This is a genomic window from Actinacidiphila acidipaludis, assembly GCF_019890725.1.
In the GTDB taxonomy this organism is placed as follows: Bacteria; Actinomycetota; Actinomycetes; order Streptomycetales; family Streptomycetaceae; genus Actinacidiphila; species Actinacidiphila acidipaludis.
In genome coordinates, this window is record NZ_JAINZZ010000050.1 from 1 (window position 1) to 57197 (window position 57197).

The following is a 57197-nucleotide window of genomic DNA, read 5'->3' on the forward strand; positions in this document are numbered from 1 at the left end:
CAGGCCGGAGGTCGGGGGACCCCGCGCCCCTGAGGGGGCGCACCTCGGCGACGAGCCGAACCCTGAGGGGCGCGAGGTCCCCCAGGCTTCGCCGGGGGGGGGGGCGCCCAGCGCGGACAGCCACCGCCGGCATGTGGGCGGCGACGCACGAGGGGCAGCCCGGAGGCCGTACGGCGCACCCGGGGGCCGAAATCAGGCACACCCGGCGGGAGCCGCCACGCGGAGGTGGGCCCCGAGAGGGGTCAGAAGAGGCGGAGCTTGTCGTCCTCGATGCCGCGCAGCGCGTCGTAGTCCAGCGTGACGCAGTCGATGCCGCGGTCCGTCGCGAGCACCCGCGCCTGCGGCTTGATCTCCTGCGCGGCGAACACGCCCTTCACCGGGGTGAGATGCGGGTCGCGGTTGAGGAGTTCGAGGTACCGGGTGAGCTGCTCCACCCCGTCGATCTCACCGCGCCGCTTGATCTCGATCGCCACCGTCGTCCCGGACGCGTCCCTGCACAGGATGTCGACCGGCCCGATGGCCGTCGGGTACTCACGCCGGATGAGGGTCCAGCCCTCGCCCAGCACCTCCATGCGGTCGGCCAGCAGCTCCTGGAGGTGCGCCTCGACGCCGTCCTTGATGAGCCCCGGGTCGACGCCCAGCTCGTGGGTGGAGTCGTGCAGTATCTCCTCGATGGAGATGATCAGCTGCTCGCCCGCCTTGTTGGTGACCGTCCAGATGCCGTCCTCGGCCTCCTTGAGCGAGCACGGCGGCGACATCCAGTTGAGCGGCTTGTACGCGCGGTCGTCCGCGTGGACGGAGAGGCTGCCGTCCGCCTTGATCAGCAGCAGCCGGGTGGCCGAGGGCAGATGGGCGGAGAGCCGGCCCGCGTAGTCGACGGAGCAGCGGGCGATCACGAGACGCATGGTGCGCAACGCTAGCAGGAACCGGCCTCCTCGCCGGACGTCGGGGCCCAATGCCGTCAAGTCCGGCCAACTCCGCCCGGGACAGGAAAATTGGCTGGTTGTGGGCGTCGCCGCCTGGTGCGGCCGCGCGCGGGACGCCTACGGTTGAAGCCCGGATCCGGCGTGCGTCCCCATGGCCGCCTCCTCCGGGGTCATCCGTCGGTTCGACCCCGTCGCGCTCCGGGGTCACGAGAGGAGTACCCATGTCGCTCGACGTCTCACCGGCCCTTCTCGAGCAGGCCGAGCGAGGCGAGGTCGACGAGCAGGAATTCGTCGACTGCGTCCGGACGTCCCTCCCGTACGCCTGGGAGATGATCAGCTCGCTGGTGGCGCAACTCAAGGTTGACGGGGGGGAATTCGCCGACAACCAGGTTCCGCCGCCGAGCGAGAAGGAGCGCGGGCAGCTGCTCCGCGCACTCGCGAGCGACGCGATACGAGGTGCCCTGCAGCGGCACTTCGGGGTGCGGCTCGCCTTCCAGAACTGCCACCGTGTGGCGGTCTTCCCGCTGGACCCGGCAGTCGACGCCACCTACGGCCGCTTCACGTCCATCCGCTCCCAGCTCCTCAACCAGTCCCCTGAACTCCGGGACTGCTGAGCCGACTTGGGGCGACTGACGCCCCGGGCCTCCCGGCGTACTCCCGTGACGGACCGCGACACCCGCGCATTCAGGCCAGTTCCGGGAGTACGTCACCCCCCAGTCGGGCGACGTTCGCCACCGTGGCGTCCAGGTCGCCCGAGCCCTCGGCGAGCAGCGCGAAGCGGGTGATGCCGGTGGCCTCCGCCGTCGCCGCGAGCCGGTCGGCGCACAGCCGCGGGGGCCCCACCGGGTGGAGCGCGCAAAGCAGTTCGGTGTAGGCCCGCGGGTCGCGCATCGCCCGCGGGTTGCCGTCGTGGGTGCGGTGCGCGGCGAGGCCCTGCTGCAGCCAGCCCGGCATGGACTTCAGCAGGGTCTCCACCGCGTCCTGCCGGGTGTCGGCGACCTGCACCACCCCGGCTGAGACGTGTCCGGCGGCGGCGCGCTCCACGGTCTCCCGGGAGTGTCCGGCGGCGAGCGCCGTGTGCCGCCACAGCGTGACCATGCCGGCCTTGTCCTCGTCACCGCAGTGCATGCCCAGCATCATCGGCAGCGCGCGTTCCGCGGCCAGCCGGACCGTGCCGGGGGAGGTGCACGCCACCACCACGGGGGGCCCGCCGTCGTCGAGTTCGTCGGGCCGCGGGACCACCGGCACCTCGGGGAAGCGGTAGCGGGGGCCGTCCGCCCCCACCGCGGGTTCGCGCAGCCAGCGCAGCAGCAGGTCCAGCGACTCCGGGAAGCCGCCTTCGAACGCCTCGATCCCGGCGCCGAAGACCGTCAGGTCCACCCAGGGGCCGCCGCGGCCCACGCCGAGCGTGAAGCGGCCGCCCGAGGCCAGGTGCAGCAGCGCCGCCTGCTCGCCCAGCGCGACCGGGTGCGCGGTCGGCAGCACGCTCACCGCGGTGCCGACGCCGATCCGGGACGTCCGCCCGAGCAGCACCCCGGCGAGGGTGACGGCGGACGGGCACACCCCGTACGGCACGAAGTGGTGCTCGGCCAGCCAGACCGCGTCCAGCCCGGCGGCCTCCGCGGCGTCGGCGCCGGATATCGCCCGGTTCAGTGCCTCGCCCTGGCCCTGTCCGGGGAACTGGGCCGCGAGGACGAAGGTTCCCACACGCATCGCTCACTCCCTCCTGCCCGGTCTAACGGTTGGCACGTGCCAAAGGCACGGCTTGCACCGACGTTTTCATGATTGTCGGCAGATGTCCGGCTCTGCTCCGCCGTACGTCGTGGTTCGGCGGAGCAGAGCCCGGCGCGTAGTCTTGAGGGGCACTCCCCGTAGTCCGAACAGCCCGTGAGGTGACCGTGTCGCCGCGACGCAACCGCCCGAACAAGCCGGCCGGCGCCCGGGACGACGACGAGCGCGAGGCGGGCGGCGGCTACCAGGCCACCCAGCCGTGGCAGGGCGAGGAGTGGATCGTGCGCCAGGTCGCCGGCGCCGCGGGCGCCAAGCACTACCGCTGCCCGGGCTGCGACCAGGAGATCCCGCCCGGCGTCGGCCATGTCGTGGCCTGGCGCGAGCACGGGGGAGTGGACGACCGGCGGCACTGGCACCGCGCCTGCTGGAACGCGCGGGACCGCCGCACCAGCAAGGTGCAGCGGTCCCGGAACGCGCCGCGCTACTGACCGCGGCAGCCCGTCACGCGGGCGTCGTCCGCGTGCTCACGCGTCGCGCTTCTTGAGCACCAGGTAGCCGCCGAGGAGTGACGCCGCGACCCACAGCGCCATGATGAGGATGCCGCCCCACGGTCCGTACGAGGTGTGGTTGTCCGGGGTCTGCACGACCTGGATGATCTTCTGCCCGGCCCGGTCCGGGAAGTACCGCGCGACGTCCTTCGCCTTGGGCACCACCGACAGGATCGGGGTGACCAGGAAGAAGAACGGCATCAGGATCGACATGCCGAGCATCGGGCTGCGCAGCATCCCCGCGACGCCGACGCAGAACAGCACCAGCAGCGTCATGTAGAGGCCGGCGCCGAACACCGCGCGCAGGACGCCCGGGTCGCCGATCGACGTCCGGTGCGAGCCGAGCAGCACCTGGCCGACGAAGAAGGACAGGAAGCTGGTGACCATCGACACGACGAAGGCCAGGCCTCCGGCGACCGCGATCTTCGCGCCGTAGAAGGAGCCGCGCTGCGGCACCGCGGCCAGCGAGGTGCGGATCATCCCGGTGCTGTACTCGCTGGAGATGATCAGCACGCCGAAGACGATGAGGGCCAGTTGGCCGAGCACGATCGCGCTGAAGGACGCCGCCGTGGCGTCGAACGTCGCCTGGTCCAGCGGCGACCGGTCGTTCCATGTCCCGTTGATGACCGCGCAGATCACCGCGCCCAGTCCGACGGTCACGATCAGCGCCAGGGCCAGCGTCCACACCGTGGACCGGACCGAGCGGATCTTCGTCCACTCCGACTGCAGGACGGCCGAGGGGTTCGCCATGTCAGCGCCCCTTCCGGGAGCCGGGGTTGCGCCACTGCGCGCCCCACTCCGGTGCCGGCGCCTGCTCCTGGCCCGGAGCCTGCCCCGCGGGCACGTCCTGCGGCAGCGCCCCCGTGCCCGCGGGGCCGAACCCCGTCGGGCCGCCGGCGTGGTACTCCACGGCCTCCGCGGTCAACCGCATGAATGCTTCCTCCAACGATGCCCGCTGCGGGCTCAGTTCGTGCAGCACCACCTGGTGCTGTGCGGCCAGCGTGCCGAGTTCGGCCGCGTCCCCGTCCTGGATCTCGAACGACCCGTCGGCCGTGGACACCACGGTGTGGCCCGCCGCCGTCAGGATGTCCTGCAGCCGCTCGGGCTGCGGGGTGCGCAGCCGCACGTAGGAGCGGGAGTTCTGCTGGATGAAGTCGGCCATCGAGGTGTCGGCGAGCAGCCGGCCCCGGCCGATGACGATGAGGTGCTCGGCGGTGAGTGCCATCTCGCTCATCAGGTGGCTGGAGACGAAGACCGTCCGGCCCTGCGCCGCCAGGCCCTTCATCAGGTTCCGGATCCAGTGGATGCCCTCGGGGTCGAGTCCGTTGACCGGCTCGTCGAACATCAGGATCTCGGGGTCGCCGAGCAGCGCGGCCGCGATGCCCAGCCGCTGGCCCATGCCGAGCGAGAAGCCCTTGGAGCGCTTTTTGGCCACGGCCGTCAGGCCCACCGTCTCCAGCACCTCGTCGACCCGGTGCCGGGGGATCCGGTTGGACTGCGCGAGGCACAGCAGGTGGTTGTAGGCGGTCCGCCCGCCGTGCACGTCCTTGGCGTCGAGCAGCGCCCCGATGTACTTCAGCGGCTCGCTGAGCTGTGCGTAGCGCCGGCCGTCGATCCGGACGTCGCCGCTGCTGGGCGCGTCCAGGCCGAGGACCATGCGCATGGTGGTCGACTTGCCCGCGCCGTTCGGCCCGAGGAAGCCCGTCACCACGCCGGGGCGCACGGTGAACGTCAGATGGTCGACGGCGGTCTTGTCCCCGTACCGCTTGGTGAGCCCCTGCAACTCAATCATGGGGGCGAGGCTAGCAAGCAAGACGGAACCCCCGCCCGAGGAGGGACGGGGGTTCCGGCGAAAGGAAGGTGAAGAACCGCGCCGGGGCGCGGCCGGCCTCAGCGGGACTGCTGGGCGGGGACGCTGCGCGACAGCGGCTCCTCGTCGGCGGGGGCGCCGGCGGCGGCGACGGCGGCACCGGTCAGCGTGGCCAGCATCTCGCGGACGTTGGTCAGCTGCGCGTTGATGCTGTCGCGGCGGTTGGTGAGCGCCGCCAGCTCGCGCTCGGACTCGCTGCGGATCCGGTCGGCCTTGGCGTTCGCGTCCGCGACGATGTCCTCGGACTGACGCTGCGCGGTCTCCACCGTCTGGCGGGCGCGGCGCTCGGCGTCGGTGCGCAGCTTCTCGGCCTCCAGGCGGAGCTGCTCGGCGCGGTGCTCGATCTCCGCCAGCCGCTTCTCGGCCTTGGCCTGGCGCGACGCCAGGTCGCGCTCGGACTGCTCACGCCGCTTGGCCAGGTTGGTCTCGAAGTCCGCGGCGGCCTGGGCGGCCTTGGCGCGGGTCTCCTCGAACAGCGCGTCGGCCTCCTCGCGCTTGGCGGCCGCGTCCTTCTGCGCGTCGGCACGGAGCTGAGTGGCGTCCCCCTGCGCCTTCTCGACGATCCGCGCACCCTCGTCCTCGGCCTTGGCCTTGCGGTCCGAGGCGTAGGTCTCCGCGTCGCTGCGCACCTGGGAGGCGGCCGACTCGGCCAGCTCGCGGTGCTGCTCCGCGGCTCGGCGGGCCTCCTCGCGCAGATCCTTCGCCTCCTCCTCGGCGAGGCGGAGGATCTTCTCCACGCGGGCGCCGAGGCCGGCGTAGGACGGCTCCGAGTCGTTCACCTGAGCCTGGGCGTTCTGGGTTTCGAGGTGCAGTTCCTCGATGCGCTTCTCCAGCGCGGTGATCCGGGTCAACGCGCTGTCACGGTCGGCGACGAGCTTGGTGATGCGGTCGTCCACCTGTCCGCGGTCGTATCCGCGCCGCACGAGCTCGAAGCCGAAGGGGGAGGAAGTGTCGCTCATGGGGTTCCTGTCGATTCAGACCGGTGAGGTGATAGAGGGAATCCTATGGGGCCTGGCGGCGTGTCACCGAGCCATTACGGTTTCGGTATGGAGAATGTCCGCTCAATCGAGTGGAGCATCCTCGTTACGCTTGCCACCCGTTCGGGCGGCTCCCGCGGCCGCTCCGGCAGCGACGGTACTCTTCCCCCCGCCACCGCCGCCGGGCGCCTCGAACGACTCCAGTGCCTCGAGCACGTCCTGGACGCGGGAGATCTCCGCGTTGATGTCCTCACGGCGGCGCATCAGCGTCTCCAACTCGCGTTTGCCCTGGGTGACGATGCGCTCGGCCTCGGCGCGCGCCTCCGCCTTGACGCGCTCCGCCTCGCGCTCGGCCTCGCTCTTCTTCAGCTCGGCCTCCTTGAGCAGGCCCTCGGCCTTCTTCACGGCGGCGATCCTGACCTTACTCGCCTCGGACGTGGCCGTGGTCTTGATCTCCTCGGCCTTCGCCTCCGCCTCGGCGAGCTGTTCGGTGGCCGCGGCCACCAGCTTGTCCACCCGCTCGCCGACGGACTTCATCGCCTCCGCGGCCTCCTTGCGGGCCCGCTCGTGCAGTTCCTCGACCTCCGACTCGACGCGCCGGCGCAGGTCGTCGGTCCGCTCCCGGGTCGCCGTCGCGTCGGCGCGGGCCTCGGCGAGCATGGTGTCGGCGTCGTTGCGGGACCGCTCGACGTAGCGATTGCCCTCCGTGGTGGCCTCGGTGACGATCCGTTCGGCCTCGGCGCGGGCCGCGCCGACCATCGTGTCGGCCTGCTCCTCGGCGGCCGCGCCGGTCTTCACCGCCTCCGCCTGCGCCTTGGCGATGAGCTCGTCGGCCTGCTCCGCGGCCTCGCTGCGGCGCTTGTTCGCCGCCTCGCGGGCCTCGTCCAGGATGCGCTGCGAGTCGGTGCGGGTCTGCTCGGCGTCGCGCTCGGCGGAGTCCAGCGCCTCCCTGGCCATCGCGCCCAGCCGCTCCGCCTCCTCGCGGGCCTTGGACACCAGCAGGTCGGCCTGCGACGCCGCGTCGGTGCGCATCCGGTTGGCGTCCTCGCGGGCCTCCCCGCGCAGCCGGTCGGACTCCTCGATCGCCTCGCTGACCGTGCGGTCGGCGAGCTGCCGCGCCGCCTCGGCCTCCTCCTGCGCCTCCCGGCGCATGCGCGAGGCGTCCTCGGCGGCCCGCTCCCGCTCGGCGTTGGCGTCGGCGTGCAGCCGGTCGGCCTCGCCCTGGGCGTCGCCGCGCAACTGCTGCGCCGCGTGCTCGGCGGCCGCGCGCAGCCCGGTGATCTCCTCCTCGGCCTCCTGGTGCAGGGTCCCGACGGAGTCCCGCACCTGCTGCGCGGTGGTCTCGGCGGCGCCCACCAGCTCGCCGGACCGCTGCTCGGCCTCGGCGACCAGCCGGTCGGCCTCGGCCGCCGCGTCCTCCACCCGCTTGCGGGCGGTGGCCAGCAGCTCCTCGCTCTCCCGGTGGGCCTGCGCCCGCTCCTGCCCGGCCTCGGCCCGGGCCGCCTCCAGCAGCTCCTCGGCCTCGCGCCGGCGGCGGGCCGCCTCGTCCTGCGCGGCGCCCAGCGCCTCCGCGGCCTCCAGGCCGGTGCGCTCGGCGGCGGCCGCGGCCTCGGCCCGCAGCCGGTCCGCGGTCTCCTGGGCCTCGGTCCTGCGCTGCTCGGCCTCGGCGGTCGCCTCGGCCTGCAGCCGCACCGCGACGGCCTCGCCCTCGGCGCGGGACTGCGCGGCGTCGGCGGCCGCCTCGTCCCGCAGCCGCATGGCCTCCGCCTCGGCCTGCTCCTGCAGGGTCCGGACGCGCTCGGCGGTCTCCTGACGCAGCCGCTCGGCCTCCTCCGCGGCCTCGCCGCGGATCCGGTCCGCCTCGGCGTTGGCCTCGCGCAGCCCCTGCTCGGCGGAGGTCAGCCGGGCCTCGGCCTCCTCGCGCAGCCGGGCCAGGTCGGCCTCGGCCTCCTCGCGCATGCGGTGGACGATGGTCTCGCCCTCGGCGCGCTGCTCGGCGGCGGCCCGCTCGGCCTCCTCGCGCAGCGCGGCGCCCTGGCGCTCGGCCTCGGCCCGCAGCTCCTCGGCCTCCGCACGGGCCGTGCGCAGCGCCTCCTCGGCCTTGACCTGCAGCGCCGACGCCCGCTCCAGGGACTCCGCGCGCAGCCGCTCGGCCTCGGCGGTCGCGTTCTGCCGGGCCTCCTCGCCGTCGGCCTTCGCCCGGGCCAGCAGCTCCTCGGCCTTGTTCGCGGCCTCCTCGATCTGCTGGACGGCCTCGCGGCGGGCCTCGCCGCGGATCCGCTCGCCCTCGGCGACCGCGTCGGCCCGAAGCTGCTCGGCCTCGCCGCGCAGCCGGCGCGCCTCCTCCTGCAGCTCGACGGTCCTGGCCCGGTACTCCTTGGTGTCGTCCTGGGCCGCGCCGCGCAGCTCCTGCGCGGACTCCTCGGCCTCCGCGCGCAGCCGGTCGGCCTCCGTGTCCGCCTCGCGGCGGATCCGCTCGGCCTCGTCGGCCGCGGCCTTGGTGGTCGACTGCGCGTCCTGCGACGCCTTGGTGAGGATCTCCTCGGCCGACCGGGCGGCCTGCGCGAGCTGCGCGGCCGCGTCCTCGGTGGCCTGGGCGCGCGCGGTCTCCTGGGCCTCGCTGCGGATCCGCTCGGCGTCCGCCTTGGCGTCGGAGACGACCTGCTCGGCCTCGGCCTTGGCGGTCTCCGCCTCCTTGGTGGCCTCGGCGACCATGCGGGCGATCTCGGCGCGGGCGGTCCTGGTGCGCTGCTCGTTCTCGGTCTCGGTGGCCGCCAGCCGCTTGGCGGCGGCCGCCGCGGCCTCCTCGCGCAGCCGGTCCGCCTCGGCCCGCGCGGTGCGCAGCGCCTCGTCGGCCTCGCGCAGCCGCTCCTCGGCCTGGCGGGAGAGCTCGGCGGCCCTGGTGCGGGCCTCGTCGGACTCGCTGCGGGTGGAGGTGCGCAGCGCCTCCGCCTCGGTGGTGGCCTCGGTGGCCTGCGTGGAGGCGGCGGTCAGCAGCCGCTCGGCGTCGGTCCTGGCCCGGCGCAGCAGCTGCTCGGCCTCGGCGCGGGCGGCCTGGGCCTCGGCGGTGAGCCGCTGGGTGGTCTGGTCGGCCACCCGTTCGGCCTCGGCCCGTGCGGCGGCCAGCGCCTGCTCGGTCTCGGCCCGGGTCTCGTCCAGCAGGCGGCGGGCCTGGGCCTCGCTGCGGGCCCGCAGCTGCTCGGCCCAGGCGACGTTCTCGTTGACGTGGTTCTCGACGTTGCGGCGGCGCTCGGCGAGCTCCTCGTCGAGCTGGCGGCGGCGGGTGATCGCCTCGTTGTGCCACTCGGACTCGAAGCGGGCCTGGTGCTCGGCCTGCTCCTGGAGCAGTCGCTGCGTCTGGGCCCGCGCCTCGCGCAGCTCGCGCTCGGCGTCGGCGCGCAGCTGGTCGGCCTGGATCTGGGCGTTGCGGAGCAACTGGTCGGCCTGATGGCCGATGTTGTCGTAGGAAGGACGGGTGGCCAGGGCGCGCCGCGCCTCGTGCAGCTTGGCGCGCAGTACCTCGACCTGGTATCCGAGGTCGTCGGCATGGTCGACGGCCTTGCCCCGCTCGGTGCGCAGCCGTTCCATCTCGGCTTCGAGCAGGGAGAGGTGGTCGTCAGCCCGGTAGCTGTCGTTGCCCCGCACTCCGCGGTCCCATCGGTCTCCTGGTGTCCTCACCCGCCCACCGGGTGAGATTCTCCGTCACTCCGTCGGTGGACGGAGACATACGGGGAATGGTGTCAGATCAACATCGGGGAACGGGAGACCGCTGTCGGCAGCCCGCACCTCGGACGCGGCCACTCTACCGGCCGTGGCGGGCGTTGGGTCAGTGGTCCTCGGAGGCCGCGGCGGAGGTCACGATCTCGGTGAGGACCCCGTGACAGTCCTTGGGGTGCAGAAACGTGATGCGGGAGCCCATCGAACCGGTCCTCGGGGCGTCGTAGAGAACCCGGACGCCCTTGTCCCTGATGGCCTCGGAGTCGGTGTCCACGTCGGCGGTGCCGAAGGCGATGTGGTGGACCCCCTCGCCGTTCTTCGCCAGCCACTTGCCGACGGCCGAGTCCTCGCGGGTGGGTTCCAGAAGCTGCAGGTAGGAGGCGCCGCCGTCGGAGGTCCCGTTGATCCTGAGCATGGCCTCACGCACGCCCTGCTCCTCGTTGATCTCCGTGTGCGCCACCTCGAAGCCGTAGGTGGCGCGGTAGAACTCGACGGTCGCGTCGAGGTCGAAGCAGGCGATCCCGATGTGGTCGATACGAGTCAGCATGCACATAGTGCATCCCAGGACCATGTGGTCACGCAACGTGCGCGCCATCACACGGTATGCCCGATGACCGTGGCCGCTACCCCTCAGTACATTTGAAGATAACCCTCGTTAACATCCTCTCTTCGCTCGAAGGGGCCGCACCATGACCAGCCAGGCACCACGCACGTCCGTGATCGTCGCAGGCGCCCGCACCCCGATGGGCCGACTGCTCGGCGGTCTGCGCAGCTTCTCCGGCGCGGACCTCGGCGGAATCGCCATCAAGGCCGCTCTCGACCGCGCCGGCATCTCCGGCGACCAGGTGCAGTACGTGATCATGGGCCAGGTGCTGCAGGCCGGCGCCGGGCAGATCCCCGCCCGGCAGGCCGCGGTCAAGGCCGGCATCCCGATGAGCGTCCCCGCGCTCACCGTCAACAAGGTGTGCCTGTCCGGCCTGGACGCCATCGCGCTGGCCGACCAGCTCATCCGGGCGGGCGAGTTCGACGTGGTGGTGGCCGGCGGCCAGGAGTCCATGACGAACGCCCCGCACCTGCTGCCCAAGTCCCGTGAGGGGCACAAGTACGGCGCCATCCAGATGCTCGACGCGATGGCGCACGACGGGCTCACCGACGCGTTCGAGAACATCGCGATGGGCGAGTCCACCGAGAAGCACAACACCCGGCTGGGCATCGAGCGCGCCCCGCAGGACGCCTTCGGCGCGCTGTCCCACCAGCGGGCCGCCGCCGCCCAGAAGAACGGCCTGTTCGAGGCGGAGATCGTCCCGGTGGAGATCCCGCAGCGCAAGGGCGAGCCGGTGCTCGTCAGCCAGGACGAGGGCATCCGCCCGGAGACCACCGCCGAGAGCCTGGGCAAGCTCCGCCCGGCCTTCCCCGACGCCTCGGGGAACGGCACGATCACCGCGGGCACCGCCTCGCAGATCTCCGACGGCGCCGCCGCCGTCGTGGTGATGAGCAAGGCCAGGGCGGAGGAGCTCGGCCTGGAGTGGATCGCGGAGATCGGCGCGCACGGCAACGTGGCGGGCCCGGACAACTCCCTGCAGTCCCAGCCGTCCAACGCGATCCGGCACGCCCTGGGCAAGGCCGGGCTGACCGTCGGCGACCTCGACCTGATCGAGATCAACGAGGCGTTCGCCGCGGTCGCCGTGCAGTCGATGAAGGACCTGGGCGTCACCGCCGAAAAGGTGAACGTCAACGGCGGCGCCATCGCCCTGGGCCACCCGATCGGCATGTCCGGAGCCCGTATCGTGCTGCACCTGGCGCTGGAGCTGAAGCGCCGTGGCGGCGGCACCGGCGCGGCCGCGCTGTGCGGCGGCGGCGGCCAGGGCGACGCCCTGATCCTCCACGTCCCGGGCAAGTAGGCCGGACGGCCCGGGCAAGCAGGCCGGACGGCCCGGGCAAGCAGGCCGGACGGCCTGGGCAAGCAGGCCGGACGGCCTGGGCAAGCAGGTCGGACGGCCCGGGCAAGCAGGCCGGACAGCAAGGACAGCCCGGGCGCCGCAGGCGCCCGGAACACGGAAACGGAGTGTCGGTCGATGGTCGACGTCGGGGCGCTGGTCAAGGACGCGCGTGAAGGGCGCCCGCGGGCGGTGGCGCGGCTGATCTCGCTGGTCGAGGGGGCTTCCCCGCAGCTCCGCGAGGTGATGGCCGCGCTGGCGCCGCTGACCGGCGGCGCCTACGTCGTGGGCCTGACCGGGTCGCCCGGCGTCGGCAAGTCCACCTCCACCTCGGCCCTGGTCACCGCCTACCGCAAGGCGGGACGCAGGGTCGGGGTGCTGGCCGTCGACCCTTCCTCGCCGTTCTCCGGCGGCGCCCTGCTGGGCGACCGGGTGCGGATGTCCGAGCACGCCTCCGACCCGGGCGTCTACATCCGCTCGATGGCCACCCGCGGTCACCTCGGGGGCTTGGCCTGGGCCGCCCCGCAGGCCATCCGCGTGCTGGACGCCGCGGGCTGCGAGGTGATCCTGGTCGAGACGGTCGGCGTCGGGCAGTCCGAGGTCGAGATCGCCGCGCAGGCCGACACCTCGGTGGTGCTGCTCGCCCCCGGCATGGGCGACGGCATCCAGGCCGCCAAGGCGGGCATCCTGGAGATCGGCGACGTCTACGTGGTGAACAAGGCCGACCGGGACGGCGCGGACGCCACCGCCCGCGAGCTCAACCACATGCTCGGCCTGGGGGAGTCCCGCGCCCCCGGGGACTGGCGGCCGCCGATCGTCAAGACGGTGGCGGCCCGCGCGGAGGGCATCGACGAACTGGTCGAGGCGCTGGAGAAGCACCGCGCGTGGATGGAGGCGGGCGGTGAGCTCGCCGAACGCCGGGCCCGGCGCGCGGCGGGCGAGATCGAGACCATCGCGCTGACCGCCCTGCGCGCCCGGATCGGCGACCTGCGCGGCGACCAGCACCTGGCGGCCCTGGCCACCCGGGTCACCGAGGGCACGCTGGACCCCTACGCGGCGGCCGACGAACTGGTCGCCGGGCTGACCCGGGCCTGAGCCCGCGCGGAACCGCCGGGCCCGGTGTCCCCGGGCCCGGGCGGGGGTCCGCGGCGGCGGTTCAGCCGCGGCTGCGGGCCTCGCGCAGGTGCTGGGCCACCGGAAGCAGGGCCTGGTGGTAGGCGTCCAGGTCATCGGTGGAGATCAGGTCGATGAAGTGCCGGCGCACCGAGGCGACGTGCTGCGGGGCGACCTCGCGCATCATCTCCCACCCCTGCTCGGTGAGGACCGCGTACAGCCCGCGGCGGTCCTCCTCGCAGTTCTCCCGGCGGACCAGGCCCGCGGCCTCCATGCGGGTGATCTGGTGCGAGAGCCGGCTCTTGGACTGCAGGGTGGACCGGGCCAGATCGCTCATCCGCATCCGGTGCCCGTCGGCCTCGGAGAGGTTGACCAGGATCTCGTAGTCGTTGTTGGTCAGCCCGAAGGGCTGCAGGTCGCGTTCGAGTTGGTACATCAGCAGGCGGCTGACGTCGAGGTGGATGCGCCAGGCTCGCTGCTCATCCTCGTTGAGCCAGGTCGTGACGTGCTCGGCGGTCTCGGTCTCCATGAGGGGATCCTACCGGCGGTTGAATCACGGAGGATCGTCAGGGTAGCCGTCCGGTCACCGTGAGAAACGATGCCGGACCCCGTATGGTTACGCGTCCGCCGGGGCTCGTCCTCTTTCGCCCCCTCATTCTCCAGTTGACGCTTGATAAAGCGAATGCTTGAGTAAGGGAGTGAGCACTCCAGTGGACGAACGGCGCCTCGACGCCGTCTTCATGGCACTCGCCGACCCGACGCGGCGCGGCATCCTGGCCCGCCTGGCGACCGGCGAGGCGACCGTCAAGGAACTGGCCGAGCCGTACGCGATGAGCATGCAGGCCGTGTCGCAGCACATCCGGGTCCTGGAGCAGTCCGGGCTGATCAGCCGTGGCCGCTACCGGCAGACCCGCCCGTGCCGGCTCGAACCCGCGGTGCTGGAGTCGGCGGTCTCGTGGATCGAGGAGAGCCGGCGCGTCTGGTCCGATCGCATGGATCGGCTCGAGTCGCACCTCGCCCGCCTGCAGGAACGGGAACAGGACCAGGAACATGAGCAGACGCCGGGCCAGGAGCCGGAACGGGAGGAGCGGTGACCGACGACGAGCTCGTCCACCGGCGGACCTTCGACGCCCCGCGCGACCTGGTGTGGCGCTGCCTGACCGAGCCCGCCGAACTCGCCCGGTTCTGGGGCCCGCGCGGCATGGTCACCCCGATCGACGGCATCGTCGTCGAACTCCGGCCCGGCGGCCGCTTCGAGACGCTGATGACCGGCGAGCACGGCAGCTACCGCATGGTTGCCGTCTTCACCGAGGTCGTCCCGCCGGAGCGGCTCGCCTGGACCGAACCGGACAGCGGCATGCGGACCACCAGCACCCTGCTGGACCTCGGCGACGGCAGGACCGAGGTCGTCATCCGGCAGCGGCACGTACCCGAGGCGATGCGGCTCCCGGAGGCCCGCGCCGGGTTCGCCACCTCCCTCGACAAACTCGAGGCGCACCTCGCCTCCCTCGCGCAAGGAGAAGGATCATGACCGACCCGCAGTCCTGGGTGGCGCCGACGTACACCCGCCTCGCCGACCTTCTCGACGCCGGGCCCGCCGCAGCCTGGGACACGCCGTCGCTGTGCGACAAGTGGCTGGTGCGCCACGTCGTGGCCCATGTGACGATGCCCGTGCGGCTGACGCCCGAGCGGTTCGGGGCCGAGATGGCCGCGGCCGGCGGGGACTTCGCGGTGCTCTCCGACACCGTCGCCGAGCGCGACAGCGCGCTGCCGGCCGCCGACCTCCTGGCCCAGCTCCGGTCGCCGCGGCTGCACGCCTGGCGGCCGCCGGGCGGCGGTGAGGCGGGCGCGCTCAGCCACGCCGTCATCCACTCCCTGGACGCCACGGTCGCCCTCGGCGCGCCCCCGGCCGCGCCTGCCGAGGCGGTCACCGCCCTCCTCGGGATGCTCACCGCGGCCGACGGGAGCCTGTTCGGGGTGGACCTGTCCGGCGCGCGGCTCGAAGCCTCGGACGCGGACTGGAGCTGGGGGGACGGCACGCTCGTGCGGGCCGGCAGCGGCGAGTTGGTGTCCCTGCTGAGCGGCCGGACGCTGCCCGACGGACGAGCGCTGCCGCGGCGCTAGCGGGCGGCGCCGGCCCCCGGCACGCCCGGTCCCGCCTGCCCGGGTACGCCGCCGGTGTCCCGTTCCGCCAGCAGCGACTCGGTGGACTGCAGCAGCACCTGGCCGGCGCCGGCGAACTCGAACTGGTGCTCCTCCCCCGACGCCCCGCCGAAGCCGGTCAGCGCCCGGATGCCGCCGAGCACGCCCCGCATGTACGCGTGGTCGTAGTGGTGGCACGGCGACGGGCAGTCCGCCCAGCCGACGAGCGCCTGCGGGTCGACCCGGATCGGCGGCTCCACGAAGTGCACCGCGCCGTTGGACGCGGCCACGAACGTGCCGGTGCCGATCAGCGTCAGGAAGCCCGGGATGATCGACTGCTTGAGCGTCAGGCCAGGCTGGAACGCGAGCAGGTTGCCCGACCGGATCGTCAGGTTCCCCTCGTCCAGGTCGTAGGAGTTGATGTCGTACGAGCGGTCGGCGAGCAGCATCTTGCCGCGGCCCTGCGCGACCACCCAGTCCGCCGCGTGCAGCGGCGAGTGGAAGTTGGCGGCGACCAGCCGGTCCAGCGGTCCGTGGCCGATGCCGTGGAAGTCGATCTGCCCGTAGTAGGCGATCATCTTCCCCTTCTGCAGGAACCACTGGCCGTCCAGCTCGACGCTGAACGCGTACGGGTTGACGTTGTCGTTCGACGGCAGCGAGTACGGATCGAAGATCACCGGCCCGCCCTCAGCCACAGTCACGGCTTCTCCTCGTTCGCTTCTCCGCCTGCTCGGCGCGGCGGTGCGGGCTTCGCTGCCGTCCTCGGTCCGGCGGCCTCGCAGGCGTCGCTCACAGCTTCTCCTCGTTCGCTTCTCCGCCTGCTCGGCGTAGCGGTGCGGGCTTCGCTGCCGTCCTCGGTCCGGCGGCCTCGCAGGCGTCGCTCACGGCTTCTCCTCGTTCGCTTCTCCGCCTGCTCGGCGCGGCGGTGCGGGCTTCGCTGCCGCCCTCGGTCCGGCGGCCTCGCAGGCGTCGCTCACGGCTTCTCCTCGTTCGCTTCTCCGCCTGCTCGGCGCGGCGGTGCGGGCTTCGCTGCCGTCCTCGGTCCGGCGGCCTCGCAGGCGTCGCTCACAGCTTCTCCTCCGACGCCTGCACGTACACCGTTCCCTGGCCGGAGAGCTCCAGCTGGAAGGCCTCGCCGGAGCCGCGGCCCACCATCTCGCGCCAGCCGAGTGCCGCGGTCAGCCGGTTGCGGACGTCGCCGCGGTGCGCCACGTACGCCTGCGGGTCGACGTGCACCGGGCGCTGCGGGGTGATCGGCAGCTCGATGACGCCGCCGTGCGCCATCACCGCGACCGAGCCCTGGCCCTGCAGGGTCGTGGTGAACAGGCCCTGGCCGGTGACCTGGCCGCGTATCACGCCCATCACGCCGCCCTGCGACCCCATGAACATCGTGCCCTGCCGCAGCGAGCCGTCGAACGCCAGCAGGCGGTCGGCCTCCACGTACAGCGTCTCGCCGGTCAGGTCCACGGTGTGGATGTGGTGGCCGCCGTGGCCGAACATCACCGACCCCTGGCCCTCCACGGTCATCAGCGGGGTCGCCTCGTTCGCCAGCCGGCGCCCGATCATCGACATCACCCCGCCCTGCCCGCCGGTGATGTTCGGGGTGAAGGACACCTGCCCGCGGTACGCCAGCATCGCGCCGCGCTGGCTGAACATCCGCTGCCCGGGCGCGATCGGCGCCTCGACCATCTTCGCGTTGATCCGGGTGAACGGCACTACCGCGTCTCCCTGTTCACAGCTGGCCCCCGATGGTGTCGCGTTCGCTGGGCTGGACGTAGACCAGGCCCTCGCCCTCGAACCGGATCTGGAAGCTCTCGCCCGAGCCCTCGCCCATCAGCGTCCGCCAGCCCACCGCGGACTGCAGTTGCCGGCGGAGCTGCCCGGTGTGCGCCACGTACGCGCCCGGGTCGACGGTCAGCGGGTACGCGCCGGAGACCCGCAGGACGATCGCCGGGCCGTCGGACATGATCGCCGCCTGGCCGGTGCCCTCGACGGTCGTGGTGAACAGGCCGTTGCCCTGGGACGCCCCGCGCAGCCCGGTGAAGGTCGTGCCGGTGCGCAGCGACGGCTCGGTGGCCAGCAGGTTGCTCGCCTCGACGTACAGCTTCTCGCCGGTCAGGCGCACCAGGTTGATCTCGGTGGCGCGGTCGGCGAAGTAGCACGTGCCGTGGCCCTTGACCTCCATCACCGCCATCGCCTCGCCGGTGACGCGGCGGGTGACGAGGCCGCGCAGGCCCTCACCGCCGCCGGTCATCTTCTTGAACGTCATCTCACCGTCGTAGGCGACCATCGCGCCGTTCTTCGCCTTGACCGAGTCGCCGGCCAGGTCGACCGCGAGCACCCGGGAGCCGTGGAGCCGGAAGACCGCCATCTCAGAGCTGGTCCGCCGCGCGCTGCCGGACCGGGAGCGGCTCCTTGGGCGCTCCGTGGCCGCCGTGCAGCTGCTCGCCGGCCGCCTCCTCGACCTCCAGCAGCGACTCGCCGCGCCGCTGCGCCTCGAACGCCGCGTGGCCGCCGCGCAGCCCGAACAGCCGCTTGCCGATGAGGATGTAGAGCACCGCGAGGACGTTCAGCGCCAGCGTGCCGATCTTGAAGTAGCTGACCTTCTCGGTCAGTTCGTAGACCTCGATCGGCAGGAAGGCCGCGGTGGCGACCACCGCGAGGTACTCCGCCCAGCGCTTGCCGAACCACAGGCCGACGCCCTCGACCACCTCGATCAGCGCGTACGCCCCGAGCCCGGCGGCCGCCGTCCGCAGGGTCGACCTCTTGTAGTCGAAGGTCTTCTGGATGGTGTCGACCACCGGCGAGTGGTCGAGGTCGTACCCGAAGTGGTGCGCCACCGGCCGGAAAACGGTCAGGTCGTCGTCGAAGAGCCGGCGCACCGCGTCCTGGGAGTTGCTGAACTTCCACACCGCCCACGCGGCGAGGATCACCAGCAGCCCGCGCAGCACCCGCTCGACGGCCAGGAACCGCAGGATGAACAGGTCCCGCAGGGCCCGCCCGCGCGGCACCAGCGGGGCCCGGTCGGCCGGCCCCGAGCCGTGCGGCTCGCCGAGCACGAAGTCGCCGCAGCGCAGGCAGCGCCACGCGGTGCCGACCGCGGTGCTCGCGTGCAGCTTCTCCCTCAGGCGCGGCTCGTCGGGCGAATAGGTGATGTGGCCCTTGCGCGCGCAGTGCCGGCGGTCCCAGTCGACGCTCATCGGTGTTCGCGGTCCCTGTGCGTGGTCGGTCGGTGGACGGTACGTACCAGGGGACGCTACCGGCCGGCAGGCGGTTGCCGACCCCCGCAACGGTCCATCGATACGGTCCGGTGATAATTCCGGTGATAATGGAGGGGGAGCTTGTGATCACGTTCACAAGACGAACCGCCCGACAGATGAGGTTCCCGTGGACCTGAAGACCGCCGCCGCCCTGCGCAGGCTCCGCCTGGTGTCCGCCCCGGAGGCGGTGTCCTTCCTGCTGCTGCTCGTGTGCTCCGTGCTCAAGCGCACCACCGACTTCAACGCCGTCCCGGTGATGGGCATGGTGCACGGCGTCCTGTTCATCCTCTACGTGCTCTTCTGGGCCGACGCCTGGAACCGCACCCGCTGGGCCTTCGGCCGCGCCGCCCTGTACGCGGTGCTGTCCGTGCTGCCCTTCGGCGGCTTCGTCGCCGAGCGCAAGCTCGCCCGCGAGTCCGAGGCCGCCGTGGCCGCCGCGCAGGCGGCGGAGACCGAGGCGGAGGCGACCGCGGCATGATCGTCGCCTTCTCCGTCACCCCGCTCGGCGTCGGCGAGGACGTCGGCGAGTACGTGGCCGACGCCGTGCGGGTGGTGCGCGAGTCCGGCCTGCCCAACCGCACCGACGCGATGTTCACGTCCGTCGAGGGGGAGTGGGACGAGGTGATGGACGTGGTCCGGCGCGCCGTCGCGGCGGTGGAGGCACGGGCGCCGCGGGTGTCGCTGGTCCTGAAGGCCGACATCCGCCCGGGCGTCACCGACGGGCTGACGTCCAAGGTCGAGACCGTCGAACGCTTCCTCGCCGGGTAGCCGGGCGCGGGCGGCCGGTCAGACCAGACCGCCGGTCGCCACCGCGATGCCCAGCGGCGTCCGCTCGTAGAGCACCTGGTGCCCGTAGCGGCGGGACGCCAGCAGGCCCGCGTCCCGCAGCACCGCCAGGTGCGCGGAGACCGACGACATCGCCATCGCGTGGCGATGGGCCAGCGCGGTGGTGGTCGTCGGGGCGTCCAGCGCGGACAGGATCGCCGCGCGGTTCGGGCCCAGCAGCCGCACCAGCGCCGCCGAGGCGGTCGGGCCGCTCTCCGCCCACAGCCCGCCGATGCCGCGCGCCGGGTACACCACCGTCGGCTGCCACGGCGGGTCGAAGGGGCTGCCCGCCTCCGGCCAGAAGAACACGCTGGGCACCAGCACCAGCCCCCGGCCGCCGCCTCCGCCCTCCTCCCATCCCGCGCCGCCCGCGCTGCCGCTCAGCCCGGCCGGCTCCTGCGGCGGCGCCGGCCCGCTGGTGGTCAGCGCGCCGTCCGCCCAGCTCAGCTGCGGGTGCAGACCGGTGAACAGCCGCTGCATGCCGCCGTCGGCCAGCCGCCGGGCGTGGTACGCCACGTCGGCCTCCAGGACCGCGCGCAGCCGCGGCCAGTGCGGGGCCAGCAGCGCCGACCACACGTGCTCGTAGAGCCCGGCGAGCTGCCGCACGGTGCCGGCCGGGTCGGCCAGCATGGCCCGGCCCCTGCGGCTCCGCTCGGCGTCCGGCGTCCTGGCCAGGGCCGCGGCGATCTGCCGGCGCGCCTCGTCGGGGTCGGTGGCGCGTACCGCCGCCAGCTCGTCCTCCAGCGCCGCCAGCGGCACCTCGGGCACCGGGTGCAGGAAGTCCGGGCCGTAGCCCGTCTCGGGCACCAGCAGCCGCAGCGGGCCGAGATCGAGCCCCGCCGCGATCGTCCGGGCCTGGCGCAGCCAGGGAAGGTGGTAGCCGTGCCGGTCCGGGCGGGACAGGGTGCGCACCGCGCCCTGGGCCTCACGCAGCGGCGATATCGCGAAGCGGCAGCGGAGCAGATCCTCTGCCGCAAACCGCATGCGAAAAGACATCACGACCCCCAAGATTCGGCTGGGGCCGAAAGACTACGACGCGTGGGGTTCATGCCACCAGTGTGATGTCATGACAACGGACAGCGAACACCCGCCACACGGCGGTAACCCTCCTTCGCCGGCCGGTTCAGACGACGTCTCCACCACCCCCGGAGACGAGGAAAAGGCAGGCAGCAAGTACAGCGCGGTGTTCGCGGTCAGCGAGTTCCGGCCGGTCTTCGCCGCTCACGTGCTGTCCGTCCTCGGCTATGTGTTCTCCCAGGTGGCCATGGCCGTCCTGGTGTTCAACCGGACCGGCTCGTCGTTCCTGACCGCCCTGGTCTTCGCGCTGTCGTTCCTGCCGTACGCCCTCAGCGGTGTCCTGCTCTCCGGTATCGCCGACCGCGTCCCGGCCCGCCGCGTCCTGGTGAGCTGCGACCTGCTCTCCGCCGCCTGCGTGGTCGTCATCGTGCTGCCCGGCACCCCGCTCGCCGTGCTGTTCGTACTCGTGGCCGTGCTGGCGATGATCGCGCCGCTGTTCACCGGCACCCGGGCGGCCAGCCTCGCCGACATCCTCCAGGGCGACGTCTTCATCCTCGGCCGCTCGCTGATCAGGATCGTCTCCCAGACCGCCCAGATCGCCGGCTACGGCCTCGGCGGCCTGGTCCTGGTGTGGCTGTCGCCCCAGCACGCGCTGATCGTCACCATCGGCACGTTCCTCAGCTCGGCGCTGCTGCTGCGCCTCGGCACCCGCGACCGGCCGGCCCGCGTCACCGGCGGCGGCGCCATGATGCGCCAGTCGCTCGCCTCCTCGGGGAAGCTGCTGGCCCACCCCCGGATCCGGGCGCTGCTGCTGATGTGGTGGGTCCCGCCGATGTTCTTCGTGGTCTCCGAGGGCGTCGCCGCGCCCTACGCGCACGCCTCGGGCGCCGGATCGGCCGGCTTCGGGCTCTTCCTGGCCGCGATGCCCGCCGGGACCGTGGTCAGCGAGATGCTCGCCGGCACCCTGCTCGGCCCGGCCGCCCGCGAACGCATCGCGCTGCCGCTGGCCGGCGTCAGCCTGCTGCCGATGGTCGCCTTCGCCGTGCACCCGCCGCTGGCCGTCGGCGTCGTCCTGCTGCTGCTCACCGGCCTGTGCGCGGCCTACACGCTCGGCATGGACAAGTGGTTCGTGCAGGAGGTGCCGGAGGACATGCGGGGCCGCGCCATGTCGCTGCTCGGCGCCGGCATCATGACGCTGCAGGGCCTGGGCATGACGGCCGGCGGCCTGCTCGCCGAGTGGACCCCGCCGTACGCGGTCATCTGCGGCGCGGGCGTGCTCGGCACGCTCAGCCTGCTGCTGGTGCTGCGCTCGGTCCGCAGGACGCGGGTCCCGGCGCCCCGGGCGGCGCCCTCCACCTCGGTCTGACGCGACCCGGCGGCGGGTGAGGGTACGCCGCCGGGGGCGGCCGCGGCGTGGGCCGACGGGGGCAGCGGCGGCCGCGGTGCGCGGGGCCGGCTCAGCGGCGGGTGAGGTACGCGTGCATCGTGCGGTGCAGGGCCTTGTTGACCGCGCCCTGCAGCGGCAGCTCCCACTCGCCGACGGTCTCCACCGCCTCGCCTCCCGTGCCCAGCTTCCAGCGCAGCAGGCCGTGCGCCCGCGACGCCGGGTCGAGGTCGTCCGGCACCCCGCGCATGTCGTAGACGGCCGCACCCGCCGCCTGGGCGTCGCACAACATCCGCCACTGCAGGGCGTTGCTCGGACGCACCTCGCGGCGATGGTCGGCGGACGCCCCCGTCTGGTACCAGACCCGCTGCCCGTCCGGCGCCGTGACCATCGTGTGCGCGGCCAGCAGCTCGCCCCCGTAGCGCGCGGTGTACAGCCGCATCGCGCCGGGCCGTCCGGCGTTCAGCTCCGCGTACTGCCGCTGGTAGTACTCCAGACCGCGGCCGAGGTCGAAACCGTCGCGCCGCTCGGTGACCCGCAGCAGGTCGTGGAACGCCGGCAGCGTCCCCGGCCCCTCCAGCCCGGTCCGCACCCCGGCCCGGGCGGCCTTCTTGACGTTGCGCCGCCACTCCTGGTTGAGGCCGGTCCACAGGTCGTCCAGGCCGCGTCCGGCCAGCGGGACCTCGAAGACCAGCCGCGGCTGCGCGTCCCCGCCCTGGCCGTCCTCCCCGCAGCGGCGCCAGCCCGCCTCCCGCAGCCGGTCCGACACGGCCGCGCCGAGCGGCTCCACGAGGTCCGGCAGCACGTCGCCGATCCGCCGCCCGGGCCCGGTCGCGGCCTTCAGCGTGCGGGCCGTCCAGCGCCGGTACGCCAGCGGCGGCCCCATCCGCACCGCGAACGCGCCCGTGCCGCGCAGATGGCCGAGCAGCGGCTCCAGCAGGCGGTCCAGCCGCGGGTCCGCCCAGTCCAGGCACGGCCCCTCCGGCAGGTACGCGAACGAGCGCCGCAGACCGGGCAGTTGGCGGTACAGCACCAGGGCGGTGCCCACCAGGCGCTGCCCGGCGTCGAACCAGCCGAGGTGCTCCGCCTGCCAGCTCCGCTTCACCCGCGCCCAGGCCGGCGTCTGCAGGAAGCTCACCGGGCAGAGCCGCGCGGTGCGCTGGAAGGCCGCGTGCAGCTCGGCCGGTATCGGGCGCAGTTGCGGTGCGGCGGCCGCCGACGCGGGCGCCTCGGCGCGCTGCCGGCCCGCGGGCTGGTGGGTGGTCATCGTCAAGGCGTCGCCTCCGCACGGCCGGGCGGCCCAGGGCGGTCCGCTCACCTGTGTCACGCCTGTGCCGCCCGCGAGGTGACAGAGAGGTTCGCGACAGCGCCCCCGGCTTTTCCCCGGCCCGCCCAGCAGGGCAGACTTGCGCGTCCGCGCCCCGGCGGAGATCACCGGGAGCCTGCGCGGGCCCGGGCGGGACGCCGTGGGCGGCAGGGGAGACAGGGGAGGGCGTCGGAGTGAGTGCGGCAGTGGATGCCGGAGGACGGCGGGCACACGCCAGGCCGCCCTCCCTGCGGCGCAGCGGCGGCCTGATGGTCGCCGGTTCGCTGGTGTCGCGGGCCACCGGCTTCGTCCGGCTGTCGGTCACCACCGCGGCGGTCGGCACGGCGGCCGGAGGTGACGCCTTCGGCGTGGCCAACACCGTGCCCAACATCATCTACGCGCTGATGATCGGCGGCGCCCTGCAGTCGGTGTTCGTGCCCGAACTCGTCCGCGCCGCGAAGGAGCACGCCGACGGCGGCCGGGCCTACACCGACCGGCTGCTCACCCTGTGCACGGTCGCGCTGGTGGGCATCACCGTCCTCGCGGTGCTCGCCGCGCCCCTCCTGGTGAGCGCCTACGCGCCCGACTTCACCGGCGCCCAGCGCGCCCTCACCGTCGCGCTCGCCCGCTACTGCCTGCCGCAGATCCTGTTCTACGGCCTGTTCACCCTGCTCGGCCAAGTCCTCGGCGCGCGCGAGCGGTTCGGCGCGATGATGTGGACGCCGGTGCTCAACAACCTCGTCGTCATCGCGGTGTTCGGCCTGTACCTGGCCGTGGCGCACGGCGGCATCTCGCACCGGGACGCGTTGCTGCTCGGGTGGGGCAGCACCGCGGGCATCGCCGTGCAGGCCCTCGGACTGCTGCCCTCACTGCGGGCCGCGGGCTTCCGGTGGCGGCCGCGCTTCGACTGGCGCGGCTGGGGGCTCACCGCGCCGCTGCGGGCCGGGGTGTGGACGCTCGCCCTGGTCCTGGTCAACCAGCTCGCGTACTGGGTCGTCACCCGGCTCTCCACCTCCGCGGGCCACCGGGCACTGGCGGCGGGCCACCACGCGGGCGTCGGCTACGCCGCCTACAGCAACGCGTACAGCCTCTGGGTGGTCCCCCAGGGCATCGTCACCGTCTCCCTGGTCACGGCCATGCTGCCGCGGATGAGCCGGGCGGCGGCCGACGGCGACCACGCGGCGATCGGGGCGGATCTCTCGCGAGGGCTGCGAGCGTCCGGCACCGCGGTGGTCCCTGCCGTCCTGGCCTTCCTCGTCCTCGGGCCGCAGATCACCGGAGTGATCTTCCAGCACGGTGCGACGGGGAACGCCGACGCGGACGCCATCGCCGGCATGCTGGCCGCGTTCGCCCTCGGCCTCCCCGCGTTCGCGGGCCAGTACCTGCTCGCCCGCGGGTTCTACGCGCTGTCCGACACCCGCACGCCGTTCTTCCTCAACGTCGTCATCGCGACGGTCAACGCGGGCCTGGCCGGGGCAAGTTACGCGCTGCTGCCCGCGCGGTGGGCGGTCACGGGCATGGCCGCGGGGTACGCGGTGGCGTGCACGGTGGGGCTGGCCTGTACGACGGTGCTGTTGCGCCGGCGGCTGGGGTGGCGGCCGCGGGTCCTGTCCCACCACGTGCGGGTGGCTCTGGCGTTCGCGCCGGGGGCGGTCCTGGCGGCGCTGGTCGCCCACGTCTGTACGGGTCGCCTCGGCACGGGGGTGCCCGGCGATCTGGCCGGGCTGCTCCTCGGGGCTCTCGCCCTCGCCCTCCCCGCACTCCTCCTTGCCCGCCCCCTCCACATAACGCCCTCCGGGCACGGATAACCCTCCCCAGCGCCCGGGTAGCGCCCTCCGGGCACGGATAACCCTCCCCAGCGCCCGGGCCCCCCGGTCCTCCGGAACCCGTCCTGCCCCCGGGCCGCTGTCGCCGTCCACCGGTTCGTCGCGGCTTGCGAGCAACCCACCACCGGCGGACAGCCGGGAACGCACCCCAGGGGGCAGGACGGGAGCCGTACCCGGGGGAACCTCAGGCGGAGCCGCAGCCGCATTCCGCGGGAGGAAAAAAAGAGGCGGGACCGGTGTCACCTCGGGCGAGCCGCAGGCGTGAGACCTTGCGGGAGGGAAAAACGTGACCGCACACCCGGGAGCCGCCGCAGGCACCCCCGCCGAGTTCGACGAGTTCTACGCCGCGACGGCCAAACGCATGGTCGCCGTCGTGTACGCCGTCACCGGCGACCTGGGCGAGGCCGAGGACGCCGTCCAGGAGGCCTACGCCAGGGCCTGGCAGCGCTGGCCCCGCCTCACGGAGGAGGGCGACCCCACACCGTGGGTCCGGACAGTCGCCCTGCGACTGGCCGTCAGCACGTGGCGCAAAGCCCGCAACCGCGTGCGCGCCCACTTCCGGCACGGCCCGCCGCCGGACGCCCCCGCGCTCGCCCCGGACCGGGTCGCCCTCGTCGACGCGCTGCGGGCCCTGGGGGACGACCAGCGCACCGCCGTCGTGATGCACCACCTGCTGGACCTGCCGGTCGAGGACATCGCCCGGGAGACCGGCGTGTCCAGCGCCGCCGTCCGCACCCGGCTCAGCCGCGGCCGCAAGGCCCTCGGCGCGCGACTGGCGGACCCCGACGACCCCGACGACCCGGCCCCGGGTCCGGCCCGCGGCCGGACGACCCCCGCCGCACTGCGCCCCTCCGCCCCCCACCACCCCGCGCGCCCCGCGCGCCCCCGCACCGAGGAGATGCCCCTCCATGGCTGACGAGTTCGGCCCGACGAAGCCGGCCGGACCGGACCCGGTCGACGAGCGGCTGCGGCAACTGGCCCGCGAGACCGAGCCGCTGGTCGTGCTGGCTGGACCGGCCGCCGCCCGCCGCCGCGGCGAGCACCGCCGGGCACGGCGCCGGGCCGGCGCCGCGTGCCTGGTCGCCGCGCTCGCCCTGGGCGTCGGGTCGTGGCAGCTGCTGCCGCGCCTCGGCTCCGGCCGGACCGGGACACAGCCGGCCGCCACCGCCCCGGCGCCCGCGTCGAGCGAGTCGCTCGCCGACCGGCTGCAGCGCGAACTGCTGCCGCCCAGCGCCCTTCCGCTGTACCCCAAGCGCCAGTGGGAGGTGGTGCCCGAGCAGGAGGCCACCGCGAAGTACCCGGAGAGCTGCCCGGTCTCCCGGGTCCCCACCTACGCCCTGGCCAAGGCGGAACGGGTCTACCGGACGTCCCAGGGCTTCGTCGCCCGCTACTACCTGTTCGCCATGCCGTCCGCCGCGGCGGCGGCCACCGAGGCGAGCGAGTTCGACGCACTGATCAAGGGTAAGTGCGGCTGGGCCGTGGGCATCGACGGCGCCGCCACGCCCGATCGCTCGGTGTTCCCCAGCGGCTCCGCCTACCGCGGCCAGGCCAGTGCTCTCTGGGTGGACCGCCAGGGCACCTACCTGGCGTTCCTCGACGTCAGCACCCTCGCCGGTTACGACGGGAAGGACTCCTTCTCCGGCTCCGGGCCGCGCCCGGCGCTGTGCATCCAGGAGTCCCTGGAGCGGCTCTCCTCGAACCGGCCGTGGGGCGGCTCGTCCCCCGGCGACGAGGTCCCGCCGGCCTCGCCGTCCACGCCCGAGGCGCCGCCGCAGGGCTCCGCGGCCGGCCCCGGCGCGGGCAGCGGGAGCGGCACGTCCGCGAACGCCCCCCGTGGCTCCGCCCTCCCTGGTACGACCCCGACCCCCGCCTGCTGAGACAAGGAACCCGCACCCGTGTCCCTCATACGTTTTCCGCGCCGCCGGGCGCTGGCCCTGCCCGCCGTCCTGCTGGCCGCGGCGTTCGTGGCCACCGCCTGCGGCGGCCACGACGGCGCCACGGGCGGTGACGGCCGTGACGGCTCCCCGGGCGGGAGCGGCTCCGCCGCGGCCCCGGCCGCCGCGCACGTCATCGTCACGCCCGCCGCCGGCGGCGCCGCCGTCTCCCCGGGCACCCCGGTCAGGGTGACCGTCACCGGGGGGACGCTGGCGGCCGTGACCGTGACGCCGAACGGCGCCGCGTCGGACGGCGTCACCCCGGTCGAGGTGACCGGTGCGCTGGACGCGGGCCGCCGCACCTGGACGTCGGACCGCACGATGACGCCCGGCACCTCGTACACCGTGCGGGTCACCGCGTCCGACGCGGCGGGCCGGCCGTCGCGGACCACCAGCACCTTCGCGACCGCCGCGGCGGCCCGGGTCAACGGGGTCACGCCGACCCCGCTGAACCACGCGGTGGTGGGCGTCGGGCTTCCCGTCTCGCTGGCCTTCGACAAGCCGGTGGCCGACCGGGCGGCCGTGGAGAGGGCGCTGCGGATCACCACCACCCCGGCAGTGCACGGCAGTTGGGGCTGGCTGACCGACCCGACCACCGGCATCCAGCGGGTGGACTGGCGCCCGGACACGTACTGGAGGCCCGGGACGACGGTGACGCTGACCGCGCGGCTCAGCGGCATCGACACCGGCGGCGGGCGCTATCTGCGGCGCGACATCCACGACACGTTCACCATCGGCACCGCCCGGATCAGCTACGTGGACCTGCGGCGGCACACCATGCGGGTCACCGAGAACGGCCGGACCGTGCGGACGTTCAAGATCTCCGGCGGCCGGCCCGCGTACCCGACGTGGAACGGGCGGATGGTCGTCCTGGACAAGCAGTCCACGGTCCGGATGACGTCGGCGTCGGTCAACATCGCCACGTCGAAGGACTCCGCGGACTTCTACGACGAGGACGTCAAGGACGCGGTCCGGATCACCACATCGGGCACCTTCGTGCACGCGGCGCCCTGGAACGCCTCGGTGATGGGCATCAGCAACGCCAGCCACGGCTGCGTCGGCATGGACACCGCGGACGCCCGCTGGTTCTTCGACCGGGCCACCCGCGGCGACCTGGTCGTCACCTCGGGTTCCACCCGGGCGACGGTCGACAAGGCGAACGGCTACGGGGAGTGGAACCTCTCCCTCGCCCAGTGGCGTGCGCTCAGCGCACTCGCGTGACGCGGCGGGCGCGGGGCGGGGCGGCGGGCCCCGATGCGCCGGTCCGTGCCTGACCAATAGCTGGACATCTGTGCCCAGTATGTGACCGACGGGTAGGCTCGGGCGCGTGCCAAAGCCCCTGAGCCTGCCCTTCGACCCCATCGCCCGTGCCGACGAGCTGTGGACCCGCCACTGGGGCGGGGTGCCGTCGATGAGCGCCATCACCTCGATCATGCGGGCCCAGCAGATCCTGCTGGGCCAGGTCGACGCGGTCGTCAAGCCGTACGGGCTGACCTTCGCCCGGTACGAGGCGCTGGTGCTGCTCACCTTCTCGAAGGCCGGCGAGCTGCCGATGTCCAAGATCGGCGAGCGCCTGATGGTGCACCCGACCTCGGTGACCAACACCGTCGACCGGCTGGTCGCCTCGGGCCTGGTGGCCAAGCGTCCCAACCCCAACGACGGCCGCGGCACCCTGGCCACCATCACCGACAAGGGCCGCAAGATCGTCGAGGCCGCCACCCGCGACCTGATGGCCATGGACTTCGGCCTGGGCGTCTACGACGACGAGGAGTGCGCGGAGATCTTCGCGCTGCTGCGCCCGCTGCGGATAGGCGCCGGCGACTTCGAGGCCTGACGCGCGACCCTGGCCCCCGACCCTGGCGCGCGACCCTGACGCGTGAAAGCGCTGGTCGCCGGGCCGTGCCCCGCGGGGGAGGGGTGACATCACGGGGCGAATCGGGGCCGGATAGGCTGCTGGCCATGAAATCCAGCGTGCTGACCCGCTACCGCGTGATGGCCTATGTGACGGGCGTGCTGCTGATCGCGCTCACCCTCGGCGTCATCGCCAAGTACGTCCTCGACATCAACGGCGCGGGCACCTTCACCACGGCCGTCGGCTTCGCCCACGGCTGGCTCTACGTCGTCTACCTGATCTTCGCCTTCGACCTGTGCTCCAAGGCGAAGTGGCCGATCGGCCGGATGGCCTGGGTGCTGCTGGCCGGCACGGTGCCGACCGCCGCCTTCTTCGTCGAGCGCCGGGTCACCCGTGAGCTGGCCCCGAAGGTCGTCCACCAGGGCGCGGCGGAGCCCGCCAAGGCCGCCTGAGACTCGGCTCACTCACCCGGTGAGCCGTCTCCCATCGACATTTACTAGGACGTCCAAGTAAATTCGATGGTATGGACGCCCACGGCATCGAGACAGGCCGCCAGCGCTGGCAGGCACGCTATGACGCCGCGCGCAAGCGCGACGCGGACTTCAGCACGCTCTCGGGCGACCCCGTCGAGCCGGTCTACGGACCGCCACCGGGTGTCGACATCCCCGGGTTCGACCGCATCGGCTGGCCCGGCGAGTACCCCTTCACCCGGGGCCTGCACGCCACCGGCTACCGGGGCCGCACCTGGACCATCCGCCAGTTCGCCGGCTTCGGCAACGCCGAGCAGACCAACGAGCGCTACAAGATGATCCTGGCGGCCGGCGGCGGCGGGCTCTCCGTCGCCTTCGACATGCCCACCCTGATGGGCCGCGACTCCGACGACCCACGCTCGTTGGGCGAGGTCGGCCACTGCGGGGTCGCCATCGACTCCGCCGCCGACATGGAGGTCCTGTTCAAGGACATCCCGCTCGGTGACGTCACCACCTCCATGACGATCTCCGGGCCCGCGGTCCCGGTCTTCTGCATGTACCTGGTCGCCGCCGAGCGCCAGGGCGTGGACCCCGCCGTGCTCAACGGCACCCTGCAGACGGACATCTTCAAGGAGTACATCGCGCAGAAGGAGTGGCTCTTCGCGCCGGACCCGCACCTGCGGCTGATCGGCGACCTGATGGAGCACTGCGCGACGTCCATCCCCGCGTACAAGCCGCTGTCGGTCTCCGGGTACCACATCCGTGAGGCGGGCGCGACGGCCGCCCAGGAGCTGGCGTACACGCTCGCCGACGGCTTCGGGTACGTCGAGCTGGGCCTGAGCCGCGGCCTGGACGTCAACACGTTCGCGCCCGGCCTGTCCTTCTTCTTCGACGCGCACCTGGACTTCTTCGAGGAGATCGCCAAGTTCCGCGCCGCCCGCCGGATCTGGGCCCGCTGGATGCGCGACGTCTACGGCGCCACCTCGGAGAAGGCGCAGTGGCTGCGCTTCCACACCCAGACCGCCGGTGTCTCGCTCACCGCCCAGCAGCCGTACAACAACGTGGTGCGCACCGCGGTGGAGGCGCTCTCGGCCGTGCTCGGCGGCACCAACTCGCTGCACACCAACGCCCTGGACGAGACGCTGGCGCTGCCCAGCGAGCAGGCGGCGGAGATCGCCCTGCGCACCCAGCAGGTGCTGATGGAGGAGACCGGCGTCGCCAACGTGGCCGATCCGCTGGGCGGTTCCTGGTACGTCGAGGCGCTCACCGACCGCATCGAGGCGGACGCGGAGAAGATCTTCGACCGGATCAAGGAACTGGCCGCCAGGGCGGTGCCCGGCGGCGAGCACCCGATCGGGCCGATGACCTCCGGCATCCTGCGCGGCATCGAGGACGGCTACTTCACCGGCGAGATCGCCGAGTCGGCGTTCCGCTACCAGCGGGCGTTGGAGAAGGGCGAGAAGGGCGTCGTCGGCGTCAACCGGCACACCGGCTCGGTCACCGGCGACCTGGAGATCCTGCGGGTCAGCCACGAGGTCGAGCGCGAGCAGGTGCGGCTGCTGGCCGACCGCCGCAAGGGCCGGGACGACCAGGCCGTCAGCGCCTCGCTCGACGCGATGCTGGCCGCGGCCCGCGACGGCCGGAACATGATCGCCCCCATGCTGGACGCCGTGCGCGCCGAGGCCACCCTCGGTGAGATCTGCGACGCCCTGCGCGCGGAGTGGGGCACGTACACCGAGCCCGCGCGGTTCTGAGACCCGCACGACGCCCGGCCGCCGGGGTTCCGCGCCCCGGCGGCCGGGCCTCCGCCGCTGTCCGCGACCGGGCGCCGGGAGCCGGTCGCCAGAGGCGGGCGCCGGGAAGCGGGTGCCGTTTCCGGTCCCGTGAAAGTGCCCGCCCCACCCCGTTTCCATCACCGCACGATCACCGCACGATCACCGATCCCCACCACTGCTCGTACCCTCGTAGTCACTTGACCGTGCCGATGAGGAAGGAGCTTCGTGGCCCTCGAGGCGACCGTCGGGGACGACGGGATGATCTACATCCGTGAGACGGAGCAGCCGGAGGTGGTGGCGGTGACCACCCCCGCCAAGTGGGAGGCGTTCGTGAAGGGCGTCAGGGCGGGGGAGTTCGACCACTTCGTGGCGGGCGTCGAGGTCGACGCCTGACCGCACCTACGGCGGCGGCAGGTGCAGCGCGCCGAGCCCGTCGACCAGGAGGCGGGCGAGCCGCAGCGCCCACTCCCGGTCGACGGGCCCGGAACTGACCATCACCCGGTGGACGACCGCGCCGGCGATGACGTCGAAGATCAGGTCGTCGCGCGCCGGGTCCTCCGCCTTGTCCGGTGGAAGTTCGCCGCGCTGCTGCGCCCGCCGCCGCCCGAGCAGCACCAGGTGCTTCTGGCGGTCCACGATCGCCTCGCGGATGCGCAGCCGCAGCGCGTCGTCCTGCGCGGCCTCGGCCACCACCGCCATCAGCGCGGTCCTGGTCTCCGGGCGCTCGATCAGCTCGGCGAAACGCAGCACCACCCCCTGGATGTCGGCCTCCAGGCCGCCCAGGTCCGGCAGGTCGAGCTGCTCCTCGAACAGCGCCGCGAGCGCGTCCACCACCAGTTCGTTCTTGCCCGCCCAGCGGCGGTACAGCGTGGTCTTGGCCACGCCGGCGCGGGCCGCCACGTCGCCCAGCGTCAGGCCGCCCCAGCCCACCTCGGCCAGTGCGGCGCGTGTGGCGTCCAGGATCGCCCGGTCCGCCGCGGCACTTCTGGGGCGCCCGGCGCGTTTGGGGGACGTGACCGCGGTGAACGATGTCCGGGGGTGCATAGGGCTGGACCATACCGGTCGGTAGGTTCGCATGGAGTGACCGGACTCACAGGAAACTCGTGCGCACGCTGATCATCGGCCAGTTACGCTACGAGTCGTAGCGGAATCGTGCGGCCCGGTGCCACCGGAAACACTCGTCCCGCCGGGGTCACCCGGACGGGGCACGCGACGACCACAGGTACGGATGGGGATCCGTACGAGGGAGAGAGCAGCGGCCTTCCCGGCCCCCGCGAACCGGCGGGGATCCGGGGTCTGTGCACGCTTTGCTCCACGAGGGGGGAGGATTGGCCTCATGCAGCCACGGAACATGTCCATGAGCGGTGTCGTCGACCTCGCCGCCCTGAAGGCGGCCGGTGAGGCCAAGGCGAAGGCCGAGCAGGCCAGGGCGCAGCGGCAGGAGGCCGGCGCCGGCACCCCCGCGTCCCCGCTCGTCATCGAGGTGACCGAGGCGACCTTCGAGAGCGACGTCCTGCAGCGCTCCGCCGAGGTCCCGGTCGTCATCAGCTTCTGGGCCGACCAGGCCGAGCAGAGCAAGCAGCTCAACGCCACGCTGGAGAGCCTGGCGAACCGGTACCGGGGCCGCTTCGTGCTGGCCACCGCCGAGGTCTACGCCAACCAGCTCCTCTTCCAGCAGTTCGGCGTGCAGGGTGTGCCCGCCGTCTTCGCCGTCCTGGCCGGTCAGGCCATGCCGCTCTTCCAGGGGAGCGCCCCCGAGGACCAGATCACCGAGGTCCTCGACCAGCTGATCCTGGTCGCCGAGCAGCGCTTCGGCATCGTCGGCGAGGACGTCGACCCGGGGGAGGCCGAGGAGGCCTCCCCGGCCCCGGAGCGCCCGGCCACACCGCAGGAGCTGGCCCTGTCCGCCGCCCACGAGGCGCTGGACGCCGGCGACCTGGGCGGCGCCGTGCGGGCGTACCAGAACGTTCTGGCCGACGAGCCCGCCAACGTCGAGGCCAAGCTGGGTCTCGCGCAGGCCGAGTTGCTGACCCGTGTGCAGGGCGCCGACCCGCAGGCCGTGCGCGCCGCGGCCGCCGACGCCCCGGGCGACGTCACCGCACAACTGGCGGCGGCCGACCTGGACCTGGTGGGCGGTCACGTCGAGGACGCCTTCGGCCGGCTGCTGGACACCGTGCGGCGCACGGCGGGTGACGACCGGGACACCGCCCGGCTGAGGCTGCTGGAGCTGTTCGAGGTGATCGGCCCGGACGACCCGCGGGTGACCGCGGCGCGCACGGCGCTGGCCCGCGTGCTGTTCTGACCTCCCGTGCGCCACGGCGGACGGGCACCGCACCACTCAGAGATTTAGCGACACGGCGGCTGCTCTTTATCAAACCGTGATAATGGGCGGCCGCTGTTACTTCTGGTAAGAAGCCCGCCCCGCTTTGTCGGGGCATGGGGTCAGATGTCGTTTTTTCGCCCCGGGGTACCAGTGACGCAGAGTCACGTCACTCCCCGTGGCGATCATGACATGCCCACACTTCCGTTACTCACTGGTAATGAACCCCCTTGTGCGCGGGCCGGGAATGGACCACGATCGGCCAAGCTCGGTCCGTAGCCAGAGTCCGGCATCCAGTCGGTGCCCCGGTCGCGGGTCCCCGCCGAGCGGGGGTGCGCGGCATATGCCGACACCCCGGGACAGGGGGGTCTCCGTCCGCTGGGATGGAACCAACCGGATGGAGCCTGTCCCGCAGGTTGCGCGAGAGCGTGGCCAGTGGTTGTCGCTCGGGGGTGATCGCCGACGTTCGGACGCCGCCTCCGTGACCCTCAGTCAGGGAGACGGCCACCGCTCACCGGCGCTCTCCTTCCCGAGGACGTAGCACTTCTCCCATCCCAGGCCGGGCCCGAACGACCCGGCCGGAGATGTACGTCCGAGAAGGAGGAAGTATGGAGTCGCACGTTCGTGGCGGTACCAGATGGAAGCGGTTCGCCGTCGTCATGGTTCCGTCGGTCGCGGCCACGGCCGCGATAGGCGTGGCCCTGGCGCAGGGGGCGCTCGCCGCGTCCTTCAGCGTGTCCGGCCAGGAGTTCAAGGTCACCGCCGACACGCTGCACGGTGACGGGTTCGTCCAGTACGGCAACGTCGACGTGGAGCACAACGGCACGCCGCACGCGGTGGCCGTCTCGGCGTTCACCGACGCCACCATCACGGGTCTGTGCCAGTCGGTCGTCGTTCCGACGCCGATCGGTGACGTCACCTTGAAGCTGACGGCAGGCAACGGCGGCAAGAAGGTCACCGCCAAGAACCTGTACATCGACCTGGACCAGCTCGACGCCGACGCCACGTTCAACGACATCAACATCGGTGTCGCTGCGGGCAGCACGGACCCGAACTACGCCCACGTCGAGGACCAGGTCGGCAAGGACGAGACGCACGGTGGTGCGTCGTCCTTCGCGCAGGAGGCCAAGTCCGCGGACCTGACCGGCGTCAAGCAGACCGCCTGGGCCACCAGCGCGGGCACGTTCAAGCTGGCGGGCCTCAGCCTCCGCCTGCACAAGGGCTCCGGCCCCGGGGTCGAGTGCTACTAGGCACCGGCTGAGTGGCTGCGGGCGAGCCGCGCGGGACGCGGCTCGCCCGGGCCACCGAAGAACTCCTCCGCCATGTCAGTCCCAGGGAGCTGTTTTCCATGAGCGCCGAGTCGACAGGACTGCGTGCCCGCATCCGCTACGGCCGTCTGACGTTCCGCCACTGGCGGTGGGGCCGCCCGTTCTGGGCCGGCCTGCTGACCATCGTGGCCGGTGTGCCGATCGCCTATTTCCCGTACGCGAACCTCACCCTCGGTCAGTTGACGGTGCGGATGGCGACCACCGCGGGTTCCGACTCGCTGATCATCGGCGTCCTGCTGGGCGTGCTCGGCCTGACCATGTGGTTCCAGTCCTCGGTACGGATCTTCTCCGGTGTGGCCGCCATCCTGCTCTCGCTCGTCTCACTCGTGAAATCGAACTTCGGCGGCTTCCTGGTGGGCTTCCTGTGCGCGCTGATCGGCGGCGCGCTGGCGGTCGCCTGGACGCCGGGCACTCCCGCCGCCGACGAGCCGGGCGAGAAGGCGGAACGCCCCGACGGGGTGCCCGACGCCGGCGGCGACGGGTTCGAGCCCGTCCCGGGACTGTCCGACGCGCCTGCCGTCCCCGCCCAGGCGGGCGACCCGTATGCGCAGCCCGAGCCGGTGCCCGCGGGAGCGGTCGCCGACGACGAGACCACCGAGAAGAACGGGAGGCACCGTGCTGGGTGACGCTGCTCAGCCGGCCGAGAGCGACGGGTCCCGCAACAGGGCGACGTCGGGTCCGCGCCACGCGGCTCCCCGCAGGTCCTTGCTGACCAAGCTGCACGTGCCCGCGGGCAAGGCGGTGGCGCTGGCCGCCATGCCCACCGCCGTGCTGATGGGCATGGGGTTCACGCCGCACTTCGCGCAGGCCGACGAGATGCCCAAGAGCCCGTTCAAGCCGGGCCCGTGCGTCAGCCAGCCGGACACCCCCTCGACGTCGTCCACGGCCAAGGACTCGACGGCCGCGAAGCCGAAGAAGACGACGGGCGGCTCCTCCGGCACGTCGGGCGGCACGACCGCGACGCCGAAGCCCAGCACGTCGCCGACGCCGGCTCCCTCGGCGTCGCAGAAGCCGGACCCGGTCCCGACCTCGCAGCAGAAGTCGACCACGACCACCGCCCCGGCCGCGCCCAAGCCCGCGCCGAGCCCGACGAAGTCCAGCAACCCGCTGGACCCGCTGGGCCTGGGCAACCTGCTGGGCGGACTGCTGGGCGGCGGCAGCACGCCGACGTCCTCCCCGGCGCCCTCCCCGACCACCCCCGCGCCGTCGACGACCACCGCGCCGGCCACGCCGAAGCCCTCGGCCAGCCCCAGCGCCTCGCCGTCGACGGGCACCGGCGCCACGGACACGGTCAAGAAGCTCCTGGGCGGCACCACGGACACCGTCAAGAAGGCCACCAAGGGCCTGACGGACACCGCCAAGGCTCCTTTGTCCGGGAGCACCGCCAAGGCCGGTACGACGCCCACGGACGGCTCCCAGGGCTACCCCTGCCCGACGTACGACGCGAAGGCGCTCGCCGACGCGACGACGGAGGGCGGCATACCCCTGCTGCCGGACGCCCCGTTCACGCTCAAGACGACCAAACTCACGCTGCACGGCCTGAACTACGACGGCATCGTGAAGGTCCGCACCTACAGCGGCCAGGTCAAGGACGTCCTGAAGTTCACGGCCAGCGGCATCGACATCAAGGACCTGTGGCAGATCGTGGACGCCCCCGGCGGCGGCCACACCTGGGTCAAGGCCCGGGCCGGGTCCACGTCGACCTTCACCGGCGGGACGGTCACGCTCTACACCGAGTCGCTGAGCGGCAACCTGCTGGGCCTGGTCCCGGTGACCTTCACCCCGAAGGCGCCGCCGCCGCTGACCCTGCCGGAGCTGTTCTTCACCAACGCCACGGTCGTCAACGCCGGCCAGTTCGGCGGCAACCTGCACGTGCCCGGCATGCAGGTGCTGCCCGGCCAGTCCTGACGGCCTGAGGGCGGGCCACCGGCCCGCCCGCACCGCGACGCGAACGCCGCGCGGTCCGCGCCCCCTTGACCCAAGGGGACGCGGACCGCGCGGCGTTGGTGTGCTCCGGGCCGGCCGGGGACCGGGACGGTCAGTCGGTGACGTCGCCCAGGTGGTGCACGCGCACCAGGTTGGTGGTGCCGGGAACACCGGGGGGCGAGCCGGCGGTGATGATGACGGTGTCACCGCGGGTGTACTCGGAGAGCTTGAGCATCTCCTGGTCGACCAGCTTCACCATGGCGTCGGTGGTGTCGACGTGCTCCACCAGCAGCGCCTCCACACCCCAGGTCAGCGCGAGCTGGTTGCGGGTCGAGGGGTCGGTGGTGAAGGCCAGCACCGGCTCCGGCACGCGGTAGCGGGCCAGCCGGCGGGCGGTGTCACCGGACTTGGTGAAGGCCACCAGGGTGCGGGCGTCCAGGAAGTCGGCGAGCTCGGCGGCGGCGCGGGCCACCGCACCGCCCTGGGTGCGCGGCTTCTTGCCGGGCGCCAGCGGCTGCAGGCCTCGGCGGAGCAGCTCCTCCTCGGCGGCCTCCACGATGCGCGACATCGTCTTGACCGTCTCGATCGGGTACTTGCCGACCGAGGACTCCGCGGACAGCATCACCGCGTCGGCGCCGTCGAGGATCGCGTTCGCCACGTCGGACGCCTCGGCGCGCGTGGGACGGGAGTTGGTGATCATCGACTCCATCATCTGGGTCGCCACGATCACCGGCTTGGCGTTGCGCCGGCACAGCTCGATCAGCCGCTTCTGCACCATCGGGACCTGCTCGAGCGGGTACTCCACCGCGAGGTCGCCGCGGGCCACCATCACGGCGTCGAACGCCATGACGACGTCCTCCATGTTGTGCACCGCCTGGGGCTTCTCCACCTTGGCGATGACCGGGACCCGGCGCCCCTCCTCGTCCATGACGCGGTGCACGTCGCGCACGTCCTTGGCGTCGCGGACGAAGGACAGCGCCACCATGTCGACGCCCATCCGCAGCGCGAACCGCAGGTCGTCGATGTCCTTCTCGGACAGCGCGGGCACGTTCACCGCGGCGCCCGGCAGGTTGATGCCCTTGTGGTCGGAGACCACACCGCCCTCGACGACCAGGCAGCGCACCCGCTGGCCGTGGACCTCGATGACGCGCAGCGCCACGTTGCCGTCGTTGATGAGGATCGGGTCGCCCTGCGAGACGTCGCCCGGCAGGCCCTTGTAGGTGGTGCCGCAGATGGACTTGTCGCCCGGCACGTCCTCGGTGGTGATGGTGAACTCGTCACCGGCGACCAGCTCGACGGGGCCTTCGGCGAACTTGGCCAAGCGGATCTTGGGGCCCTGCAGGTCGGCGAGGACGCCCACCGCCTTGCCCGTCTCGGCCGACACCTTGCGGACGCGCTGGTAGCGGTCCTCGTGCTCGGAGTGGCTGCCGTGGCTGAAGTTGAAACGGGCCACGTTCATGCCTGCCTCGACCAGCGTCTTCAGCTGGTCGTAGGAGTCGACGGCGGGACCCAGGGTACAGACGATCTTGGCTCGGCGCATGGGCGCTATCCTATCGGTTTGTTCCGCTCCGGAATATTCCTGGGGCTCTCGGTGGTCGTGGGGCGGTCAACCGCCTCGCCCTGCTCAGCCCACCTCCTGGGGCGGGTGGAGGGCCAGTGCGTAAGTATCGCGTGCGATGGCGAGCTCCTCGTCGGTGGGGACCACCGCGACCGCGACCCGCGACGACGGCGCCGAGACCAGCCGCGGACCGGACGCCCGCACCGCGTTGCGCACCGAGTCCATCTCGATGCCCAGCGGCTCCAGACCGCGCAGCGCGGCCTCCCGCACCGCCGCCGAGTTCTCCCCGACGCCGGCCGTGAACACCACGGCGTCCACCCGGCCGAGCACCGCCGTGAACGCGCCGACATAGCGGCGCAGCCGGTGCACGTAGACGTCGAAGGCGAGCTGGGCCGCCGCGTCGCCCTCGGCCATCCGGCGGCCGATCTCCCGCATGTCGTTGTCGCCGCACAGCCCCAGCAGCCCGGACCGCTTGTTGAGCAGCCGGTCCACCTCGTCGGTGCTCATCCCGGCCTCCCGCTCCAGGTGCAGCAGCACGCCCGGGTCGACATCGCCGGACCTGGTGCCCATGACCAGTCCCTCCAGCGGGGTCAGTCCCATCGAGGTGTCCACGCAGACGCCGCCGCGCACGGCCGACGCCGAGGCGCCGTTGCCCAGGTGCAGCACGATCACGTTGACCTCGGCGGGGGCGCGGCCGAGCAGTTCGGCGGTCGCCGCCGAGACGAAGGCGTGCGAGGTGCCGTGGAAGCCGTAGCGGCGGATGCCGTACCGGTCGGCGGTCTCCGTGTCGATCGCGTACCGGGCGGCGGCCTCCGGGACGGTGGAGTGGAAGGCGGTGTCGAAGACCGCCACCTGCGGCAGATCGGGGCGCAGTTCACGGGCGACGGTGATGCCGGTGATGTTCGCCGGGTTGTGCAGCGGCGCCAGCGGGACGAGCCGGCGGATCTCCTCGACGACCTCGTCGGTGATCAGCGTGGGCGCGGTGAAGCGGGTGCCGCCGTGCACCACCCGGTGCCCGATCGCGGCCAGGCGGGGGGAGTCCAGGCCGAGCCCGCGGTCCTTCAGCTCGCGCGCCGCCCGGTCGAGGGCGGCCGTGTGGTCGGCGACCCCGCCCTCCTCGCCGATCCGCTCCACCAGCCCGGAGGCCAGCCGGCTCTCGTCGGCCATGTCCAGCAGCTGGTACTTCACCGACGAGGAACCGGAGTTGAGCACCAGCACCCGGGTCGCGTCCGCCGCCGGCCTCGCCGCGCCCGTCGTCGCCCTGCCGTTCACGCGTCCCCCTGTGCCTGGATCGCGGTGATCGCGACCGTGTTGACGATGTCCTGGACCAGCGCGCCCCGCGACAGGTCGTTGACCGGTTTGCGCAGACCCTGCAGGACCGGGCCGACGGCGACCGCGCCCGCCGAACGCTGCACCGCCTTGTAGGTGTTGTTGCCGGTGTTGAGGTCCGGGAAGATCAGCACCGTCGCCTGCCCGGCGACCGCCGAGCCGGGCAGCTTGGTCGCGGCCACCACCGGGGAGACCGCCGCGTCGTACTGGATCGGGCCCTCGACCAGCAGGTCGGGGCGCCGCTCCCGGACCAGCTCGGTGGCCGTGCGCACCTTGTCCACGTCGGCGCCGCTGCCCGAGGTGCCGGTGGAGTACGACAGCATCGCCACCCGCGGCTCGACGTCGAAGCGCGCGGCGGTGCTCGCCGCCTGGATCGCGATGTCGGCGAGCTGCTCGGCGTCCGGGTCGGGGTTGACCGCGCAGTCGCCGTACACCAGCACCTTGTCGGCCAGGCACATGAAGAACACCGAGGAGACGATGGCCGCGTCCGGGCGGGTCTTGATGACCTCGAACGCCGGGCGGATGGTGGCGGCCGTGGAGTGCACCGCGCCGGAGACCATGCCGTCGGCCAGGCCCTCCTGCACCATCAGCGTCCCGAAGTACGAGACGTCGGCGACCACGTCGTAGGCCAGCTCGTAGGTGACGCCCTTGTGCGCGCGCAGCTCGGCGTACAGGGTCGCGAAGCGCTCCCGCAGCGGCGAGGTCGTCGGGTCCACGACGGCCAGGTCGGGGGAGTCCAGCGCGATGCCCAGGTCACCGGCCTTCTTGCGGACGGCGTCCTCCTCGCCGAGCAGCGTCAGGGCGCACACCCCGCGGCGCAGCAGCACCTCCGCCGCCCGCAGGATCCGCTCCTCGGCGCCCTCCGGGAGCACGATCCGGCGCCGGTCCGCGCGCGCCCGCTCCAGCAGGGCGTGCTCGAACATCATCGGGGTGACCCGCTCGGAGCGGGCCACCGAGAGCCGCTCGGTCAGCTCGGCGGTGTCCACGTGCGTCTCGAACAGGCCGAGCGCCGCCTCCGCCTTGCGCGGGGTGCCCGCGCCCAGCTTGCCGTCCAGGCCGAACAGTTCGGCGGCCGTCGGGAACGAGCCGGTGGGCACCGCCAGCACCGGGGTGCCCGGCGCCAGCCGGTTGGCCAGCGCGATGATGTGCGGCGGCGGCTTCTCGTCGAGCGTCAGCAGCACGCCCGCGATCGGCGGCGACCCCGCGGAGTGCGCGGCCAGCGCCCCGACGATCAGGTCGGCGCGGTCCCCCGGGGTCACCACCACGCAGCCCGGGGTCAGCCTGGGCAGGAAGTTCGGCAGCATCGCCCCGCCGAAGACGAAGTCCACCGCGTCCCGGGACAGGCCCGCGTCGTCGCCCAGCAGCACCTGGGCGCCGAGCGTCTCCACGATCTGCCGCACGGTCGGCGCCGCCAGGGCAGCGTCGTCGGGCAGCACGTACACCGGCACCTGCACGGTCGCCCGCAGCTGCGCCGCCGCGTCCGCGGCCACCTCCGGGTCGACCCGGTTGGCGACCATCGCGATCACGTCGCAGCCGAGGTTGGTGTACGCGTGCAGGGCGTTGCGGACCTCGGCCACGACCGCGTCCGCGCTCTGGTGCCGGGCGCCGATCACCGGCAGCACCGAGGCGCCGCACTCGTTGGCGAGCCGGGCGTTGACGCCCAGCTCGGCCGGCAGGTTCGTCTCGGCGAAGTCCGAACCCAGGATGAGGACCGTGCCGTACTCCTCGGCCACCCGCAGATAGCCCTCCACCAGGCGTGCGGTCAGCGCGCCCTGCCCCTCCTCGGCCTGCAGGGCGGCGGCCTCCTCGTAGCCCATGCCGAAGACCGTCGCCGCGTCCTGGGTCAGCCGGTAGCGGCTGCGCAGCAGCTCGAAGATGCGGTCCGGGGCGTCGTGCACCAGCGGACGGTAGATCCCGACCCGGTCCACCTGCCGGGTGAGCAGCTCCATCACCCCCAGCTCCACGACCTGACGGCCGTCACCCCGGCCGACCCCCGTCACGTAGACGCTGCGCGTCACCCCTGCACTCCTGTTCTCTGCGCACGTTCTCCTGTGGCACCCGGCGTTCGGCACCGTTACCCGGCGCCCGGTGTTCGGGACAGTTACCCTGCGCCTCTTCCGCCCGGCGCCGCCTGTACCCCCGGGTACCCACGCACCCCCGACGCTAGCGCCCCTGTCCGGGCGGCGCCCGCCGAGGTCGCCCCGGGCCGTGCGACCGGCTTCGGGGCACCGGGTGCGCGCTGCCGGGGATGACCCCACAGTGCACGTAGGGTGAAGCAAGCGGACGCAAAGCGGGCAAGGAGGGCGATGCGGTGGAAATCCTCGCGACCGGTGTGCAGCGCGACGAGCGGCCCCTGCTGGAGAGCGCCTTCGCGCCCCGCCACGACGTCCGCTGCCTGGAGACGACCCTGACCGCCGACACCCTGCCGCTGGCCATGGGGTACGAGGCGGTCTCCACCAGCGTCAACGCCGTCCTGGACGCCCCCGTCCTGGAGGGGCTGGTACGCGGCGGCACCCGGCTGCTCACCCAGCGGTCCACCGGCTACAACAACATCGACCTGGACCACGCCGAGCGGCTCGGCCTCACCGTCGCGCGGGTGGCCGAGTACTCCCCGTACGCGGTCGCCGAGTTCGCCTGGACCCTCGCCTGCGCACTGAACCGGCGGATCGTACGGGCGGCCATGCGCACCCGCGACTTCGACTTCCGGCTCGACGGCCTGCTCGGCCGGGACTTCCACGGCCGCACCGCCGGGATCATCGGCACCGGCCGGATCGGCACCGCCGTGGCCGCCATCGCCGGCGGCTACGGCATGCGGCTGCTGGGCTGGGACATCGCGGTGAACCCGGAGTGCAGTGAGCTGGGCATGGAGTACGTCGAGCTGGACAGGCTGTGCCGGGAGGCCGACGTGATCAGCCTGCACGTGCCGCTGATGCCCTCTACGCACCATCTGATCAGCGCCCGCAGGCTGGCGGAGATGAAGGACGACGTGCTGCTGGTCAACACCAGCCGCGGCGCCCTCGTCGACTCCGGCGCCCTGGTCGACGCCCTCAAGGAGGGCCGGCTGGGCGGCGTGGGCCTGGACGTGTACGAGGAGGAGGCCGGGGTCTTCTTCTACGACAAGTCGCTGGAGGTGATGACCGACGACGTGCTCGCCCGTCTGATGACCTTCACCAACGTGCTGGTCACCTCGCACCAGGCGTACTTCACCGTGGACGCGGTCGAACAGATCGTCGCGGCCACCGTCCGCAATGTGGACGACTATCTCGCTGGGCGGATCACCGAGTGCACGCTGGTGCCGAAGTCGCCCTGAGCGGCCCGGTCCTTCCGGGGGGCCGCCCGCCCCGTACCTTCCTGTCTGGAGACACCGCCCCATGCGTATCGGAGTCCTCACCGCCGGCGGCGACTGCCCCGGCCTCAACGCCGTCATCCGGTCCGTCGTGCACCGCGCGCTCACCGGCCACGGCGACGAGGTCATCGGTTTCGAGGACGGCTTCGTCGGCCTGCTCGAAGGCCGCTTCCGGCCGCTGGACCTCAACTCCGTCAGCGGCATCCTGGCCCGCGGCGGCACCGTGCTGGGCTCGGCCCGGCTGGAGCGCGCCCGGCTGCGCGAAGCCGCCGACAACGCCCAGGACCTGTCCGCGCAGTACGGCCTCGACGTGCTCATCCCGATCGGCGGCGAGGGCACGCTGACCGCCGCGCGGATGCTCTCCGACGCCGGGATGCCGGTGGTCGGGGTGCCGAAGACCATCGACAACGACATCAACGGCACCGACCGCACGTTCGGCTTCGACACCGCGGTGACGGTGGCGACCGAGGCCATCGACCGGCTGAAGACCACCGCGGAGTCCCACCAGCGGATCATGGTGGTGGAGGTCATGGGCCGGCACGCGGGCTGGATCGCCCTGGAGGCGGGCATGGCCGGCGGCGCCCACGCGATCTGCGTGCCCGAGCGGCCCTTCGACCCGGACGACCTGATCGGCGTGGTCAAGGAGCGGTTCGCCCGCGGCAAGAAGTTCGCGGTGATCTGCGTGGCCGAGGGCGCCCACCCGGCCAAGGACACGATGGACTACGGGGTCGGCGAGATCGACAAGTACGGCCACGAGCGGTTCGCCGGCATCGGCACCACCCTCGCGCGCGAGCTGGAGGAGCGGATGGGCAAGGAGGCCCGCCCGGTCATCCTCGGCCACGTCCAGCGCGGCGGCGTGCCCACCGCCTACGACCGGGTGCTCGCCACCCGCTTCGGCTGGCACGCGGTGGAGGCCGCCCACAAGGGCGCCTTCGGCCACATGACCGCGCTGCACGGCACCCGCATCGCCATGGTCCCGCTCGCCGACGCGGTCACCCACCTCAAGACCGTCCCCGAGGACCGCATGGAGGAGGCCGAGTCGGTCTTCTGACGGTCCGCGGCGGTCCGACCGCTGCCGTCCGACCGCGGGCACCCGTCCGCGAGCGTCCGGTCGGGTCCGGCTGGGTCAGGCCGTGTCTCCGGCTGTGCCTGGAGGGAGTCCGACCGGTCAGCGCATCGCCGTCCAGAAGCGGTCCACCACACCCGCCAGGAACTCGGGGCCGGCACGGTCGGCAACGCCTGCGCCACCCGCGGCAGGGGGCCGTCCCGGGTCCACCGCGACGCCGTACGCCGTCCGCATCGCGTGCGCGATGTCGTCGTGGCTCAGGCCGAGTTGGGCGCGCAGCCGGCCGATCGCCGACCCGTCGAAGGGCAGAGGTGCGGGCATCCGCCCAGGCTAGGAGCCCTCGGTCGCGGTGCCGCATGGTGCGGACGGCCGAAGCCCGCCCTGGGCGGCCGTACGAATCCACGACAGTCCGGTTACAGGGCCGTGGCACGCCGGGCCACAACCGGGGACCGCCGCAGTGTGTCCAACTGTGCGTATGGGGGGCGGAATCCACCGTCGTCATCGGGCGCGGCCACCAGCCGCGCGACACACGCATCCGGGGGGATACGTTGAACACCACCGCACGCAAGGTCCGTTCGTCCGTCACGGTCTCGGGACTGGCCCTGCTGCTCGCCACCGCGGCGGCCACGCTGGCGCCGGCCGCCTCGGCCGCCTCGGCCGCGCCGGCCGACGCCTCGCAGCCGCCGGCGCTGGCCGTGTCCACCGCGGCGCCGGCCGAGATCGGGCTGGCCGGCCAGCCGGTCGCCTTCACCACGAAGGTCTCCAACACCGGCCGGTTCGACAGCACCGCGACGCGGCTGATCTTCCGGGTGGACGGCGCGGGCGGCCTGGAGCCGAACGCCCTGAGCCTGGAGTACCGGCTCAGCGGGACGGCCTGGCAGAAGGTCCCGCTGACGCTCACGGGTACGCAGTTCGCCGGCGAGATGCCCCAGACGTTCCCGCTCGCGGCCGGGAAGTCCCGCACCGTGCAGCTCCGCATCGGCCTGCCCATGGGCACCCCGCACAACGGCGACAGCAACGGCGGCGCGGAGCGGCTGAAGCTGACCACCATGGTCTCCTACGGCGCGTCCGGTGCGGCGAACGACTCCGACGAGGACACCATCAAGGTCGACGCGCTCGCCGGCGCCCTGTCCCACGTCCCCGCCACCGTGACGGCCGGCGGCCCCGGCGTGACCTTCCAGGCCACGCTGCGCAACCCGACCGCGTCGGCGTACGTGAACGTGACGGACACGCTGGTGACCAACCGGTACGCGAGCGTCCAGGTGCTGCGCTCCGGGAAGTGGACCACGCTCGCGCCGCGCACCACGGCGGCCGAGCCGGACGTGTACGGCTTCGACGTCGTCGGCAAGGACGCCGCCCTGTCCGCGCACGGCAGCACCTCCGTCACGGTCCGACTGAGCTACCGCAAGGACGCGCCCACCGGGAAGACCACCGTGAACCCGTGCGTGTTCGTGAACCAGGGAACGATGGCGTTCAGCGGCACCACCTTCTGCACCGCCGGGGCGACCCTCACGGTCAAGGCGGCCGGCGCCGCCACGCCCACGCCGTCTTCCGGCTCGTCGAAGCCGGCCACCCCGAGCCCCTCGGCGAGCGCGTCGGCGTCGGCCGCTCCCTCCGCCTCGGTGACGTCCTCCCCGAGCGTCACCACTGGCACCACTGGCACCGCGGGGACGACCGGCGGCACGGGGCAGCTCGCGCACACCGGCAGCAACGGGATGCCGGTGGTCGCCACCGCCGCCGGCGCCCTGGTGGTGGCCGGAGGGGGCGGCCTCGGGTTCGTCGCGCTGCGGCGCCGCCGCCGCGCCCAGGGCTGAAACCGCCGGTGGTCCCGCCGCATCGCCGCGGCGGGACCACCCGGGAATTGCGGGGCCGGTCAGGAGACCGGCCGCAGCCACACCGTCGCCAGCGGCGGCAGCGTCAGCCCGATGCTGTGCCGGCGGCCGTGCCACGGCACCGGCTCGGTCTTGACCGGGCCGTCGACCAGGACGCCGCTGCCGCCGAACCGCTCGTCGTCGGTGTTGAGCACCGGCGTCCACACCGTGTGCGCCAGCTTCTCCGGGACACCCAGCCGGTAGTCCTGCCGCACGACCGGCGCGAAGTGACTGACGCACAGCAGCGGCCGGCCGTCGGTGTCGTAGCGGAGGAACGAGAAGGCGTTGTCCTCCGCCGCGCCGCCGTCGACCCACTCGAAGCCCGCCGGGTCGGCGTCCCGCTGCCACAGCGCGGGCGTCCGGGTGTACACGGTGTTCAGCTCGCGGACCAGGTCCCGCACCCCGCGGTGGTCGCCCGCCGCGGAGTAGTCCGGGTCGACCAGCCACCAGTCCGGGCCGCGCTCGTGCGACCATTCGCCGCCCTGGGCGAACTCCTGTCCCATGAACAGCAGTTGCTTGCCCGGGTGGGCCCACATGAAGCCCAGGTAGGCGCGGTGGTCGGCCCGCTGCTGCCACCAGTCGCCGGGCATCTTGGCGACCAGCGCCTGCTTGCCGTGCACCACCTCGTCGTGCGAGATCGGCAGCACGTAGTTCTCGCTGTACGCGTACACCATCGAGAACGTCATCTCGTTGTGGTGGTACTTGCGGTGCACCGGCTCGTGGGACACGTAGCCCAGCGAGTCGTGCATCCAGCCCATGTTCCACTTCAGGCCGAATCCGAGGCCGCCGAAGCCGGTGTGGCCCACGTTGTGGGTGGCGCGCGTGACGCCGTCCCACGCGGTGGACTCCTCGGCGATCGTCACCACGCCCGGGCAGCGGCGGTACACCGTGGCGTTCATCTCCTGCAGGAACGCCACCGCGTCCAGGTTCTCCCGGCCGCCGTACGCGTTGGGCAGCCAGTCGCCGCCCTCCCGTGAGTAGTCGAGGTAGAGCATCGAGGCCACCGCGTCGACCCGCAGGCCGTCGATGTGGAACTCCTCGCACCAGTACACGGCGTTGGCGACCAGGAAGTTGCGGACCTCGGTGCGGCCGAAGTCGAACTCCAGGGTGCCCCAGTCCGGGTGCTCGGCGCGGCGGGGGTCGGCGGGCTCGTAGAGCGGTTCGCCGTCGAACCGGGCCAGCGCCCAGTCGTCCTTCGGGAAGTGCGCCGGGACCCAGTCCATGATCACGCCGATGCCGGCCCGGTGCAGCGCGTCCACCAGGAACCGGAAGTCGTCGGGCGAGCCGAGCCCCGGCATCGGCGCGTAGTACGAGGTGACCTGGTAGCCCCAGGACCCGCTGAACGGATGCGCGGCCACCGGCATCAGCTCCACGTGCGTGAAGCCGAGGTCGCGCACGTACTGCGGGAGCTGCTCGGCCAGGCCGCGGTAGCCCAGGCCCGGGCGCCACGATGGCAGGTGCACCTCGTACACCGAGAACGGCGCCCGGTGGACCGGCACATCGCCGCGGTGCGCCATCCACTCCTCGTCGCTCCAGGCGTACTCCGACTCGGTGACGATCGAGGCGGTGTTCGGCGGCACCTCGGCCGCCCGCGCCATCGGGTCCGCCTTGAGCCCGCGCGAGCCGTCGCGCCGCGTGATCTCGTACTTGTACGCGGTGCCGGGACCCACGCCCGGCAGGAACAGCTCCCACACCCCCGACGAGCCGAGCGAGCGCATCGGGAAGGCGGCGCCGTCCCAGTACGTGAAGTCCGCGGCGAGCCGCACCCCCTGGGCGTTGGGCGCCCACACCGCGAACCGGGTCCCGGCCACGCCGCCGTGCGTCATCGGGCGCGAACCGAGCGCCTTCCACAGCTCCTCGTGGCGGCCCTCCTGGATCAGGTGCAGGTCCAGCTCGCCGAGCGCCGGCAGGAAGCGGTAGGGGTCGTCGACGACCTGCTCGCCGGCGTCGTACGCCACGGCGAGCCGGTACGCCGGGATCTCGGTGAACGGCGCGACCGCGGTGAACAGGCCGTCACCCTCGGGGGTGAGCTCGACGCGGTCGCCGTCGCCCACGAGGACGGCGACGGACCGTGCGTACGGGCGCAGGACGCGGAACCGTACGCCGCCGTGCTCCTGGTGGGCGCCGAGCACGGAGTGCGGGTCGTGGTGGGCGCCGTTGAGCAGGCGCCACCGCTCGCCCTCGTCCAGCGACCGGGATGCGGCCGCCTTCTTCGCGTCCGCCCGTCCGGCCGTGGCACCGCTCTTGGCCGCCCGGGGTTCGCCGCCGGACGCCGTCGCAGGCCTTGACGTGCGGGCCGGACCCGCTGCCGGTTCCTGGGTGCTGCTGGTGGCCGTCGTCGGTACGGGGCCTTTGCCCGAGGCCGCGCGGTGTGGGGTCGACGCGTCGTAGCCGCGGGCGGCGGCCTCAGGGGTGGCGCCCTTCGGCGCCCGGCCGTTCGGGGTCTCTTCACTGCGCGGGCTCACGGTCGGCCTCTCCTAGAGGGTGCGGGGTCACCATGCGGTGTGCGGGTCGCCATGCGGTGTGCGGGTCGCCCTGTACGGGCTGCGGTTCGCTCTGTGCGGGGTACGGCTCGCCCTGAACGGGCTGCGGTTCGTCCTGTTCGGGCGAAGGGCAACCATGAGGGGCGCGGGGTCCCCCAGGCTTCGCCCGGGAGGTGCCCCCAGCGCGAGCAACCGGCCACCGGCCGGTGGCCAGGAGCGCACCGAACTGCCCCTTCGGGGCGGTTGGCGGAGTGCGGCGCCGCCGTGGCCGGTCGCGCAGTTCCCCGCGCCCCTGATGGGGCTGGGGTTGCCCGGGACGGGTTGGGAAGGGGGACGGGGCTGAGGTTGTGGCCCCCGGAACGGTTCCGGGGGGTCACGTCGTCGCCAGACGCGCCAGCGCCGCCAGCGGAATCGGCAGCCACGCCGGCCGGTGACGCGCCTCGTACCGGGCCTCGTACACCGCTTTGTCCGTCTCGTAGGCCCGTATCAGTACGGGCTGGTCCCGCGGATCGATGCCCGCCACCTCGGCGTAGCCGGAGCAGTAGGCGTCGCGGTGCCGGGAGGCCCACGGCGGGTTGCCGCTGTGGTGGGCGGCGTAGTCGAACGACCTGAGCATGCCCGCCACGTCCTGCACCGGCGGCGCCGGCCTGCGCCGCTCGGCCAGCGGCCGGGCCGGCTCGCCCTCGAAGTCGATCAGCACCCACGCGCCGTCGGCCCGGCGCAGCGCCTGCCCGAGGTGCAGGTCGCCGTGGATGCGCTGGGCCACCACCGCGCTGCCGGCCGCCGCCCCGGCGCCCATCTTGGCCAGGTCGTCGAACGCGGCTCGCAGCGCGCCCGCGTAGGGCCGGACCGCCGGGACCTCGGCCGCGGTCTCGTCCAGCCGCCGTGTCATGCCGGAGGCGATACGTTCCAGCGCGCCGCCGTCCAGCCGCCGTGCGGGCAGTGCCGCGGCGAGCGAGGCGTGCACCTCCGCGGTGGCCCGGCCGAGCGCCGCCGCCTCCGCGCGGAAGTCGCCGTCCTCGGAGACCGAGGCCAGCGCGAGGGCCCAGCCGTCGCTGGATCCCGGCAGGAACCGCTGGAGCACACCGAGGGTGACCGGTTCGCCGCCGGCCGGCCCCTGCGGGTCGTCGGCCTCGAACCAGGCGACCGGTTCGGCCACCCGGGTGGATCCGGCCCGGGCGAGCGCCAGGGAGAGTTCCAGGTCGGGGTTGGTGCCGGGGGAGACCCGGCGGAAGAGCTTGAGGATGTAGGCGTCGCCGTACACCACCGAGGTGTTCGACTGCTCGGCGGTGGACACCCGCGGCACCAGGCCGGGCGGGAACTCCGCGTCGGGCTCGGTGGTGAACCGCAGCCGTCCGGTGCGCCCGGGCACCCGCAGCCGTTCCAGCAGCAGCGCGGCCAGCCGCGGGTCGTGCGGCGCGTCGTAGAGGGTCAGCCCGTCGTAGGGGCCGCCCACCGCCTGTCCGAGGGCCGTGCGGACCAGTGCGGGAGGCAGCAGCGGGTGGGCGCCGAGCAGGAGCTGGTAGCAGTCGGGGGCCCGGCCGGGCTGCTCGACGTCCACCAGTACGTGCAGCAGGCCGAGCGGGCCGAGGCGGCCGCCCGGCGGCACCAGTTCGGTGGCGGCGGCCAGCCGGAACCGCCCGACGGGCAGCCCCTTGCCGGCGAACCACCGCTGCCGGGGCAGCCAGCCGCGCAGCAGCGGGTCGAGCGAGCGCATCAGCCCGGGCGCGGGGTCGCGTCCCGGCGCGGGCGGTGCGGAAGCGGTGGACGGTACACGGGTCCAGGAGCTGTCCGACATGGCGTCCTTTCCCCGGGGAGTCGCGCACCCGGCCGCTACGACGAGGGGCGGGGGCGCCAGCCTCCCGGATGACGGGTTCGGGCTGTCCGGCGACACGGGGAGCCTGCCCCGGCCGGGTGACAGGAAACCGCCGTACGGGCTGCTGCGGGATTACTGCTGGATATGTACGGATACTGCCAAAGGTGCGTCAGGGCCGCACCTCGGGACACGGCTTGGCCATGCGCCCGCGACCCGTGCCGGACAGGCCTGCTCAGGGCGCCTTCGCCGGGTGCCCGTACGGCGGTTCCGGCAGCGGGACGTGCGGGGGCCCGCCCGGGAACCGCGCGCGGACGGTTGTGGGAATCCGCGCGCGGCGGACCCGGCCCGCGGACCGTCCGCCCGCCTCGCCCGAAGGGGCCGGCGGACGATGCGCGGGCCGGCCCCCCCCGACGTCACGACGGGTCGCGCCGCAGCCGGAACCAGTAGAAGCCGTGTCCCGCGAGGGTGAGCAGGTACGGCAGCTGGCCGATCGCCGGGAACCGCACCCCGCCGATCAGCTCCACCGGGTGGCGGCCGCGGAACTGCCGCAGGTCCAGCTCGGTGGGCTGGGCGAACCGCGAGAAGTTGTTCACGCACAGCACCAGGTCGTCGCCGTCCTCGCGGAGGAAGGCCAGCACGGCCGGGTTGCTGGAGGGGAGTTCGGTGAACGAGCCGAGCCCGAAGGCGGGGTTCTGCTTGCGGATCTCGATCATGCGCCGGGTCCAGTGCAGCAGGGAGCTGGGTGAGCTCATCTGCGCCTCGACGTTGGTGACCTGGTAGCCGAAGACCGGGTCCATGATCGTCGGCAGGTACAGCCTCCCCGGGTCGGAGGAGGAGAAGCCGGCGTTGCGGTCGGGCGTCCACTGCATGGGCGTGCGCACACCGTCGCGGTCACCGAGCCAGATGTTGTCGCCCATCCCGATCTCGTCGCCGTAGTACAGCACCGGCGAGCCGGGCAGTGACAGCAGCAGGGCGGTGAACAGCTCGATCTGGTTGCGGTCGTTGTCCAGCAGCGGGGCCAGCCGGCGGCGGATGCCGATGTTGGCCCGCATCCGCGGGTCCTTGGCGTACTCCGCGTACATGTAGTCGCGTTCCTCGTCGGTGACCATTTCGAGGGTCAGCTCGTCGTGGTTCCGCAGGAAGATGCCCCACTGGCAGCCGGACGGGATCGCCGGGGTCTTGGCCAGCACTTCGGAGACCGGGTAGCGGGACTCGCGGCGGACCGCCATGAAGATGCGCGGCATCACCGGGAAGTGGAACGCCATGTGGCACTCGTCGCCGCCCTTGGAGAAGTCGCCGAAGTAGTCGACGACGTCCTCCGGCCACTGGTTGGCCTCGGCGAGCAGCACGGTGTCCGGGTAGTGCGCGTCGATCTCCTCCCGCACCCGCCTGAGGAACTGGTGGGTGCGCGGCAGGTTCTCGCAGTTGGTGCCCTCCTCCTGGTAGAGGTACGGCACGGCGTCCAGGCGGAACCCGTCGATGCCCAGGTCCAGCCAGAACCGCAGGGCGGCGAGGATCTCCTCCTGCACCTGCGGGTTCTCGTAGTTCAGGTCCGGCTGGTGGGAGAAGAACCGGTGCCAGTAGTACTGCTTGCGCACCGGGTCGAAGGTCCAGTTCGACGTCTCGGTGTCGACGAAGATGATCCGGGCGCCGTCGAACTGCTTGTCGTCGTCGGCCCAGGTGTAGTAGTCGCCGTACGGGCCGTCCGGGTCGGAGCGGGAGGCCTGGAACCACGGGTGCTGGTCGCTGGTGTGGTTCATGACGAAGTCGATGATGACGCGCATGCCGCGCTGGTGGGCGGCGTCCACGAACTCCACGAAGTCCGCGAGGTCGCCGAACTCCGGGAGGACCGCGGTGTAGTCGGCCACGTCGTAGCCGCCGTCGCGCAGCGGTGAGGCGAAGAACGGCGGCAGCCAGATGCAGTCGATGCCCAGCCACTGCAGATAGTCGAGTTTGGCGGTGATTCCCTTCAGGTCGCCGACGCCGTCGCCGTTGCTGTCCTGGAAGGAACGGACGAGGACTTCGTAGAACACCGCCCGTTTGAACCAGTCGGGATCACGGTCCTTGGCAGGGGTGTCCTCGAAGGTGTCAGGGACGGGTTCGTTGACGATCAACTGAGTGACCCTCCGATCGATGGAGACGGTCGCAGGGACAGGATGTGCGCGGGCGCACGGCCCGGCTCGAGACGCACGTAGTTGTCCCTGCCCCAGTGGTAGGTGTCGCCGGTGAGCTCGTCGCGCACCGGGAACGACTCGGTCCAGGAGAGGCCGAGTTCCGGCATGTTCAACGACACGGTCGCCTCCTGGGTGTGGAACGGGTCCAGGTTGACGACCACCAGTACGACGTCGTCGCCGCGCCGTTTGGAGAACGCGAGCAACGCGCCGTTGTCCACGGGATGGAAGGTGATGTCCCGCAACTGCTGCAGCGCCGGGTGACGGCGGCGCAGCCGGTTCAGGGTCGTGATCAGCGGGGCCAGCGAGCGTCCCTCGGCCTCCGCGGCGGCCCAGTCCCGCGGCCGCAGTTCGTACTTCTCGGAGTCGAGGTACTCCTCGCTGCCCGGGTGCGCCGCGGTGCCCTCGCAGAGCTCGTACCCCGCGTAGACGCCCCAGCTGGGGGAGAGCGTGGCGGCGAGCACGGCCCGGGTCTCGAACGCCGGGCGGCCGCCGTGCTGAAGGTAGGCATGCAGGATGTCGGGGGTGTTGACGAAGAAGTTCGGGCGCATCCAGCCTGCCGTCCGCCCGCTCAACTCCTGCATGTAGTCGGTCAGTTCCGCTTTGTCATTACGCCAGGTGAAGTAGGTGTAGGACTGCTGGAAACCGATCTGGGCCAGCAGGCTCATCATGGCCGGCCGGGTGAACGCCTCGGCCAGGAAGATCACGTCCGGATCGGTCCGGTTGATGTCGGCGATGACCTTCTCCCAGAAGACCACCGGCTTGGTGTGCGGGTTGTCGACCCGGAAGATCCGCACGCCGTGCGCCATCCAGTGCCGCAGCACCCGCAGCGTCTCGCGGACGATGCCGTTGAAGTCCTGGTCGAAGGCGATCGGGTAGATGTCCTGGTACTTCTTCGGCGGGTTCTCCGCGTACGCGATCGTGCCGTCGGCGCGGTGCGCGAACCACTCCGGGTGCTTGGCCACCCAGGGGTGGTCGGGCGAGCACTGCAGCGCGAAGTCCAGCGCCACCTCCAGGCGCAGCTCGCGGGCCCGCGCCACGAAGTGGTCGAAGTCCTCCAGGGTGCCCAGGTCCGGGTGGATCGCGTCGTGCCCGCCCTCCGGCGAGCCGATCGCCCACGGCGAGCCCACGTCCCCGGGCTGCGCCTCCAGGCTGTTGTTCCGGCCCTTGCGGAACGCCGTGCCGATCGGGTGGACCGGCGGCAGGTAGACCACGTCGAAGCCCATCGCGGCCACCGCGGGCAGCCGTTCGGCCGCCGTGCGGAAGGTGCCCGAGCGCGTCCTGCGGCTGCCCGGCTTCTTCCCCTGCTCCACCACCGCGCCCTCGGACCGCGGGAACATCTCGTACCAGGACCCGAACAGCGCCCGCTCCCGCTCCACCTGCAGCGGCATCGGGCGTGAGGCGCTGACCAGCTCGCGCAGCGGATACCGGTCGAGCACGTCCACCACCTCGGCGGCCAGCGCCGCCGCGTGCCGGGCCGCCGGGGTCCGGCGGGCGTCGCGCAAGGCGTCCACGGCGGCCAGCACCGCCGGCCGCCCGTCGCCCTTGGGCACCCCGGCCGCGGCCCGTTCGTACAGCAGCGCGCCCTCGGCGAGCACCAGCTCGGTGTCGATCCCGGCCGGGATCTTGATGCCCGCGGTGTGCCGCCAGGTGGCCACCGGGTCCGACCAGGCCTCCACCGTGTAGGTCCAGCGGCCCTCCGCGGTGGGCGTCACCCGGGCGCCCCAGCGGTCGCTGCCGGGACTCAGCTCGCTCATCGGCGTCCAGGGCCCGGACCGCCCCGCGGCGTCGCGCAGCACCACGTTGGCGGCCACCGCGTCGTGCCCCTCCCGGAACACGGTGGCCGTCACCTCGAAGGTCTCACCGACGACCGCTTTGGCCGGCCTGCGGCCGCAGTCCACGGCTGGACGGACATCGACGACGGGAATACGACCGATCATTTCCTCACCTGGCAGCTCGGTGTACCGGACATCGGGGTGGGCGGGGTGCACGGGGCGCGCATCGGCGGTGCCATCGCCGTCGACGACCGGCGACACGGGCTCACGCTCTTTTTAACTGTTCCTGGCGGTGCCGGCCTGCCCGCGCGTCCCCCCGGGAACGCGTTCACCCGGGTGGCGCCCTGTGCGGGACCGGACACGACGGAGCCTGCCCAGCCATCCCCGGGTGAACGCACGACCTGACGGCGTTTCGGGAGCGTGGCCGGAATTGCGGCCTCCGCGCCCGCGCCCCACCGAGGGGGAACGCTCGCCTCCGTGAGCCGCCGTTCGGGCGTTTGAACCTCCGGTTTGAGGACAGGGCTTCGCGGGCCCGCCGCCATCGGAGCTACGGTCGAGAGTGTGAAGGCAATCCGTCGATTCACCGTGCGCACCGTCCTGCCGGAACCTCTGCGCCCGCTGGGGGAACTGGCTCAGAACCTCCGCTGGTCCTGGCACCAGGAGACCAGAGAGCTGTTCCGCTACGTCGACCCCGAAGGGTGGCGGGCCGCCCAGGGCGATCCGGTCCGGCTGCTCGGCACCGTCTCGAAGGACCGGCTCACCGCCCTGGCCGCGGACCGCCGCTTCCTGCGCCGGCTCGCCGCCGCCGCGGAGGACCTGGCCGATTATCTGTCCGTCCCCGGCGCCCGCTGGTACCAGGAGCAGAGCGACCTGCCGGCCGCCATCGCCTACTTCTCACCCGAGTTCGGCATCACCTCCGCCCTGCCCCAGTACAGCGGCGGCCTCGGCATCCTGGCCGGGGACCACCTCAAGGCGGCCAGCGACCTCGGCGTCCCGCTGATCGGCGTCGGGCTGCTGTACCGCCACGGATACTTCCGCCAGACCCTGTCCCGCGAGGGCTGGCAGCAGGAGCAGTACCCCGTCCTCGACCCCAACTCGCTGCCCGTCACCCCGCTGCGGGACGCCGAAGGCGCCCCCGCCCAGGTCACCCTGCAGCTGACCGGCGGCCGCGCGCTGCACGCCCGGATCTGGAAGGCCCAGGTCGGGCGGGTGCCGCTGCTGCTCCTCGACTCCGACGTCGAGGGCAACCAGGCCGCCGAACGGGACGTCACCGACCGTCTGTACGGCGGCGGCAGCGAGCACCGGCTGCTCCAGGAGATGCTGCTGGGCATCGGCGGCGTCCGCGCGGTCCGTGCCTACTGCCGGATCACCGGCCACCCCGAGCCCGAGGTCTTCCACACCAACGAGGGCCACGCCGGCTTCCTCGGCCTGGAGCGGATAAGGGAGCTGGCCCTGCACGGGCTGGACTTCGACGCCGCGCTGGAGGCGGTCAGGGCCGGGACCGTGTTCACCACCCACACCCCCGTCCCGGCCGGCATCGACCGCTTCGACCGCGAGCTGGTCGGCCGCCATCTCGGTGACGGCGGGGAACTGCAGGGCGTGGACATCGGCCGCATCCTCGAACTGGGCATGGAGACCCACCGCGGCGGCGACCCCAACCTGTTCAACATGGCGGTCATGGGGCTGCGGCTGGCGCAGCGGGCCAACGGGGTGTCCACCCTGCACGGCGTGGTCAGCCGCGAGATGTTCGCCGGCCTGTGGCCCGGCTTCGACCCGGAGGACGTGCCGATCACGTCCATCACCAACGGCGTCCACGCCCCCACCTGGGTGGCGCCCGAGGTGCAGCGGCTGGCCGCCGCGCAGGTGGGGCCGCAGGCCGCCGAGGACGCCCTGGCCGTCGGCGGCGCCGAACGCTGGGAGGCGTGCGCCGCGATCCCGGACGCCGCGGTCTGGGAGCTGCGCAGGACCCTGCGCGAGCAGCTCGTGGACGACGTCCGCCGCAGGCTGCGCGAGTCCTGGCGGCAGCGCGGCGCCGGCGAGGCCGAACTCGGCTGGACCGACCACGTGCTCGACCCCGACGTCCTCACCGTCGGCTTCGCCCGCCGCGTCCCGTCCTACAAGCGCCTCACGCTGATGCTGAAGGACCCCGACCGGCTGATGGAGCTGCTGCTGCACCCCGAGCGGCCGATCCAGATCGTGGTGGCCGGCAAGGCCCACCCGGCCGACGACGGCGGGAAGCGCCTGGTCCAGGAGCTGGTGCGGTTCACCGACGACCCGCGGGTGCGGCACCGCATCGTCTTCCTGCCCGACTACGACATGCGGATGGCCCGGCTGCTCTATCCGGGGTGCGACGTGTGGCTGAACAACCCGCTGCGCCCGCTGGAGGCGTGCGGCACCTCCGGCATGAAGGCGGCCCTCAACGGCTGCCTCAACCTGTCGGTGCTCGACGGCTGGTGGGACGAGTGGTTCGACGGCGACAACGGCTGGGCGATCCCCACCGCCGACGGTCTGGCCGACGAGGACCGCCGGGACACCCTGGAGGCCGCCGCGCTCTACGACCTGCTGCAGAACCAGGTCGCGCCGCGCTTCTACGACACCGGCGCGCACGGCCTGCCGCACCGCTGGATCGAGATGGTCCGGCACACCCTCGCCACGCTGGGCCCGAAGGTGCTGGCCGGGCGGATGGTCCGCGACTACGTCACGCGCCTGTACGCCCCCGCCGCGCGGTCCCACCGCGCCATACAGGGTCCCGCCGCCGAGGAACTGGCCGCGTGGAAGAAGCGGATGCGGCAGCAGTGGCCGCAGGTCTCGGTCGACCACGTCGAGACGTCGTCCGTCGAGGGCACCCCGGAGCTGGGCTCCACGCTCACGCTGCGGGCCCAGGTGTCGCTGGGCGACCTCGACCCCGCGGACGTCGACGTCCAGTTGCTGTCCGGGCGGGTCGACGCCGCGGACCGGCTCGCCGCGCCCTCGGTGCTGTCCCTCAAGCCCACCGGGCGGCCCGACATCTCCGGCCGCCACAACTACGAGGGGCCGCTGACCCTGGACCGCACGGGCGCGTTCGGCTACACCGTGCGCGTGCTGCCGTCGCACCCGCTGCTGGCCACCCCGGCCGAGCTGGGGCTGCTCGCGGTGCCCGCCGAGGCGCAGGGGATGACGGCCGGCGTGCTGCGTTAGGGCCGGCCCTGGAGCTCGCGTCCGGCCCGTCCTCCGGCGGGGCGGACGCCCACCGCACGGGCACGAGGCCCGCACCGGGAGCGGTGCGGGCCTCGCTGTGTGACGAGACGGGGACCAGGGGGCCGCCTCGGGTGACGGCGCCGGTCAGACGGCGCGGATGTTCTCGGCCTGCGGGCCCTTCTGGCCCTGGGTGACGTCGAACTCGACCTTCTGGCCCTCGAGCAGCTCTCGGTATCCCTGCGCCATGATGTTCGAGTAGTGCGCGAAGACGTCGGAGCCGCCGCCGTCCTGCTCGATGAAGCCGAAGCCCTTTTCCGAGTTGAACCACTTCACGGTCCCGGTTGCCATAATCCATCTCCTACTGGTGGGGCAGTTTCCAGATCCGCACTGTACGGACCCCGGTCGCCGGAGATGATCACCC

Annotated in this window: 50 protein-coding genes; 26 read left to right on the forward strand and 24 right to left on the reverse strand. The window is 72.9% G+C overall.

The window, feature by feature from the left end; genetic code table 11:
• Positions 1-242 precede the first annotated feature (242 nt).
• Positions 243-905, reverse strand: coding sequence for an endonuclease NucS (gene nucS / locus K7862_RS28345; RefSeq protein ID WP_222967482.1), 663 nt, complete (start codon positions 903-905; stop codon positions 243-245).
• A gap of 242 nt (positions 906-1147) precedes the next feature.
• Here nucS and K7862_RS28350 point away from each other — a divergent pair, with 242 nt between their 5' ends.
• Positions 1148-1540 (forward strand): SCO5389 family protein, encoded by a 393-nt coding sequence (locus K7862_RS28350; RefSeq protein WP_222967483.1) that lies wholly within the window; start codon positions 1148-1150, stop codon positions 1538-1540.
• Between the two features lie 70 nt (positions 1541-1610).
• Here K7862_RS28350 and K7862_RS28355 read toward each other — a convergent pair whose 3' ends face one another.
• The gene (locus K7862_RS28355) at positions 1611-2639 is read right to left on the reverse strand and encodes an LLM class flavin-dependent oxidoreductase (RefSeq protein WP_222967485.1); all 1029 of its coding nucleotides are present in this window, start codon (positions 2637-2639) and stop codon (positions 1611-1613) included.
• A gap of 185 nt (positions 2640-2824) precedes the next feature.
• Between K7862_RS28355 and K7862_RS28360 the strand changes: the two genes are divergently transcribed.
• The gene (locus K7862_RS28360) at positions 2825-3145 is read left to right on the forward strand and encodes an Rv1322 family protein (RefSeq protein WP_222967487.1); all 321 of its coding nucleotides are present in this window, start codon (positions 2825-2827) and stop codon (positions 3143-3145) included.
• Positions 3146-3181: 36 nt separating this feature from the next.
• Here K7862_RS28360 and K7862_RS28365 read toward each other — a convergent pair whose 3' ends face one another.
• The 5 genes from K7862_RS28365 to mce form a co-directional block, all read right to left on the reverse strand.
• The gene (locus tag K7862_RS28365; RefSeq protein WP_222967488.1) at positions 3182-3955 is read right to left on the reverse strand and encodes an ABC transporter permease; all 774 of its coding nucleotides are present in this window, start codon (positions 3953-3955) and stop codon (positions 3182-3184) included.
• Between the two features lies 1 nt (position 3956).
• Positions 3957-4997: an ABC transporter ATP-binding protein gene (locus tag K7862_RS28370; protein ID WP_222967490.1), complete on the reverse strand. Its 1041-nt coding sequence runs from the start codon at positions 4995-4997 to the stop codon at positions 3957-3959.
• A 98-nt stretch (positions 4998-5095) separates the two neighbouring features.
• Entirely contained in the window at positions 5096-6034 is a 939-nt protein-coding gene (locus K7862_RS28375; RefSeq protein ID WP_222967492.1) for a coiled-coil domain-containing protein, read from the reverse strand.
• Between the two features lie 102 nt (positions 6035-6136).
• Positions 6137-9697, reverse strand: a complete 3561-nt coding sequence (gene scy / locus K7862_RS28380; RefSeq protein WP_222967493.1) for a polarized growth protein Scy — start codon at positions 9695-9697, stop codon at positions 6137-6139.
• Positions 9698-9878: 181 nt separating this feature from the next.
• Entirely contained in the window at positions 9879-10316 is a 438-nt protein-coding gene (mce, locus tag K7862_RS28385) for a methylmalonyl-CoA epimerase (protein ID WP_222967494.1), read from the reverse strand.
• A gap of 169 nt (positions 10317-10485) precedes the next feature.
• Here mce and K7862_RS28390 point away from each other — a divergent pair, with 169 nt between their 5' ends.
• Positions 10486-11670, forward strand: a complete 1185-nt coding sequence (locus K7862_RS28390) for an acetyl-CoA C-acetyltransferase (protein WP_222967536.1) — start codon at positions 10486-10488, stop codon at positions 11668-11670.
• Between the two features lie 174 nt (positions 11671-11844).
• Entirely contained in the window at positions 11845-12801 is a 957-nt protein-coding gene (gene meaB / locus K7862_RS28395) for a methylmalonyl Co-A mutase-associated GTPase MeaB (RefSeq protein WP_222967495.1), read from the forward strand.
• A 61-nt stretch (positions 12802-12862) separates the two neighbouring features.
• Here meaB and K7862_RS28400 read toward each other — a convergent pair whose 3' ends face one another.
• On the reverse strand, positions 12863-13348 hold the full coding sequence (locus tag K7862_RS28400; RefSeq protein ID WP_222967496.1) for a MarR family winged helix-turn-helix transcriptional regulator: 486 nt from the start codon (positions 13346-13348) through the stop codon (positions 12863-12865).
• A 169-nt stretch (positions 13349-13517) separates the two neighbouring features.
• On the opposite strand from K7862_RS28400, the gene K7862_RS28405 reads away from it, so the two are divergent.
• From K7862_RS28405 to K7862_RS28415, 3 genes are read left to right on the forward strand one after another with little or no spacing between them, the layout of a single operon-like run.
• Positions 13518-13913, forward strand: a complete 396-nt coding sequence (locus K7862_RS28405) for an ArsR/SmtB family transcription factor (RefSeq protein ID WP_308012231.1) — start codon at positions 13518-13520, stop codon at positions 13911-13913.
• Entirely contained in the window at positions 13910-14350 is a 441-nt protein-coding gene (locus K7862_RS28410) for an SRPBCC family protein (protein WP_222967497.1), read from the forward strand. Before K7862_RS28405 ends, K7862_RS28410 begins: the two co-directional genes overlap by 4 nt.
• Positions 14347-14943: a maleylpyruvate isomerase family mycothiol-dependent enzyme gene (locus tag K7862_RS28415; protein ID WP_222967498.1), complete on the forward strand. Its 597-nt coding sequence runs from the start codon at positions 14347-14349 to the stop codon at positions 14941-14943. The genes K7862_RS28410 and K7862_RS28415 overlap by 4 nt, the downstream gene beginning before the upstream one ends.
• Here K7862_RS28415 and K7862_RS28420 read toward each other — a convergent pair.
• The 4 genes from K7862_RS28420 to K7862_RS28435 all read right to left on the reverse strand — a co-directional run bounded on the left by K7862_RS28420 (position 14940) and on the right by K7862_RS28435 (position 18161).
• On the reverse strand, positions 14940-15662 hold the full coding sequence (locus K7862_RS28420) for an AIM24 family protein (RefSeq protein WP_308012232.1): 723 nt from the start codon (positions 15660-15662) through the stop codon (positions 14940-14942). The genes K7862_RS28415 and K7862_RS28420 overlap by 4 nt on opposite strands.
• Positions 15663-16026: 364 nt before the next feature.
• A complete protein-coding gene (locus K7862_RS28425; RefSeq protein ID WP_222967500.1) occupies positions 16027-16677 on the reverse strand; it encodes an AIM24 family protein in 651 nt (216 codons plus the stop codon).
• Between the two features lie 16 nt (positions 16678-16693).
• A complete protein-coding gene (locus K7862_RS28430) occupies positions 16694-17332 on the reverse strand; it encodes an AIM24 family protein (RefSeq protein ID WP_222967502.1) in 639 nt (212 codons plus the stop codon).
• 1 nt (position 17333) lies between these two features.
• Positions 17334-18161, reverse strand: a complete 828-nt coding sequence (locus K7862_RS28435) for a DUF2127 domain-containing protein (RefSeq protein WP_222967504.1) — start codon at positions 18159-18161, stop codon at positions 17334-17336.
• 187 nt (positions 18162-18348) lie between these two features.
• On the opposite strand from K7862_RS28435, the gene K7862_RS28440 reads away from it, so the two are divergent.
• Entirely contained in the window at positions 18349-18699 is a 351-nt protein-coding gene (locus K7862_RS28440) for a DUF3817 domain-containing protein (protein ID WP_222967505.1), read from the forward strand.
• On the forward strand, positions 18696-18989 hold the full coding sequence (locus K7862_RS28445; RefSeq protein ID WP_222967506.1) for an MTH1187 family thiamine-binding protein: 294 nt from the start codon (positions 18696-18698) through the stop codon (positions 18987-18989). Before K7862_RS28440 ends, K7862_RS28445 begins: the two co-directional genes overlap by 4 nt.
• Before the next feature lie 18 nt (positions 18990-19007).
• Here K7862_RS28445 and K7862_RS28450 read toward each other — a convergent pair whose 3' ends face one another.
• Positions 19008-20042: an ArsR/SmtB family transcription factor gene (locus tag K7862_RS28450; RefSeq protein WP_222967539.1), complete on the reverse strand. Its 1035-nt coding sequence runs from the start codon at positions 20040-20042 to the stop codon at positions 19008-19010.
• Positions 20043-20112: 70 nt separating this feature from the next.
• On the opposite strand from K7862_RS28450, the gene K7862_RS28455 reads away from it, so the two are divergent.
• On the forward strand, positions 20113-21429 hold the full coding sequence (locus K7862_RS28455) for an MFS transporter (protein ID WP_222967507.1): 1317 nt from the start codon (positions 20113-20115) through the stop codon (positions 21427-21429).
• 91 nt (positions 21430-21520) lie between these two features.
• Here K7862_RS28455 and K7862_RS28460 read toward each other — a convergent pair whose 3' ends face one another.
• Positions 21521-22714 carry a lipid II:glycine glycyltransferase FemX gene (locus K7862_RS28460; RefSeq protein ID WP_222967508.1) on the reverse strand — a complete coding sequence of 398 codons (1194 nt, stop codon included), beginning with the start codon at positions 22712-22714 and terminating at the stop codon, positions 21521-21523.
• 245 nt (positions 22715-22959) lie between these two features.
• On the opposite strand from K7862_RS28460, the gene murJ reads away from it, so the two are divergent.
• From murJ to K7862_RS28500, 8 genes are all read left to right on the forward strand, one after another.
• Positions 22960-24561, forward strand: a complete 1602-nt coding sequence (gene murJ / locus K7862_RS28465; RefSeq protein WP_308012233.1) for a murein biosynthesis integral membrane protein MurJ — start codon at positions 22960-22962, stop codon at positions 24559-24561.
• A 304-nt stretch (positions 24562-24865) separates the two neighbouring features.
• Positions 24866-25495, forward strand: coding sequence for a SigE family RNA polymerase sigma factor (locus tag K7862_RS28470; protein WP_308012234.1), 630 nt, complete (start codon positions 24866-24868; stop codon positions 25493-25495).
• Complete coding sequence (locus K7862_RS28475; RefSeq protein ID WP_222967509.1) at positions 25488-26456, forward strand: hypothetical protein; 969 nt, start codon at positions 25488-25490, stop codon at positions 26454-26456. Before K7862_RS28470 ends, K7862_RS28475 begins: the two co-directional genes overlap by 8 nt.
• Positions 26457-26474: 18 nt before the next feature.
• The gene (locus K7862_RS28480; RefSeq protein WP_222967510.1) at positions 26475-27734 is read left to right on the forward strand and encodes a L,D-transpeptidase; all 1260 of its coding nucleotides are present in this window, start codon (positions 26475-26477) and stop codon (positions 27732-27734) included.
• Positions 27735-27840: 106 nt separating this feature from the next.
• Complete coding sequence (locus tag K7862_RS28485; RefSeq protein WP_222967511.1) at positions 27841-28347, forward strand: MarR family winged helix-turn-helix transcriptional regulator; 507 nt, start codon at positions 27841-27843, stop codon at positions 28345-28347.
• 125 nt (positions 28348-28472) lie between these two features.
• Positions 28473-28817, forward strand: coding sequence for a DUF3817 domain-containing protein (locus K7862_RS28490; RefSeq protein ID WP_222967512.1), 345 nt, complete (start codon positions 28473-28475; stop codon positions 28815-28817).
• A gap of 71 nt (positions 28818-28888) precedes the next feature.
• Positions 28889-30589, forward strand: coding sequence for a coenzyme B12-dependent isobutyryl-CoA mutase large subunit (gene icmA, locus K7862_RS28495; RefSeq protein WP_222967513.1), 1701 nt, complete (start codon positions 28889-28891; stop codon positions 30587-30589).
• Between the two features lie 246 nt (positions 30590-30835).
• Positions 30836-31003: a DUF397 domain-containing protein gene (locus K7862_RS28500; protein WP_308012235.1), complete on the forward strand. Its 168-nt coding sequence runs from the start codon at positions 30836-30838 to the stop codon at positions 31001-31003.
• A 6-nt stretch (positions 31004-31009) separates the two neighbouring features.
• On the opposite strand, the gene K7862_RS28505 is transcribed toward K7862_RS28500, so the two are convergent.
• Positions 31010-31654 carry a TetR/AcrR family transcriptional regulator gene (locus tag K7862_RS28505; RefSeq protein WP_222967514.1) on the reverse strand — a complete coding sequence of 215 codons (645 nt, stop codon included), beginning with the start codon at positions 31652-31654 and terminating at the stop codon, positions 31010-31012.
• 292 nt (positions 31655-31946) lie between these two features.
• Here K7862_RS28505 and K7862_RS28510 point away from each other — a divergent pair, with 292 nt between their 5' ends.
• The 4 genes from K7862_RS28510 (at position 31947) to K7862_RS28525 (ending at position 36166) form a co-directional block, all read left to right on the forward strand.
• The gene (locus K7862_RS28510) at positions 31947-32912 is read left to right on the forward strand and encodes a tetratricopeptide repeat protein (protein WP_222967515.1); all 966 of its coding nucleotides are present in this window, start codon (positions 31947-31949) and stop codon (positions 32910-32912) included.
• A gap of 626 nt (positions 32913-33538) precedes the next feature.
• The gene (locus tag K7862_RS28515; protein WP_222967516.1) at positions 33539-34180 is read left to right on the forward strand and encodes a DUF6230 family protein; all 642 of its coding nucleotides are present in this window, start codon (positions 33539-33541) and stop codon (positions 34178-34180) included.
• Between the two features lie 98 nt (positions 34181-34278).
• Positions 34279-34884 (forward strand): DUF6114 domain-containing protein, encoded by a 606-nt coding sequence (locus tag K7862_RS28520; RefSeq protein ID WP_222967517.1) that lies wholly within the window; start codon positions 34279-34281, stop codon positions 34882-34884.
• Entirely contained in the window at positions 34874-36166 is a 1293-nt protein-coding gene (locus K7862_RS28525) for a hydrogenase expression protein HypF (RefSeq protein ID WP_222967518.1), read from the forward strand. Before K7862_RS28520 ends, K7862_RS28525 begins: the two co-directional genes overlap by 11 nt.
• Positions 36167-36296: 130 nt before the next feature.
• Here K7862_RS28525 and pyk read toward each other — a convergent pair whose 3' ends face one another.
• The 3 genes from pyk to pta all read right to left on the reverse strand — a co-directional run bounded on the left by pyk (position 36297) and on the right by pta (position 41089).
• On the reverse strand, positions 36297-37724 hold the full coding sequence (gene pyk, locus K7862_RS28530; RefSeq protein WP_222967519.1) for a pyruvate kinase: 1428 nt from the start codon (positions 37722-37724) through the stop codon (positions 36297-36299).
• Between the two features lie 84 nt (positions 37725-37808).
• A complete protein-coding gene (locus K7862_RS28535; protein WP_222967520.1) occupies positions 37809-39014 on the reverse strand; it encodes an acetate kinase in 1206 nt (401 codons plus the stop codon).
• Positions 39011-41089 carry a phosphate acetyltransferase gene (gene pta, locus K7862_RS28540; protein WP_222967521.1) on the reverse strand — a complete coding sequence of 693 codons (2079 nt, stop codon included), beginning with the start codon at positions 41087-41089 and terminating at the stop codon, positions 39011-39013. The genes K7862_RS28535 and pta overlap by 4 nt, the downstream gene beginning before the upstream one ends.
• Before the next feature lie 293 nt (positions 41090-41382).
• Between pta and K7862_RS28545 the strand changes: the two genes are divergently transcribed.
• Positions 41383-42381: a 2-hydroxyacid dehydrogenase gene (locus K7862_RS28545; protein WP_222967523.1), complete on the forward strand. Its 999-nt coding sequence runs from the start codon at positions 41383-41385 to the stop codon at positions 42379-42381.
• Positions 42382-42442: 61 nt separating this feature from the next.
• Complete coding sequence (locus tag K7862_RS28550) at positions 42443-43468, forward strand: ATP-dependent 6-phosphofructokinase (protein WP_222967524.1); 1026 nt, start codon at positions 42443-42445, stop codon at positions 43466-43468.
• A 117-nt stretch (positions 43469-43585) separates the two neighbouring features.
• Here K7862_RS28550 and K7862_RS28555 read toward each other — a convergent pair whose 3' ends face one another.
• Entirely contained in the window at positions 43586-43804 is a 219-nt protein-coding gene (locus tag K7862_RS28555) for a hypothetical protein (RefSeq protein WP_222967525.1), read from the reverse strand.
• Between the two features lie 227 nt (positions 43805-44031).
• Between K7862_RS28555 and K7862_RS28560 the strand changes: the two genes are divergently transcribed.
• Entirely contained in the window at positions 44032-45297 is a 1266-nt protein-coding gene (locus K7862_RS28560; RefSeq protein WP_222967526.1) for a hypothetical protein, read from the forward strand.
• 59 nt (positions 45298-45356) lie between these two features.
• Here K7862_RS28560 and glgB read toward each other — a convergent pair whose 3' ends face one another.
• The 4 genes from glgB to K7862_RS28580 all read right to left on the reverse strand — a co-directional run bounded on the left by glgB (position 45357) and on the right by K7862_RS28580 (position 53764).
• Positions 45357-47543, reverse strand: a complete 2187-nt coding sequence (gene glgB / locus K7862_RS28565; protein WP_262413968.1) for a 1,4-alpha-glucan branching enzyme — start codon at positions 47541-47543, stop codon at positions 45357-45359.
• A 667-nt stretch (positions 47544-48210) separates the two neighbouring features.
• Positions 48211-49635, reverse strand: coding sequence for a maltokinase N-terminal cap-like domain-containing protein (locus K7862_RS28570; RefSeq protein WP_222967528.1), 1425 nt, complete (start codon positions 49633-49635; stop codon positions 48211-48213).
• A 431-nt stretch (positions 49636-50066) separates the two neighbouring features.
• On the reverse strand, positions 50067-51767 hold the full coding sequence (gene treS / locus K7862_RS28575) for a maltose alpha-D-glucosyltransferase (RefSeq protein ID WP_222967529.1): 1701 nt from the start codon (positions 51765-51767) through the stop codon (positions 50067-50069).
• Positions 51764-53764, reverse strand: coding sequence for an alpha-1,4-glucan--maltose-1-phosphate maltosyltransferase (locus K7862_RS28580; RefSeq protein ID WP_222967531.1), 2001 nt, complete (start codon positions 53762-53764; stop codon positions 51764-51766). The genes treS and K7862_RS28580 overlap by 4 nt, the downstream gene beginning before the upstream one ends.
• A 396-nt stretch (positions 53765-54160) precedes the next feature.
• Here K7862_RS28580 and glgP point away from each other — a divergent pair, with 396 nt between their 5' ends.
• A complete protein-coding gene (glgP, locus tag K7862_RS28585; protein WP_222967533.1) occupies positions 54161-56776 on the forward strand; it encodes an alpha-glucan family phosphorylase in 2616 nt (871 codons plus the stop codon).
• A gap of 144 nt (positions 56777-56920) precedes the next feature.
• Here the strand turns inward: glgP and K7862_RS28590 are convergent, their stop codons facing one another.
• A complete protein-coding gene (locus K7862_RS28590) occupies positions 56921-57124 on the reverse strand; it encodes a cold-shock protein (protein ID WP_222967535.1) in 204 nt (67 codons plus the stop codon).
• Positions 57125-57197: the final 73 nt, after the last annotated feature.

What these genes read in the sequence shown, in the direction of transcription:
- nucS (WP_222967482.1), bottom strand. Translation starts at nt 905, where the DNA reads ATGCGTCTCGTGATCGCCCGCTGCTCCGTCGACTACGCGGGCCGGCTC.
- K7862_RS28350 (WP_222967483.1), top strand. Translation starts at nt 1,148, where the DNA reads ATGTCGCTCGACGTCTCACCGGCCCTTCTCGAGCAGGCCGAGCGAGGC.
- K7862_RS28355 (WP_222967485.1), bottom strand. Translation starts at nt 2,639, where the DNA reads ATGCGTGTGGGAACCTTCGTCCTCGCGGCCCAGTTCCCCGGACAGGGC.
- K7862_RS28365 (WP_222967488.1), bottom strand. Translation starts at nt 3,955, where the DNA reads ATGGCGAACCCCTCGGCCGTCCTGCAGTCGGAGTGGACGAAGATCCGC.
- K7862_RS28370 (WP_222967490.1), bottom strand. Translation starts at nt 4,997, where the DNA reads ATGATTGAGTTGCAGGGGCTCACCAAGCGGTACGGGGACAAGACCGCC.
- K7862_RS28375 (WP_222967492.1), bottom strand. Translation starts at nt 6,034, where the DNA reads ATGAGCGACACTTCCTCCCCCTTCGGCTTCGAGCTCGTGCGGCGCGGA.
- mce (WP_222967494.1), bottom strand. Translation starts at nt 10,316, where the DNA reads ATGCTGACTCGTATCGACCACATCGGGATCGCCTGCTTCGACCTCGAC.
- meaB (WP_222967495.1), top strand. Translation starts at nt 11,845, where the DNA reads ATGGTCGACGTCGGGGCGCTGGTCAAGGACGCGCGTGAAGGGCGCCCG.
- K7862_RS28400 (WP_222967496.1), bottom strand. Translation starts at nt 13,348, where the DNA reads ATGGAGACCGAGACCGCCGAGCACGTCACGACCTGGCTCAACGAGGAT.
- K7862_RS28415 (WP_222967498.1), top strand. Translation starts at nt 14,347, where the DNA reads ATGACCGACCCGCAGTCCTGGGTGGCGCCGACGTACACCCGCCTCGCC.
- K7862_RS28430 (WP_222967502.1), bottom strand. Translation starts at nt 17,332, where the DNA reads ATGGCGGTCTTCCGGCTCCACGGCTCCCGGGTGCTCGCGGTCGACCTG.
- K7862_RS28435 (WP_222967504.1), bottom strand. Translation starts at nt 18,161, where the DNA reads ATGAGCGTCGACTGGGACCGCCGGCACTGCGCGCGCAAGGGCCACATC.
- K7862_RS28445 (WP_222967506.1), top strand. Translation starts at nt 18,696, where the DNA reads ATGATCGTCGCCTTCTCCGTCACCCCGCTCGGCGTCGGCGAGGACGTC.
- K7862_RS28450 (WP_222967539.1), bottom strand. Translation starts at nt 20,042, where the DNA reads ATGTCTTTTCGCATGCGGTTTGCGGCAGAGGATCTGCTCCGCTGCCGC.
- K7862_RS28455 (WP_222967507.1), top strand. Translation starts at nt 20,113, where the DNA reads ATGACAACGGACAGCGAACACCCGCCACACGGCGGTAACCCTCCTTCG.
- K7862_RS28460 (WP_222967508.1), bottom strand. Translation starts at nt 22,714, where the DNA reads ATGACCACCCACCAGCCCGCGGGCCGGCAGCGCGCCGAGGCGCCCGCG.
- K7862_RS28475 (WP_222967509.1), top strand. Translation starts at nt 25,488, where the DNA reads ATGGCTGACGAGTTCGGCCCGACGAAGCCGGCCGGACCGGACCCGGTC.
- K7862_RS28490 (WP_222967512.1), top strand. Translation starts at nt 28,473, where the DNA reads ATGAAATCCAGCGTGCTGACCCGCTACCGCGTGATGGCCTATGTGACG.
- icmA (WP_222967513.1), top strand. Translation starts at nt 28,889, where the DNA reads ATGGACGCCCACGGCATCGAGACAGGCCGCCAGCGCTGGCAGGCACGC.
- K7862_RS28505 (WP_222967514.1), bottom strand. Translation starts at nt 31,654, where the DNA reads ATGCACCCCCGGACATCGTTCACCGCGGTCACGTCCCCCAAACGCGCC.
- K7862_RS28510 (WP_222967515.1), top strand. Translation starts at nt 31,947, where the DNA reads ATGCAGCCACGGAACATGTCCATGAGCGGTGTCGTCGACCTCGCCGCC.
- K7862_RS28515 (WP_222967516.1), top strand. Translation starts at nt 33,539, where the DNA reads ATGGAGTCGCACGTTCGTGGCGGTACCAGATGGAAGCGGTTCGCCGTC.
- K7862_RS28520 (WP_222967517.1), top strand. Translation starts at nt 34,279, where the DNA reads ATGAGCGCCGAGTCGACAGGACTGCGTGCCCGCATCCGCTACGGCCGT.
- pyk (WP_222967519.1), bottom strand. Translation starts at nt 37,724, where the DNA reads ATGCGCCGAGCCAAGATCGTCTGTACCCTGGGTCCCGCCGTCGACTCC.
- K7862_RS28550 (WP_222967524.1), top strand. Translation starts at nt 42,443, where the DNA reads ATGCGTATCGGAGTCCTCACCGCCGGCGGCGACTGCCCCGGCCTCAAC.
- K7862_RS28555 (WP_222967525.1), bottom strand. Translation starts at nt 43,804, where the DNA reads ATGCCCGCACCTCTGCCCTTCGACGGGTCGGCGATCGGCCGGCTGCGC.
- K7862_RS28570 (WP_222967528.1), bottom strand. Translation starts at nt 49,635, where the DNA reads ATGTCGGACAGCTCCTGGACCCGTGTACCGTCCACCGCTTCCGCACCG.
- K7862_RS28580 (WP_222967531.1), bottom strand. Translation starts at nt 53,764, where the DNA reads ATGATCGGTCGTATTCCCGTCGTCGATGTCCGTCCAGCCGTGGACTGC.
- K7862_RS28590 (WP_222967535.1), bottom strand. Translation starts at nt 57,124, where the DNA reads ATGGCAACCGGGACCGTGAAGTGGTTCAACTCGGAAAAGGGCTTCGGC.